This is a genomic window from Sivoneniella epilithica UHCC 1019, assembly GCF_040830845.1.
GTDB lineage: Bacteria > Cyanobacteriota > Cyanobacteriia > Leptolyngbyales > Leptolyngbyaceae > ULC077BIN1.
In genome coordinates this window covers 1-48,459 of record NZ_JBFPDP010000041.1, presented here as the reverse complement: position 1 = coordinate 48,459, position 48,459 = coordinate 1, and the positions used below count along the sequence as shown (strand labels likewise).

The 48,459-nt window shown below is 47.9% G+C and carries 46 protein-coding genes, 1 tRNA gene, 1 other RNA gene and 1 pseudogene; 17 read left to right on the top strand and 32 right to left on the bottom strand.

The window, feature by feature from the left end:
- Positions 1 to 72 precede the first annotated feature (72 nt).
- The 3 genes from AB3R30_RS20465 to AB3R30_RS20455 form a co-directional block, all read right to left on the bottom strand.
- Entirely contained in the window at positions 73 to 528 is a 456-nt protein-coding gene (locus AB3R30_RS20465) for an AMIN domain-containing protein (RefSeq protein ID WP_458651066.1), read from the bottom strand.
- Positions 529 to 683: 155 nt separating this feature from the next.
- Complete coding sequence (locus AB3R30_RS20460; RefSeq protein ID WP_458651065.1) at positions 684 to 1,124, bottom strand: DUF29 domain-containing protein; 441 nt, start codon at positions 1,122 to 1,124, stop codon at positions 684 to 686.
- 88 nt (positions 1,125 to 1,212) lie between these two features.
- Positions 1,213 to 2,208 (bottom strand): helix-turn-helix transcriptional regulator, encoded by a 996-nt coding sequence (locus tag AB3R30_RS20455; protein ID WP_458651064.1) that lies wholly within the window; start codon positions 2,206 to 2,208, stop codon positions 1,213 to 1,215.
- A 176-nt stretch (positions 2,209 to 2,384) separates the two neighbouring features.
- Here AB3R30_RS20455 and AB3R30_RS20450 point away from each other — a divergent pair, with 176 nt between their 5' ends.
- Positions 2,385 to 3,365 carry an ABC transporter ATP-binding protein gene (locus tag AB3R30_RS20450; protein ID WP_458651063.1) on the top strand — a complete coding sequence of 327 codons (981 nt, stop codon included), beginning with the start codon at positions 2,385 to 2,387 and terminating at the stop codon, positions 3,363 to 3,365.
- A gap of 3 nt (positions 3,366 to 3,368) precedes the next feature.
- Here the strand turns inward: AB3R30_RS20450 and AB3R30_RS20445 are convergent, their stop codons facing one another.
- Positions 3,369 to 3,845, bottom strand: a complete 477-nt coding sequence (locus AB3R30_RS20445; protein ID WP_458651062.1) for a Spy/CpxP family protein refolding chaperone — start codon at positions 3,843 to 3,845, stop codon at positions 3,369 to 3,371.
- 201 nt (positions 3,846 to 4,046) lie between these two features.
- A tRNA-Gln gene (locus AB3R30_RS20440) sits at positions 4,047 to 4,118 on the bottom strand.
- Between the two features lie 252 nt (positions 4,119 to 4,370).
- Between AB3R30_RS20440 and AB3R30_RS20435 the strand changes: the two genes are divergently transcribed.
- The 3 genes from AB3R30_RS20435 (at position 4,371) to AB3R30_RS20425 (ending at position 7,790) form a co-directional block, all read left to right on the top strand.
- Complete coding sequence (locus AB3R30_RS20435; RefSeq protein ID WP_458651061.1) at positions 4,371 to 5,804, top strand: circularly permuted type 2 ATP-grasp protein; 1,434 nt, start codon at positions 4,371 to 4,373, stop codon at positions 5,802 to 5,804.
- A gap of 18 nt (positions 5,805 to 5,822) precedes the next feature.
- On the top strand, positions 5,823 to 6,785 hold the full coding sequence (locus AB3R30_RS20430) for an alpha-E domain-containing protein (RefSeq protein ID WP_458651060.1): 963 nt from the start codon (positions 5,823 to 5,825) through the stop codon (positions 6,783 to 6,785).
- Between the two features lie 138 nt (positions 6,786 to 6,923).
- Positions 6,924 to 7,790 carry a transglutaminase family protein gene (locus AB3R30_RS20425; protein ID WP_458651059.1) on the top strand — a complete coding sequence of 289 codons (867 nt, stop codon included), beginning with the start codon at positions 6,924 to 6,926 and terminating at the stop codon, positions 7,788 to 7,790.
- Between the two features lie 36 nt (positions 7,791 to 7,826).
- Here AB3R30_RS20425 and AB3R30_RS20420 read toward each other — a convergent pair whose 3' ends face one another.
- The 3 genes from AB3R30_RS20420 to AB3R30_RS20410 all read right to left on the bottom strand — a co-directional run bounded on the left by AB3R30_RS20420 (position 7,827) and on the right by AB3R30_RS20410 (position 10,856).
- Positions 7,827 to 8,597 carry a peptidase gene (locus AB3R30_RS20420; RefSeq protein ID WP_458651058.1) on the bottom strand — a complete coding sequence of 257 codons (771 nt, stop codon included), beginning with the start codon at positions 8,595 to 8,597 and terminating at the stop codon, positions 7,827 to 7,829.
- 97 nt (positions 8,598 to 8,694) lie between these two features.
- Entirely contained in the window at positions 8,695 to 9,924 is a 1,230-nt protein-coding gene (locus tag AB3R30_RS20415; RefSeq protein ID WP_458651057.1) for a family 10 glycosylhydrolase, read from the bottom strand.
- A gap of 245 nt (positions 9,925 to 10,169) precedes the next feature.
- Positions 10,170 to 10,856 (bottom strand): manganese catalase family protein, encoded by a 687-nt coding sequence (locus AB3R30_RS20410; protein WP_458651056.1) that lies wholly within the window; start codon positions 10,854 to 10,856, stop codon positions 10,170 to 10,172.
- A gap of 586 nt (positions 10,857 to 11,442) precedes the next feature.
- Here AB3R30_RS20410 and AB3R30_RS20405 point away from each other — a divergent pair.
- Together AB3R30_RS20405 and AB3R30_RS20400 are read left to right on the top strand one after the other, a co-directional pair.
- A complete protein-coding gene (locus AB3R30_RS20405; RefSeq protein WP_458651055.1) occupies positions 11,443 to 12,225 on the top strand; it encodes a hypothetical protein in 783 nt (260 codons plus the stop codon).
- A 334-nt stretch (positions 12,226 to 12,559) separates the two neighbouring features.
- Entirely contained in the window at positions 12,560 to 13,738 is a 1,179-nt protein-coding gene (locus tag AB3R30_RS20400; protein ID WP_458651054.1) for a hypothetical protein, read from the top strand.
- A gap of 500 nt (positions 13,739 to 14,238) precedes the next feature.
- On the opposite strand, the gene bioU is transcribed toward AB3R30_RS20400, so the two are convergent.
- Positions 14,239 to 15,282: a (S)-8-amino-7-oxononanoate synthase BioU gene (gene bioU, locus AB3R30_RS20395; protein ID WP_458651053.1), complete on the bottom strand. Its 1,044-nt coding sequence runs from the start codon at positions 15,280 to 15,282 to the stop codon at positions 14,239 to 14,241.
- Between the two features lie 393 nt (positions 15,283 to 15,675).
- Between bioU and AB3R30_RS20390 the strand changes: the two genes are divergently transcribed.
- Genes AB3R30_RS20390 through AB3R30_RS20380 form a run of 3 tightly spaced genes read left to right on the top strand, consistent with a single transcriptional unit; the run spans position 15,676 to position 16,915 of the window.
- Positions 15,676 to 15,885, top strand: coding sequence for a DUF2997 domain-containing protein (locus tag AB3R30_RS20390; RefSeq protein WP_458651052.1), 210 nt, complete (start codon positions 15,676 to 15,678; stop codon positions 15,883 to 15,885).
- A gap of 59 nt (positions 15,886 to 15,944) precedes the next feature.
- A complete protein-coding gene (locus AB3R30_RS20385) occupies positions 15,945 to 16,331 on the top strand; it encodes a DUF1257 domain-containing protein (RefSeq protein ID WP_458651051.1) in 387 nt (128 codons plus the stop codon).
- Positions 16,332 to 16,369: 38 nt separating this feature from the next.
- Positions 16,370 to 16,915 (top strand): ferredoxin, encoded by a 546-nt coding sequence (locus tag AB3R30_RS20380; protein ID WP_458651050.1) that lies wholly within the window; start codon positions 16,370 to 16,372, stop codon positions 16,913 to 16,915.
- A gap of 452 nt (positions 16,916 to 17,367) precedes the next feature.
- Here the strand turns inward: AB3R30_RS20380 and AB3R30_RS20375 are convergent, their stop codons facing one another.
- The 10 genes from AB3R30_RS20375 to AB3R30_RS20330 all read right to left on the bottom strand — a co-directional run bounded on the left by AB3R30_RS20375 (position 17,368) and on the right by AB3R30_RS20330 (position 24,409).
- On the bottom strand, positions 17,368 to 19,857 hold the full coding sequence (locus AB3R30_RS20375) for a phosphoketolase family protein (protein ID WP_458651049.1): 2,490 nt from the start codon (positions 19,855 to 19,857) through the stop codon (positions 17,368 to 17,370).
- A 228-nt stretch (positions 19,858 to 20,085) separates the two neighbouring features.
- The gene (locus tag AB3R30_RS20370; protein ID WP_458651048.1) at positions 20,086 to 20,217 is read right to left on the bottom strand and encodes a hypothetical protein; all 132 of its coding nucleotides are present in this window, start codon (positions 20,215 to 20,217) and stop codon (positions 20,086 to 20,088) included.
- A complete protein-coding gene (locus AB3R30_RS20365; protein ID WP_458651047.1) occupies positions 20,214 to 20,525 on the bottom strand; it encodes a DUF421 domain-containing protein in 312 nt (103 codons plus the stop codon). The genes AB3R30_RS20370 and AB3R30_RS20365 overlap by 4 nt, the downstream gene beginning before the upstream one ends.
- Positions 20,526 to 20,540: 15 nt before the next feature.
- Positions 20,541 to 20,930 carry a hypothetical protein gene (locus AB3R30_RS20360; protein WP_458651046.1) on the bottom strand — a complete coding sequence of 130 codons (390 nt, stop codon included), beginning with the start codon at positions 20,928 to 20,930 and terminating at the stop codon, positions 20,541 to 20,543.
- Between the two features lie 218 nt (positions 20,931 to 21,148).
- A complete protein-coding gene (locus AB3R30_RS20355; protein WP_458651045.1) occupies positions 21,149 to 21,400 on the bottom strand; it encodes a DUF1830 domain-containing protein in 252 nt (83 codons plus the stop codon).
- Between the two features lie 171 nt (positions 21,401 to 21,571).
- Complete coding sequence (locus AB3R30_RS20350) at positions 21,572 to 22,087, bottom strand: BON domain-containing protein (protein ID WP_458651044.1); 516 nt, start codon at positions 22,085 to 22,087, stop codon at positions 21,572 to 21,574.
- Positions 22,088 to 22,166: 79 nt separating this feature from the next.
- Entirely contained in the window at positions 22,167 to 23,279 is a 1,113-nt protein-coding gene (locus AB3R30_RS20345) for a DUF2382 domain-containing protein (RefSeq protein WP_458651043.1), read from the bottom strand.
- Between the two features lie 267 nt (positions 23,280 to 23,546).
- Entirely contained in the window at positions 23,547 to 23,906 is a 360-nt protein-coding gene (locus AB3R30_RS20340) for a CAAD domain-containing protein (RefSeq protein ID WP_458651042.1), read from the bottom strand.
- The gene (locus AB3R30_RS20335; protein WP_458651041.1) at positions 23,903 to 24,166 is read right to left on the bottom strand and encodes a hypothetical protein; all 264 of its coding nucleotides are present in this window, start codon (positions 24,164 to 24,166) and stop codon (positions 23,903 to 23,905) included. Before AB3R30_RS20335 ends, AB3R30_RS20340 begins: the two co-directional genes overlap by 4 nt.
- A 96-nt stretch (positions 24,167 to 24,262) precedes the next feature.
- On the bottom strand, positions 24,263 to 24,409 hold the full coding sequence (locus tag AB3R30_RS20330; protein ID WP_458651040.1) for a hypothetical protein: 147 nt from the start codon (positions 24,407 to 24,409) through the stop codon (positions 24,263 to 24,265).
- Positions 24,410 to 25,148: 739 nt separating this feature from the next.
- Here AB3R30_RS20330 and AB3R30_RS20325 point away from each other — a divergent pair.
- A complete protein-coding gene (locus AB3R30_RS20325; RefSeq protein ID WP_458651039.1) occupies positions 25,149 to 26,861 on the top strand; it encodes an HAD family hydrolase in 1,713 nt (570 codons plus the stop codon).
- On the opposite strand, the gene AB3R30_RS20320 is transcribed toward AB3R30_RS20325, so the two are convergent.
- From AB3R30_RS20320 to AB3R30_RS20300, 5 genes are all read right to left on the bottom strand, one after another.
- Positions 26,821 to 27,012: a hypothetical protein gene (locus AB3R30_RS20320; RefSeq protein WP_458651038.1), complete on the bottom strand. Its 192-nt coding sequence runs from the start codon at positions 27,010 to 27,012 to the stop codon at positions 26,821 to 26,823. The two genes, AB3R30_RS20325 and AB3R30_RS20320, sit on opposite strands and share 41 nt — an antisense overlap.
- A 29-nt stretch (positions 27,013 to 27,041) precedes the next feature.
- Entirely contained in the window at positions 27,042 to 27,608 is a 567-nt protein-coding gene (locus AB3R30_RS20315) for a cupredoxin domain-containing protein (protein ID WP_458651037.1), read from the bottom strand.
- Positions 27,609 to 27,728: 120 nt separating this feature from the next.
- Positions 27,729 to 29,957: a heavy metal translocating P-type ATPase gene (locus tag AB3R30_RS20310; protein ID WP_458651036.1), complete on the bottom strand. Its 2,229-nt coding sequence runs from the start codon at positions 29,955 to 29,957 to the stop codon at positions 27,729 to 27,731.
- Positions 29,958 to 30,024: 67 nt separating this feature from the next.
- The gene (locus AB3R30_RS20305) at positions 30,025 to 30,219 is read right to left on the bottom strand and encodes a heavy-metal-associated domain-containing protein (RefSeq protein WP_458651035.1); all 195 of its coding nucleotides are present in this window, start codon (positions 30,217 to 30,219) and stop codon (positions 30,025 to 30,027) included.
- Between the two features lie 162 nt (positions 30,220 to 30,381).
- Positions 30,382 to 30,735: a four-helix bundle copper-binding protein gene (locus AB3R30_RS20300; protein ID WP_458651034.1), complete on the bottom strand. Its 354-nt coding sequence runs from the start codon at positions 30,733 to 30,735 to the stop codon at positions 30,382 to 30,384.
- A 532-nt stretch (positions 30,736 to 31,267) separates the two neighbouring features.
- Between AB3R30_RS20300 and AB3R30_RS20295 the strand changes: the two are divergent.
- Positions 31,268 to 31,435, top strand: a pseudogene (locus AB3R30_RS20295) (IS256 family transposase); the annotation flags it as partial.
- A 253-nt stretch (positions 31,436 to 31,688) separates the two neighbouring features.
- On the opposite strand, the gene AB3R30_RS20290 reads toward AB3R30_RS20295, so the two are convergent.
- From AB3R30_RS20290 to ssrA, 3 genes are all read right to left on the bottom strand, one after another.
- The gene (locus AB3R30_RS20290; RefSeq protein ID WP_458651033.1) at positions 31,689 to 32,312 is read right to left on the bottom strand and encodes a DUF1176 domain-containing protein; all 624 of its coding nucleotides are present in this window, start codon (positions 32,310 to 32,312) and stop codon (positions 31,689 to 31,691) included.
- A 90-nt stretch (positions 32,313 to 32,402) separates the two neighbouring features.
- Positions 32,403 to 32,759 carry a VOC family protein gene (locus AB3R30_RS20285; protein WP_458651032.1) on the bottom strand — a complete coding sequence of 119 codons (357 nt, stop codon included), beginning with the start codon at positions 32,757 to 32,759 and terminating at the stop codon, positions 32,403 to 32,405.
- Between the two features lie 54 nt (positions 32,760 to 32,813).
- Positions 32,814 to 33,201, bottom strand: a transfer-messenger RNA (tmRNA) gene (ssrA, locus tag AB3R30_RS20280).
- A gap of 26 nt (positions 33,202 to 33,227) precedes the next feature.
- Here ssrA and queC point away from each other — a divergent pair.
- The 4 genes from queC to AB3R30_RS20260 all read left to right on the top strand — a co-directional run bounded on the left by queC (position 33,228) and on the right by AB3R30_RS20260 (position 37,510).
- The gene (queC, locus tag AB3R30_RS20275; protein ID WP_458651031.1) at positions 33,228 to 33,941 is read left to right on the top strand and encodes a 7-cyano-7-deazaguanine synthase QueC; all 714 of its coding nucleotides are present in this window, start codon (positions 33,228 to 33,230) and stop codon (positions 33,939 to 33,941) included.
- A 289-nt stretch (positions 33,942 to 34,230) separates the two neighbouring features.
- A complete protein-coding gene (locus AB3R30_RS20270) occupies positions 34,231 to 36,159 on the top strand; it encodes a TolC family protein (RefSeq protein WP_458651030.1) in 1,929 nt (642 codons plus the stop codon).
- Between the two features lie 66 nt (positions 36,160 to 36,225).
- Positions 36,226 to 37,326: a M23 family metallopeptidase gene (locus tag AB3R30_RS20265; RefSeq protein ID WP_458651029.1), complete on the top strand. Its 1,101-nt coding sequence runs from the start codon at positions 36,226 to 36,228 to the stop codon at positions 37,324 to 37,326.
- Positions 37,327 to 37,336: 10 nt separating this feature from the next.
- The gene (locus AB3R30_RS20260; RefSeq protein ID WP_458651028.1) at positions 37,337 to 37,510 is read left to right on the top strand and encodes a PCP reductase family protein; all 174 of its coding nucleotides are present in this window, start codon (positions 37,337 to 37,339) and stop codon (positions 37,508 to 37,510) included.
- 55 nt (positions 37,511 to 37,565) lie between these two features.
- On the opposite strand, the gene AB3R30_RS20255 is transcribed toward AB3R30_RS20260, so the two are convergent.
- Together AB3R30_RS20255 and AB3R30_RS20250 are read right to left on the bottom strand one after the other, a co-directional pair.
- On the bottom strand, positions 37,566 to 38,258 hold the full coding sequence (locus tag AB3R30_RS20255; RefSeq protein ID WP_458651027.1) for a Uma2 family endonuclease: 693 nt from the start codon (positions 38,256 to 38,258) through the stop codon (positions 37,566 to 37,568).
- Positions 38,259 to 38,320: 62 nt separating this feature from the next.
- Complete coding sequence (locus AB3R30_RS20250) at positions 38,321 to 39,289, bottom strand: tetratricopeptide repeat protein (RefSeq protein WP_458651026.1); 969 nt, start codon at positions 39,287 to 39,289, stop codon at positions 38,321 to 38,323.
- A 391-nt stretch (positions 39,290 to 39,680) separates the two neighbouring features.
- Here AB3R30_RS20250 and AB3R30_RS20245 point away from each other — a divergent pair, with 391 nt between their 5' ends.
- Positions 39,681 to 43,112 (top strand): DUF4347 domain-containing protein, encoded by a 3,432-nt coding sequence (locus AB3R30_RS20245; RefSeq protein WP_458651025.1) that lies wholly within the window; start codon positions 39,681 to 39,683, stop codon positions 43,110 to 43,112.
- 48 nt (positions 43,113 to 43,160) lie between these two features.
- Here the strand turns inward: AB3R30_RS20245 and AB3R30_RS20240 are convergent, their stop codons facing one another.
- The 3 genes from AB3R30_RS20240 to AB3R30_RS20230 all read right to left on the bottom strand — a co-directional run bounded on the left by AB3R30_RS20240 (position 43,161) and on the right by AB3R30_RS20230 (position 47,833).
- A complete protein-coding gene (locus tag AB3R30_RS20240) occupies positions 43,161 to 44,546 on the bottom strand; it encodes a tetratricopeptide repeat protein (protein ID WP_458651024.1) in 1,386 nt (461 codons plus the stop codon).
- A gap of 248 nt (positions 44,547 to 44,794) precedes the next feature.
- Complete coding sequence (locus AB3R30_RS20235) at positions 44,795 to 45,979, bottom strand: homocysteine biosynthesis protein (protein ID WP_458651023.1); 1,185 nt, start codon at positions 45,977 to 45,979, stop codon at positions 44,795 to 44,797.
- Between the two features lie 264 nt (positions 45,980 to 46,243).
- Positions 46,244 to 47,833, bottom strand: a complete 1,590-nt coding sequence (locus AB3R30_RS20230) for a tetratricopeptide repeat protein (RefSeq protein WP_458651022.1) — start codon at positions 47,831 to 47,833, stop codon at positions 46,244 to 46,246.
- A gap of 168 nt (positions 47,834 to 48,001) precedes the next feature.
- Here AB3R30_RS20230 and AB3R30_RS20225 point away from each other — a divergent pair, with 168 nt between their 5' ends.
- Positions 48,002 to 48,382: a hypothetical protein gene (locus AB3R30_RS20225; protein ID WP_458651021.1), complete on the top strand. Its 381-nt coding sequence runs from the start codon at positions 48,002 to 48,004 to the stop codon at positions 48,380 to 48,382.
- The last annotated feature ends 77 nt before the right edge of the window (positions 48,383 to 48,459 follow it).

Here is a 48,459-nt window from a genome sequence, read left to right as displayed (position 1 = left end):
AACGAGCAGGATTAACAACGCGAGCATGGAATTGGCATGATATTGCCACCTATCCCACATTAGTCTAATGCACTACCGAACCATGGTTGCATCCACTTGCGTTACACGGACATTCGCAATCTCCTCCGTCGGATTGTCCGCCCTGAATCCTTGAGACTTAGGCAACGCCAGCACCGCATTGGGAATGTCTGCAATCAGACTCGTACCTTCCTGACGAAACTTTGTCGCATCCACCTGTAACGGTCTGCCCTCTGCGGTTTCCAGATTGATCTCCAGCCCTGTGTCAGTGCGATTGAGTTTGATATTGGTGATCTGTGCTGTTGCGGCTTCCACCTGCGCCAGCCATTCTTTAACACTGGTTACCGGACGCTGAAGGTCGCGCACGCGGGGGATTTGACTCCCTGCCCAACCAGGTTGAGCCATCAACATTAATGCTCCCTGAGTCATGCCTCCAGCTAGCGCGATTAGCGCAAGGCGCAACTCCAAAGGAACCGTCAAACCTAGCCCGTTGAAAACCTTCCGCTTCATGCTTGCTCCTCGCCCACAAAAGTGCTCTCTTGACTGAACTTAATCAGAAGTATTCTCAAGAACAATAAGTGGGAAGCCAGCCACTTCGCTAGCCATTTTGATGCTGAAACGGACTTTTTAGCGCCCGAGACGGACTTTTTTGGGGAGATGAGAAATTACGGTCGCCAGTCTACTGGCTCCTCAAACATTTCGGTCTCAGAGAAAGGACAGGATTGAGGTAGTTGTTTGGGGTCGAGGGGTGTTTCCCGATCCACTAGGTTGAGCCCCTTTTCGTAACCAACCTCAATGGCTTCGAGCAGATAGGGCTTCAAGCTGGGGTTCTCCTTGAGGTGGCGGCGAATCTCCTGCCGCTGCTCCTGAATGGTTGCCCGCCAACTCTTAGATCGCGCCTCTGGTTGATAGTGCCACTTGAGCAGATGCCCCAGCAGCACTCCCAATCGATTTCGCAGTTCTTGTCGCTCCTGCCTCCCCAACGATTCCATCTCCTCCACTAGGTTTTCGATATCAAGTTCTCCTAAGCGACCCGATCGCAGTAGCTCAACCTGGCGCTGCGTCCAAGCGTAAAAGTCTTGGTCATAGAGAGTAGTCGTTTGCATGGGCAACACTGCGCTAGGTTCACTTTATTCTATCCAAAACCTACTAAAAAGTAAGCCTGAATGCCGCTCTCAGATGACGGCAACCGAATCAGATCTCCTTTCGCGATTGCAGTTGATAAGTCTTCGGATTTACCCCAAACTTTTTCCGAAAGGCTGAGGCAAATCGACTGCGATCGCCATAGCCAACCATTTTTGCCACCTGTTCAATAGAAATCTCTGAATCCATTAGCAATTGCTGTGCCCGTTCCAAGCGACAGTCACGCAAGTAACCAAACGCCGTCGTATTAAACACCTGATGGAACCCTTGTTTGAGTTTGCGATCGTTCAATCCCACTTGCCGTGCTAAATCAAGCAGCGACGGTGGATTATCTAAATTCTGAATCAGAATCTCCCTAGCCTGGTGAATACAGTCAACATCGCGCGATCGCAACGCACCATAGGAACAAGCTGCCACTGGCTGTTCTATCACTTGCATCAACTGCAATGCCATCAATTCCAACACTTTGCCTTCTAGATACAGCCGTTTAAACCCTCCTTGATACGGACATTGCAAAATTTGCTGTAATGTAACTTGCATTGATGGTGTGATAGTTCCAGCCAATTTAGTTAAATCATGCACTCCCTTCATGATCGGTTTCAATGCTGGAGGTAATTGTTCTAATTGACCGATGATTAGGTCTTCAAATAGATCAGGAGCAATTGAAATATCAACACTTACTAATCGCTCTCCTGTTGGAAATTCCAGATTTTCTTCAGGTGCGATACAGCTTCCGGTCAATACTGTATGCCCTGGATCAACATAGGCTCCACAATCGCAGTAGTAGTTTCCAGCAAGATGAAAGGATGCACCTACAGACCACTGACAAACAGGACTTTTCAGGATCAAATCTTGCTGAGTCACCCGATCATCCGTTGACAGTTCCATGCCGGGACGAAGTTGAATGCTCTGGCGATATCCTTTTGCAAGCTGTGGCGGGTACTCGCAAATGGTTTCAAACTCGTTCGATCGGTAGGAAATTTCACCATTTTGGATCGCTTCCTCAAACAAAGCCTCGTAGTCTTGGTTAGAGAGGATGATAGTCATGGCTAACTGTGTCAGAGTCGTATAAAAACTTCTAGAGTATAGAACTTATTAAAATAGTTTCTCAATAGTTTAGACCTTGTTAAATTCCACAACAGTCATGAAATTTGACCACAATCGGTAAAAAAGAGAAAACAAGGTACACTCTGAAATTGGGAGTTTGAGGGAAGTAAGGCGTTATGGTGTCTGTCGTTGACTCACTGGCTCAATCAGCCATTATCGAACGTCCAGCCGTGGTAGAAACTTATGAGTTACGCAAAGCTTATCGCACTGGGTTTTGGCTCAATCAAAAAGTTGAGTCGCTCAAAAGCTGCACGCTGAGAGTGTTTCAAGGTGAAACGTTTGGCTTGCTAGGACCCAATGGCGCAGGCAAAACGACGTTGTTGAAAACGCTGCTAGGAATTGTGCGTCCTTCTAGTGGAAAAGCTTTGCTGCTGGGCAACCCGATTGGCGATCGCGCTACTAGGCAGCGAGTCGGCTATCTATCCGAAAATGCTTACTTTTATGACTATCTAACTGGTTGGGAAATACTGCAATTTACCGCAGGCTTGTTTGGTATTCCCGCCTCGATTCAACGCCAGCGCATTCCCGAACTGCTGGACTTGGTAGGATTGGCGCAATCGTCGGCAAAACGTAAACAGTTACGTCAATATTCAAAAGGAATGCTGCAACGAATTGGCATGGCGCAAGCACTGATCAATGAACCAGAGTTGGTGTTTTTGGATGAACCCATGTCTGGACTTGATCCAATGGGACGCTTCCAAATTCGCGAGATTATCCTATCGTTGAAGTCCCAAGGAAAAACCATCTTTTTTAATAGTCATATTCTGTCGGATGTGGAGCTAATTTGCGATCGCGTCGCCATTCTTGCCCAAGGAAACCTGATTTGCATGGGGTCTTTAGACGAACTTTTGGGCACTTCTGAGGCTTATCACGCCAAAGTCAAAGGGGGCAACCCAGATGTGCTAAAAAATCGCCTTGCGAACCTAGAGTTTAAAGATGGCTGTTGGCAAGGGCAAGTGCTTGGCAATCCTCAAGATTTTCTCGCCAGTCTAACGCTGATGGGCGCTCAGTTATTGGATATGCATCTCGCTCGTCCTTCCCTGGAAGAGTTTTTTGTCCACCAACTCCATGAGCAAGGAATTCGATACAGTAGCTAGCTGCTATTCAAACCCTCCGCGCTGTTGCTTCAGATAATTTACGACCTGTTTCTTTTGCTGTGGATTCAGCACACTCATAATGTCACCCGCAGATTTTTTAGCAATTTCCGCGATTTTCTTTTTTTGATCAGGGTTCAACCCCAAAGCAGCCATGGTTTCTGAAGTATTCTTGCCAGACTTACGAGCCGCTTCAAATTTGGCTTTTTGGTCGCTAGTCAACACTCGATTCATCTCAGTTGTACGATTTTTCCGAAAGGTCGAAATTTTCTGTTTTTGAGCAGACGTTAGCTTCAACTGCTCTATCAAAGACGCGGCTCCGGCGGCTTGCTTCGGGCTTGAGGCTGGTGCTTCTTGGGCGTTGGCGTAGCCTCTCCAGTGAAGAATCGCAGAATCTACTCGTGTCGCTTGGATTGCCACAGGAATTCCTAACAGCGCTATTCCAGCAATGAGTGATGCGTGTTGGGCAATGGAAATCGTCATGGAATCAAGCTCCTTGGGTTCGGTTTAGTCATGCCCCTATCTTTGTAACTCAAAACACAATCCATGTGCCAGATGAACACACCGGATAAGCTATAGATAGGTCTTAACATTTAGACAAAGTAGCCACTGTTTTGACCCAGTTACTACCGACCTATGGTTATCTCTAAAAGATTGACGATCAAAAAATTGTCAATAAAAAAACTGGGGCGCTAGGATTCGAACCTAGGAATGGCGAGACCAAAACCCGCTGCCTTACCACTTGGCGACGCCCCAACATGCATACTTAAACAGCGCACATTGGTTACTATAACAGGTTGCGGCGAAGGATTGTCAACATTTGCCAATCAAATTTTAGAGAAAATAGTGTGTACTAATTTTACTGGGTGCCAATAGGCAACGATTTCAATCACTGCCCCTTGCCTGAAGGTGTATTCTTAAGCAAATTGCTAGTTCTGCAATCAAAGCTACTGGGTGACTAACCCGTAGTTTTGTAGAATGCACTGAAAACACGTTGGACTTGAACCTGTGACTTTTTACGACTATGAACCAGGGGATTTTTACGACGAGCTATTTGAAGCCAAGGGAAAACCTCGCCCCGACGCGGTGCCGCTGATTGAGCGGATTCACACGCTGGGCATGGAGGAAGTGATTCGTCGGCAACAAGCGGCTCAAGTGGCTTTATTTAAGCTAGGCGTGACGTTTAATGTTTATAGTGATGGTCGTGGCACTGAGCGCATTATGCCGTTTGACCTGATCCCTCGGATTTTGTCTGCCGATGAGTGGCTGATCCTGGAAAAAGGCTTAAAGCAGCGGATCACTGCGCTCAACCTATTTTTGGCAGATGTCTATGGCGATCAAAAGATTTTGAAGGATGGGATTGTTCCCTCTGAGATTGTTTTCTCAGCGAGTGGTTTTTTGAAGCCGTGTATCGGCTTGCATCCGCCTAAAGGCATTTGGTGCCACATTACCGGAACCGATTTGGTGCGCGATCGCTCTGGTCAGTGGTATGTGCTGGAAGATAATCTGCGCTGTCCTTCGGGGGTCTCTTATGTCCTAGAAAATCGACGGGTGATGAAAAATACCTTTCCTGTCGTGTTCGACACGATGAATATTCAGCCTGTTGAGGAGTATGCTAGCTATCTCCTCGAAACCCTGCTCAATCTTGCGCCTGAGCATTTACCCGATCCGACGGTTGTGGTGCTGACTCCCGGAATTTATAACTCTGCTTACTTTGAACATTCCTTTTTGGCGCAGCAAATGGGGGTAGAACTGGTGGAAGGGCGCGATTTGGTGATTGCCGACGGCTATTTGCAAATGCGAACTACCAAAGGATTGCAGCGTGTTGATGTGATCTATCGGCGAATTGATGATGATTTCATCGATCCCAAGGCGTTTCGGGCAGATTCATTATTGGGCGTACCCGGTTTGATGGAGGTGTATCGCTCTGGCAAGGTGGCGATCGCGAATGCACTTGGAACTGGCGTTGCCGATGATAAAGTAATTTACTCCTACGTTCCCGCCATGATCCAGTATTACTTAGGCGAAGAGCCAATTTTGGCAAATGTTCCGACCTACTTATGTTGGGAACCGAGCCAGCAAAGCCATGTCTTAGAAAATTTGGACAAACTGGTAGTCAAAGCCGCAAATGAATCGGGTGGATATGGCATGTTGATCGGTCCGCACTCGACGCTAGAGCAGCAAGAAGATTTTGCTCAGCGAATCAAGGCATCCCCACGCAACTATATCGCCCAGCCGACCCTATGTTTATCACGAGTGCCGACCCTATTAGATGGCGAGTTTGAGGGATGTCATGTGGATCTACGCCCCTACATCTTATATGGCAAAGACGTTTATGTGAATCCCGGTGGATTAACCCGCGTTGCCCTGCGGCGAGGATCGTTAGTGGTTAACTCATCGCAAGGCGGCGGCAGTAAAGATACTTGGGTTGTCTATAAATAGGGAAAGTAAGGGAATCGTATGCTCAGTCGTGTTGCAAATTCGATTTATTGGCTGACTCGCTCTGTTGAGCGGGCGGAGAATGTAGCTCGTTTTATTGAAGTCAATCTTAACTTGTTGCTGGATGCGCCATCCGGCGGCACTCAATGGGAGCCGATTGTGTTGACTACAGGCGATTTGCCCTTGTTTCAAAAGCGCTATGGCGAAGCAACTGGGGCAAAGGTCACCCAGTTTTTGGCATTTGATGAAGATTATGCCAATTCCATTTTGTCGTGCTTGAAATCAGCGCGTGAGAATGCGCGATCGGTGCGGGAAGTGATTTCTTCGGAAATGTGGCAGCAGGTCAACTCGTTTTATCTGATGGTGATTGAAGCGGCTCAATCGCACACGTTAATGAATGATATTTCAGCCGTTCTCAGCTTTTTTGAGGAAGTCAAGCTGCAAAGTCATCTGTTTGCAGGCGTGATGGATGCCACCATGACCCACAATGAGGGCTGGCATTTTGGTCAAATTGGACGGTTGATTGAGCGTGCTGATAAGACTGCCCGAATTTTGGACGTGAAATATTACATTTTGCTGCCCTCCGTCAAAGATGTGGGTAGCACCTTAGATGAACTGCAATGGATCGCCTTGCTAAAATCTGCTAGCGCCTATGAAATGTATCGAAAACAAGGACAACATCGGATTTCGCCCAAAGGGGTCGCCGAATTTTTGATCTTAGATCGAGAGTTTCCGCGATCGGTGCGATGGTGTGTTTTAGAAGCTGAGCGATCGCTGCATCATATCACCGGCACCCCCATTGGCAGCGGACGCATCTCTGTTGAGCGATCGCTAGGACGACTGCGTGCCGACTTAGACTACATCACCATTGATGAAATCGTCAGCGTTGGGCTACACGAATATTTAGAGAGCCTTCAAAGCCGCATGAACGACGTAGGCGACAAGATTTTTGAAACCTTCTTTGCCCTAGAGCCAGCCGCGTAGCAGAAGCCCTCACCCTAGCCCTCACCCCAAGGAGAGGGGACACGAGTTCTAGCTTCCTTCTCCCTAGAGAGAAGGGTTGGGGATGAGGGCAAGCAACGCCAAAACACGCTTTTCCTTCTGCCCTTTCCCCTTAAACTTGTGCGTTATCAAATCGAACACACCACCGACTATATTTATCAGCAGGCAGTGAGCTTGCAGCCCCATGTCGTGCGGTTGCGTCCCCGCAGTGATGGCTGTCAAACCTTGCATTCTTTTACGATTACCGTCACTCCCCAACCCAAACAGCAGACCCAAATCATCGATTTAGATGGCAATTCACTGATCAAACTGTGGTTTGATTCCACGCCAACCGAATCGCTGGTGATTCAAACTGGTGCCGATGTGGAAACATTTCGCCTCAATCCGTTTGATTACTTTTTGGAGGCTTGGGCAGTTAGCCTGCCGGCAGATTATCCAGCATCGCTATTGGTGCAGTTGCAGCCTTATCTGCTGGGGCAACAGCCCGGATACACCAGTTCAATTGATCCGATCGCTGCCCAGTTTGCCCAAGATCTCTGGGTTCAAACTAATGGAGAGCCGCTCAATTTCCTGTCTCAGTTAAATCAGCAGGTTTATCAAGGGTGTCAATATCAGATTCGGGAAACGGGCGATCCCCTGCCTGCCGGAACTACCTGGAAGCAGCGATCGGGGACATGCCGAGATTTTGCGGTGCTGTTTGTGGAGGTGTGTAGAGCGATCGGGCTAGCGGCACGGTTCGTTAGTGGCTATCAGGAGGGTGACCCAGACAATCCAGAGCGGCATCTCCATGCGTGGGCAGAAGTATATCTACCGGGCGGCGGCTGGCGGGGATATGATCCCACCCAGGGGTTAGCGGTGAGCGATCGCCATATTGCCTTGGTTGCCAGTGCCTCATCTCGATATACTGCGCCCGTGGCTGGCTCATTTACTCCCGGTGGAGTTCAATCCTCCATGAGCTATACGTTGGTGATTAAACCCTCCAATTAAACCGTCATCATTCGGCTGAACGCTCACGCCGCAGCCCTAGATCTCTCCTCGTGTTGGAGAGTTGGGAACCTCAAGATATTGATCCCAATCGACATCAGGCATCCGATTGAAGGCTTCATTTAGGGAGACTTCCCATAAACGGCGCATCTGGGAGAGATAGGGTGCTTCTAACTCTAGTCTCAGTTCATAGCGAATTTTGAAGGAATCTTTTTCATACATCACTAGGTTGATGGGCGGTCCGACTGAAATATTAGATTTCATGGTGGAGTCGATCGAAAGTAGCGCACATTTGGCAGCGGCTTCTAAGGTGGTTTCAAAGCTGAGGATGCGATCGAGAATGGGTTTGCCATATTTTGCTTCACCAATTTGCAGAAATGGCGTATCTTTAGAAGCCTGAATGCAGTTTCCTTGGCTATAGATGAGAAATAGCCCTGGTGCCTTGCCTTGAATTTGTCCGCCTAACAAAAAGCTACATTGGAAGTCGATGCGATCTTTTTCAAGCCATTGACGGTCTTGCTCGCGTATTTGTCGAACTTTGCCGCCGATGTAACGGGCAATTTCATAGAGGCTATCCAAAGTATGAAGATTGACTTCAGCTTGGGTGTCAATATCTCGGTGCAGCAGGTTGAGGACTGCCTGAGTCATGGATAGGTTTCCGGCGGTGCAAAGCACGATCACGCGATCGCCGAGTCGAGAAAAGTTAAATAGCTTTTGGTGGGTTGAAACGTAGTCTACTCCGGCATTGGTGCGAGAGTCTACCGCCATAATCAAACCCGTGTCAGTAATAATTCCAAGGCAATAGGTCATGCAGCCAGCAAAAAACAATTCTTTCTGATTCTAAATCGGTTGGCAGAAACTGAGAAAAAAACTGCTGAGAAAAATTGGGCTATCTAGCAGCCCTCGCTCATTGAAGTGTTTTCTTGACCAGCGAGGCGGCTTCTTCTGGTTTTCCAGCGTAGGGAAACACTAACACCCCTTTAATTTTGGGGTTGCTAACGAGTTCTTTTAAGCGATGTAGCTGCTTCTCTGAAATCGCTACTCCAGCATAATTTTTGGCATACTCTAACTCTTGGCGAAAATTAGCATCGTTATAGACTTGAATAAAAACGCGATCGATCTGCCAGTTTTGCCAATCAGCCGCAAAATAGCGCTTACCCCAATAGGGATTGTGGTGACACAGATCGAAGCTAACCGCTGGATTCGCTTGCTTAATCCCCGATCGCAGTTGCCTAACAAAACTAGTTAAACGAGCCGTGCGATCAATTTTTCCAGGAAGAGCAGCATGATATCCTAAATAGTCGTCCCACTGAACCGCATCAATGGTGGGATATTTCCGCACAAATTCGACTGAAATTTTTTTGAATAAATTAGCAACTTCTGGGATCTCAACGTCCAAAACATAATGATCAATCCCAGCGTAAGTTTTATCTACTCCAGGCACGATCCATCGTTTAGAGATTGCCAAGTCAAAAATTGGGCTGTTCTTATCGATTTTTATCCCTTTCTCAAAATAGGCATGAACCTGCATTCCTTGCTGATGCGCTTCATCAATCAACCAATCTAACCATTGATCTTGAAACTGATTTGGGCAACTTTTATATCCAAACGTTTGCTGCATAACCTGGCTGTTATACATCGTGCAGCCATTACCCCACACCCCATGAATGATGGTATTCATGCCTTGTTTGCGATAATAACGAACGCGATCGCGGATCATTTGTTCGCTAGCGTTATTTGTGACTTGATACCGACTTAGATAAATCCCTCTGATTGCCTTTTTCTCCCAGCGGGATTGAGATAACGATTTTACAGGAGATTTGGGTAAGGGTACTGGCGATTTGGGTTGTGATATTCCCGTTGGCAGGCTTTGCTGTGAAGGAGACTGAATGACAGCTACGCGCTGACTTGGCGTAGGAATCACAATCGGAGCGGTGGCAATTGAAGCGGTGGGTTGTTGAGCCGGCGGAGTTTGACGATTCGGCAGAAGCTTACTGATAGCATCAGGTAAAAACTTTTTAATGCCTAAATCATTGAGATGGGTTAAGCTCCAATACCCAACGCCTAACACAATGATGAGAAATGAAATTGGAATGCTCGAACATCCACATCCAGAGTTTTCTTTTTTAGGCGGCATGGCAGCATGAATGACTGTTCATTGATTATGGCGGTCTTTATCTTTTTACCTGTATTAGCTCCAAGCGAACCACAAGGAATACACTGTAATTCAGCATCCTATCAACTACCCTAATACTTCACTGGGCGATCACTCCGTTCCGGGCTAGTTTAATAGTCGTTAAAAACCCTCCGCGATCGCCGCTATGAGGCAAAAGGGAGGGTTTAACTGATGCATTTAGCTACTAATGTAGTTAGCTGCTAAAACTAATGCTGTGATGCAGGGTCAGCAATATAACGGAAGTTCGGCTCCGAGTTCCACGGACCACGCTCATCTTTGCCACCGTTAGAAGACAAATTATAGTAAATGTCCACTGTTTCATCAGGCTGAACGTTCCCAAAAAACGGATCATCCAACTTGCCCAAGGAATTAAGCGCTTCCATAAACATCTTTGTGTGAGAAATCTCGCGAGTCAACAAATGCACTAATGCTTCTTTGGTTCCTTCATCAGGAGCTAACTTGATTAATGCCTCATAGGTTTGGCGTGCGCCAGCTTCAGCGGCAATATTAGCCCTCAAGTCACGAACAACATCGCCCCCTTCATTGAGGTAGTTAGCAGTCCAAGCATTGCCTTGACTATCGAGAAAATGAGGTCCCATACCCCGAACAGCAAAGAGAGTACTTTTATAAGCATCTGTTTGATCAACGTTTTTGGTGTGACCTTCAATCATTTTGCCCACCATTTCTAAGTGACCAAATTCTTCGATCGCAATATCTTGAAGCATGTCCTTAATACCAGCATTTTCAACATGAAAAGACTGTACCCAATATTGCAGGGCGGCTGAAAGCTCCCCAGTTGCGCCGCCAAATTGCTCCAGCAATAGTTGAGCAAAACGGGGGTGCGCCTCTTTGATATTCACTGTATGAATGACATCTTTCTTGTGAAAAAACATGTGCCTCTCCTAGAATAATTGGCTATGCCAAGTTGAATCAAATTTTGTGCAAGTCAATATGTTGAGTCTTGCGAAACGCATCAATCTTTGGACTGTAGGTTAGGTTACATAGAATACAAAATTAAGCATTTCTAACGCTTCTAAGCCTGGATGATTTACCTTTCTTAGAAGTAAACAAGTAAACAGCTTGATGCTGTTGCCCTTAAAGTGATAGAAATACATTCCTGTACCTACGTCCTATTAGTCTTACTGATGGTCGCTTCTTCCGAAAAATCCGATTGGAAGCAAAGCAGTCCATTGATAGTACATTTGTGGATTCTCCCTTACCTGTCCCTCAAGAGAGAGTTCTTAGATCGATCTTCTACTTAAAAAGATGAGGTGCAACTGGTTACACTGGCTAGAATCCCCTACCAGTGAGATGCCTCTTGGAATGAATGATGTCTAATGGGTATAAAAATGCAGTGTGAAATCCATAGTGCTACCCGCTTGATCAATCCTTGTATATTGAAAAGTATGTTGAGAAGCGTAACAAAATCACTAATAGATTCGCGCATTAACGAGGAAAGCGTAAAATCGAGAAAAATTAATGCTTAAAGAACTAGCTGTGGTAACTTCTCCAACTTCCTATTTGCAGACATTAGACAAAGATGAGGCGATCGCGTTTGTGGCTTCTCTTCAAAAAGTGAAAGAGCATCTAACCCACGAACTTCAATGGATCACTGCACAAGCAGAGCAAAAAACTACTCAACTTCAAGGGATTGAGGCAATTCTGATTGAGGCAGTCACTCTTGGGTTGATTTCCAAATTGCCAATCGATGAGGTATCGGCTGATGGCGCAGCCTCCAATGCTAGCCCGACTAGCCTATCAATTGAGGTGCCATTGTCTAGCTCCAACGGTAGTGCTACGCCTACTGATAGTAACCTAATAGATCCAGAGAATGAGTTGATAGCGGCATCTACTTCAAAGAGCGATCGCCGTAAAGGAGCCAGTCCAAAATCAAAATCGGCGGCTCAAAGTTCTACTGCCCAAAAGCCACGAACATTGAAAGCAAAATCAACCAGCACGGCGAAAAAATCCACTAATAAAGCAAATCAGTCGGCAAAATCTCCCGACTTGAAGCATTTTGTGAGAGTAGAGTTTCAAGAGCAATCGTTTACAGATGCAGTGTCTCAAATCTTAGAGACATCGGGTGAGCCGATCGGATTAAGCGATGTGATTGCTAAGCTATACGGTGATCTTTCTAATCAAGATTATCAACGAGCAAAAATTTCATTGACCAATGTTCTCTCAACGGGCAAAAACAAGGGAAAGTGGAAGAGTATTGGTCGGGGAATGTATGCTAGCAATGCGGTAGCCGCTTCTCTCTGATTTGCCAGAGTAAGGCTAGGTGCGGTTTACATCGCGATCGCTCCCAAGCACCTATGAGCTTAGCAACTAAAAATCTGACATCAAGATCGTACCAGTGTTTGTAGCCGAAACACTGGTGCCGATTTACTACGTTTCTAATTAATTGGGCGATCGACTGAATCGTGGTCGATGCTGGCTTGTACCGTTCTAAATCTAGTCTCGGCGAATAACTTGCTTTAGGTGTTAGATAATTTCAATCTGCATCATTTCAAGTTGCATAATTTCAATAGATACTTTAGATAAGTTAGGAGGTTTTTACATTTCCATTACCCGCTAGAGAATGAAGAGAACGAAGATGAATTATCAGATTTTGAGCAGCCTATGGATAGCAACCGTCAGTGTTGGCATTTTACCCGCGTTAGCCCAGGCAACTCCAACCGCAAATGGTTTTGAGAACCCGTCTGGTATGACAGTTCGCCGTAGTCTGCAACTGATAGCGCAGGGTAGACAGCCGATTTACCTCCAAGTACCGCAGGCGCAAATTCAAGAGTTGCGATCGCTGGGAATGCGGGTTGCAATGCCAATTAATGTCCCCTCTGGAATGAAGCTTACTGCCATCACTGGGCGCTCTGATCCTCGGTTTGGGCGGAGCTATTTGTTGGTTTATCGAGGGAGTTCTAAGTGTTTTGCGGTAGAAGGAACCAGTGGTGGAATCGGCGGTATTCCTGCGGGCACGGCGGGTAGCTTTAAGGTACAAAATCCTGCCATGGGCAAGGGCGCGATCGAAGTCAATAAGCCGGGTGGACCTGCGCCGCTGCTAATTGGGCAGTGGATGAGCCGCGGTCCGTTCTATCGAGTTGTGGGTGCAAACTATACGGCGGATGGACTGGGATCTGATTTAGCAAATTGTCAGGATTTGCCCGTAAAAGAAGTGGTGGCAGTGTCCGAGTCTCTACGTTTTCTAGATCTAGAGCCTGCAACCCTAGCAAAATTGCCCCCTAATACTGTTCAGGCGCTTGATGCAAACTCACCGAGTTCGGGAGGCAAGGGCTATCCTAGCAATCAAGAATTAACCCAATTTAAACGCAATTTGAAGTCGGGTGCCTATGGTAAAGGAACATCATTGGCGGCGATCGATCTCACTCAGCGGCAAGCATTTCAGGCAACGATAGCCAAATCAAACCCAACGATCGCGAAATTTATTGGGGCTTGGTCAACAGGCGAGCGGGTCTATTACGTCTACCCATCCAAAGTAAAAAGCCGAGTTTGTGTAGTGACGGACTCTGGAAACAACGGCAGACTAGAGTTTTCCAACGGTACTGCAATTAGTCGCGAATTAAGCTATCAAAGTAACGCCATGTACTGGGTTGATCAAACTGATGTGCTTGCGTCTAGAGATGCAGGTGGGACACTCTACCCAATTTTTCCAGCATCTAGTGCGCCTAGTCTCAACGATCTGGCTAGCTTTGATTATGGATTTCGCAATGCAGAATGCTCAACGCAACTTCCTGGCATGATGGGGGCTGGGCAATAGTGCTAGAAGGGTTGGGGTAGAGTTTCGAGCTTCGAGCTTCGAGCTTCGAGCTTCGATCTCTGAATCAGTAGTTCGGATGTCCGAGAGAACCTACCGCCGCTAGTACCGCCAAGAGTTTTGCTTCATCAGCTTGAATGCCAAGTGGATTGAGGCAGCAATAGCGAGTGATGCTAGGTGCATTGGGGCGATGGACTGCTCGTTTTTCCCAAAAGCGGCAAAGCGACCTACGGGTTGGATTGGCTTTACAACGGGAGGCAGAGCCGGACTGAGAAGGGCTTAGAAATTTCAGTGATAGCGGTGACTGATTCGGGCAGTTTTTGTGAAAATGCTGAAAACCCTTGCCATGCCATCAATTTTGACCCTCACCCTAAATCCCTCTCCTGTAGGATATGTTGAGTCTTGCGAAACGCATCAATCTAACGAAACGCACCAATCCGAAAAAATAATGCGTTTTGCTACACCAACACATCCTAAGAAGGTGCAAATTTCAGAGCTAAAAATTATCGAACAAACTTAGGCATCACCTCAGCCGCCGTGAATACGCCATGCAGTCCTCGGCGATGCAGTTCAACCCCTGCCTTGAGATAGCCAAAAGCGGGACCACAAACATTTGCTGCCATGCTGGTTTCATCCCCTAGGGTAAACGTATGAGTGGATAGTTTTCCTTCAAAGGTGCGCCCTGTCACGCGAACATTCGTGCTGAGTGGTTTTTTGGGATTGCGAGTATCGACAATGCCGCCCACCGTGACCCGATCGCGATCGCAAATTCCTGCCAACTCCAGCATCACATCATCCGCATGTTCCATATCTTCTAAAGTCAATAGCCCGTTTGTCTGGGCTAGAAGGGCTGCTACTTCAACATCGGTCATCGCTCTAGCGGCTTCCACGTCATATCCTGGCATGTGGGCAATATCTTCTCGAATCGTTGCGCGATAAGCTTCCCAGTTAGCAATACCTACGCCAAAAGTGATTTGAACAGCGTGAACCTCGCTGAAGCTTTGGGCTGCCAGTGCCGCCGCCGCAGTAAGCAAGCCCGGTGTGGCACCACAACCCGTCATATAAGTAATCCCACAGGCTTTTAAGTCATCTGATAATGACAACAATTGTTCCACCGCACTGGTTCGTTTCATCGCATCGACGAGTACTCCTTGCCAGCCTGCTTCCATAAATTGCTGGACAACGGATGTCATAAAGGTATTGGGCAAGTTGGGTAGTGCCAAAAAGTAGCCTTCAACATCACTAGCGCGGTGAATCAGTTCGTGAATGCTGTTGTCGCTCAAGCTGCCATGATCTAAGTAGCCAATAGAGTCGTGTGACAGACAGACAGCAATACTGGTGTCGGCATGTAAGCCATGGGGATTGTGAGCATAGCCCTTTTGATCGGCGATCGCGACCAGTTTCATTTCTGTTTTGAGAGCTAATACTCGACTAGCGGCTTGCCCCAAACCACCAAATCCTAGTATCCCCACCCGAATCGGTGCCCCTAGTGGATTATGTGAATTATTAGGTGATGCGAGTTCTTGTGTCATGTATTGCTGAGCCATTTTTTACTTGCTACCCAAAATAAACAGACTCTCATTATCCAACTGAATCTCGCCGATTATCCATCTCATGGCAGAGCAACCCCCTGACAGCAGCCTGTAGATTATTAACATGTCTTACAAAAAATTACTGAGAATTAAATTGATAGGGTGCTTGAGTTGAGATAATTTTTTGGATTTTGACTTGACTGCACTTTTAAGTTAAGAGAAACTGACAATAACTGAGTCATTACCTACAATATTCATAATTTTTGTTAAGTTTTACAATTCACTGGTTCAGGTTTATTTCCTAGCCTTAATTTAGTTAATAAGCATTTTATGCACTGAACAATTCTTGCTGTGGTGAGGGTTTGGCTAAATCTTAGGAACAGCAGTATATCCTTAGTGGACTAAAGCATGGAAACTCTAGAGTTTATTATTTATCCAGATGGTCGTGTGCAAGAAACAGTAACCGGGATTGTAGGTGCGTCTTGTGCTGAGGTGACTGCTGCGATCGAAGCTCAGCTAGGTCAGGTTTTAAGCCAAGAGATGACTTCTGAATATTTCGCTCAAAAAGTGGAACAGTCGGCTGTTACTCATACTCGTTCCACCGTTAGCGAATGGTAGTTTTTGCCAAGCTACAAATTTTTGAATTTTTTCCAGTTGTATCGTTTATAAAAATCGCCATGTCACACTTTAGTCAAATTAAAACCCAAATTCGGAATCTTCCTGCTTTAGAAAAAGCTTTAACTGACCTTGAAATTGATTGGCAACCTGGACCGCAAGCGGTGTCTGGTTATCGTGGGCAAACTCACACGGCGGATGTGGCGATCGCCCAAGCCAACGGCTACGATATCGGTTTTAGCTGGAATGGCAGTGAATATGAATTAGTCGCTGATTTGCAATTTTGGAACCAACCCATCCCGGTCGAACTGTTTCTCAGCAAAATCACTCAGCGTTATGCTTTCCAAACTGTGTTAAACGAAACCGCTCAACAAGGTTTCCAGGTATCTGACCAACAGCAAAACGGTGATGGCTCCATCCGGTTAGTTTTGCAACGCTGGAGTGCATAGCTTTTTACAATAAAACTTTTGAAAGCGAAGCATTTTGGATGAATCGTTCGTTTGGCGATCGCTCTAAACCAGTGCTTCGCTTTCACTTTGTCTTTAGTCGAATGGATAGAGAGTGTGGTCATATGGATGATTTAACCAGTAGTGTAGGCGCGTTCGACGAGTTAAATCGCTCAGGGCTAGAACCTGAACTCGGTGGCTCTTTAAGAAATGAGTCAGGATTGACTGGACTAGAACCTGAACTGGGTGGAGTCTTACGGCAAAAAGGGGTCTATGTCGATGAAATCACCTGTATTGGCTGTAAGCACTGTGCCCATGTTGCTCGAAACACCTTTTATATAGAGCCAGATTACGGGCGATCGCGGGTGATTAGTCAAGACAGCGACTCGGAAGCAGTGATTCAAGAAGCGATTGATACTTGCCCTGTAGACTGCATTCACTGGTTAGACTATACCGAATTGAAGCAGCGCGAGGAAGAACGAGTTTATCAAGTCATTCCAGTGGTAGGGTTTCCGATTGATCATGGCTCAGTCCGCCGTCAGACCAAGGCTAAGAAGAAAAAGATCGTAAGAGAGAGCAATCTTTAATTTTTGGCATTGCTGAATCTGGGGATGAAATTTGTAGGGGCAATCCCCTGTGGTTGCCCTCCACCTACGCCAGGGTAAACATAAGACCTCCACCTACAGTCAGAAATCATACTTGCATTCAGCAGCGCCTAATTTTTTAGGGTGTATACCTATTTTCGCCAATGGCACAAAGACAAAAGTGGATAGCAGCAATTCTCATTTTAGGAAAACGCTGTTCAAGTTTGCAAAATGTCGGGATGGTAAGAATATCTAAATGACCAGAGAGCCAGAACCGTTGAGAGCGCGGGGATTATTTGACACGATAGTAAGTTCTTTCCACCAAGTGCTGTCATTGCTACCGGACAAACGCATGGGCAAGAATGTCGGCTAACAGGGAGATGTAGAGCCGACGACGATCGCAGAAGACATTACCGAATCAGAATCAATGGCAAGTAATTACAAAGGCGATCGCACTACGAACGAGAACTGGCTGTCCCCTCTGCGCCTGCTTCAGATGGAGCAGTTGAGCCATCATCTGTTTCAATCATGCTAGAACCTTGCTTCTCAACGGGAGGAGCATTATAGTACTGCCATTTCCAATTCTGAATCTCAGGCATGTCTTCGCCGTATGTAGTGATGTATTGTTTGTGTTCCGTTAGCTTGTTACGAATGATCTGCTTGATATAGGCTCCACGGTTTCCCAGTCTACTAACGCGATCAATTACATCATTTGCCAGATGGAAGCGATCGAGATCATTGACAACCACCATGTCGAAAGGAGTCGTTGTTGTTCCTTCTTCTTTGTATCCGCGGACATGTAGATTCTGGTGATTCGTGCGACGGTAGGTGAGCCGATGAATTAGCCAGGGATAGCCATGAAACGCGAAAATGACGGGTTTATCGGTGGTGAAGATAGAATCAAAGTCGCGATCGGATAACCCATGAGGATGCTCAGTATTGGGCTGAAGCGTCATTAGGTCAACAATGTTGACAACCCGAATTTTTAACTCTGGCAAGTGGCAACGCAAAAAGTCAACCGCAGCCAGCGTTTCTAGGGTCGGGACATCCCCTGCACACGCCATGACCACATCTGGTTCACTGCCTTTGTCGTTGCTTGCCCACTCCCAAATTCCAACACCGGTCGTGCAGTGTTTAATTGCGGCATCCATATCTAACCACTGCAATTCGGGTTGTTTCCCAGCAATGATCACGTTGACGTACTGACGACTCCGCAGGCAATGATCGGTGACTGAGAGCAGTGTATTAGCGTCCGGTGGCAAGTAAACTCGGATCACTTTTGCTTTCTTGTTTGTCACCACGTCGATAAAGCCCGGGTCTTGATGACTAAAGCCATTGTGATCCTGTCGCCACACATGTGAGGTGAGTAAATAATTAAGAGAAGCGATCGCTCTGCGCCAGGGAATATCAATGCAACTTTCTAACCACTTGGCGTGCTGATTAAACATGGAATCCACAATATGGATAAATGCCTCATAGCAAGAGAAGAAGCCATGCCGTCCGGTCAGGAGATAGCCTTCCAACCACCCCTGACACATGTGTTCGCTCAACACTTCCATGACCCGACCATCGGGAGCGACATGATCATCGGTCGGTAAAATTTCAGCCGTAGAGGTGCGATCTGTGACTTCAAGAATGGCGTTGAGACGATTCGAGTTATTCTCATCCGGACTCATGACTCGAAAATTGCGGCTATCCAAATTTTGTTTCATCACGTCCCGGAGAAATTGACCTAAAATGCGCGTCGATTCTGCCATTTCAGCACCGGGATCTGCAACTTCAACCGCATAGTGACGAAAGTCCGGCAGTCTGAGATCTTTGAGCAATAAACCACCGTTGGCATGAGGATTTGCGCCCATCCGACGCTCACCCCTTGGAGCTAGCTCTCCTAATTCAGGCATTAACTTGCCATTTTGATCGAATAACTCTTCTGGCTTATAGCTTTTCATCCAGGTTCCCAGCAACTTCACATGCTCTGGATTGCTTGCCATTTCGGAAAAAGGCACCTGATGAGATCGCCAGTAATCTTCAGTTTTCTTGCCGTCTACCTCCTTCGGACCCGTCCAGCCTTTGGGCGATCGCAAAATAATCATGGGAAACCGGGAACGTTTTGTAAAACCATGTATCCGGGCTTCTCGTTGAATACTTTGAATGTCTGCGATCGCGGAATCTAACGTACTTGCCATCAACTGATGCATTGTTTCCGGGTCAGATCCCTCAACAAAATAAGGCTTATACCCATATCCAACAAACAAACTTTCAAGTTCCTCATGAGGCAACCGCGCCAACACGGTTGGATTGGCAATCTTATAGCCGTTCAAGTGTAAAATGGGTAAAACAGCCCCATCGTAAACAGGATTGAGAAACTTGTTCGAGTGCCAACTAGTTGCCAACGGTCCAGTCTCTGCTTCTCCATCCCCAATTACGCAAGCGACAATCAAATCAGGATTATCAAAAGCGGCTCCATAGGCATGAACCAGCGAGTATCCCAGTTCGCCTCCTTCATGAATTGAACCGGGCGTTTCGGGTGCTGCATGACTGGGAATGCCACCGGGAAAGGAAAACTGATTGAACAGTTGCTTCATCCCCAATGCATCTTGCGTCACGGCAGGATAAAGTTCGCTGTAAGTGCCTTCTAAGTAAGTGTTTGCCACCATTCCTGGACCACCATGTCCTGGACCTGCAATGTAGATCATATTCAGGTCTTGGGATGTAATGATGCGGTTGAGGTGAGCGTAGAGGAAATTTAATCCTGGCGTTGTGCCCCAGTGTCCTAATAACCTGGGTTTAATGTGTTCCAACCTGAGTGGTTCTTGCAGGAGTGGATTGTCGAGTAAATAAATCTGCCCAACCGAAAGATAGTTCGCAGCACACCAGTAGGCATGAATTTTGCGAAGCTCGTCTGCATTCAGAGGTTGCTGTTTGGCTGGAGTTGCTACTGTCATAATAGGTTTCAACTGAGGTTAACTTAAATGGACAATCTTGAACAAATCCACTTGATCTGACACTCAAATCAATAGAAATCTGTCTTCACTCTAACTTCCAGTAAGCACTGCTTTACACTCTAGTAAACAAAACAGTGAATCAACTTTCCTCAGCTAAAAGAAGGAGGAATGAATCCGTTAATTTTCAATCACGAGTGCGGATGAACATATTGACCTATGGGCTTGCGATTACTTGGGGATAATTAAGATGCCACCGCTGCGCTCTAACACGGCATATTTTATCTGCTCCATCCGTTCTAATTCCTGTGATTCTCGTGCAGCCATTAAAATATCATCACCACCGACACGAGCCTTCTTCATTTGCTCACGCAGGGGGGGGCATCTGAGACAATCACAAGAGGAACACCATCTAGCATCTTTCCAACATATGGCGATCGCCGTTTCCACAACGAGAATAAAATATCAACTCCAACCAGAGTGATGATGACTGAAAATGAATTAGTTAGTGAATTATCATCACCCAGGAGAGCATTTTGAGTGGCTTCACTGACGATAATTAGCAAAATCAGATCAAATGTTGTGGTTTGCATCAGCGATCGCTGTCCCACAACCCGAAATAAAACCAGCAGAAATACATAAACAACAACAGCACGAACCACTGAACCCATCACTCTTTCTCCAAATTAAGGATAAATCCATTGCCCAAATTCCAGCGATGGTTCTGTATCAAGCCCTATCTCTCCGTTTACCCATCCCATTTGCTCTGGTTCAAGATCAATCGTTACTGAAATGGGTTGACTCGATTGCGAAGTGAGAAAGCGGTAAACATAGGAATCAGGTTGAGCGATCGTCTGTTCCGGTTGAGGCGAAATATGGATAATTTGAAATTGCTCTAAATAGTCGTGACTCATTTGAATTTGTACGATGCGATTACCAGTTTGAGCGGTTCCATCAGAGCTACTGGTTGGAATGGCACGAATTTGAAGACGAGTAGGGGCGTGGGTCGAATCAGGAGATCGTACTCTAGCTGGAGTGATAGAGTTGGTGTTGTGGTTGTAGTTGCACTCAGCCATCCAGGTACAAGCAACCCAAGTAGTCCCGCTAGTATAAACAGTGCAATTACAATCCAACTGATTCGTTGAACTTGCCACGATCGCCGTTGAAATGCAGGATCATGAGTAATTTGCAAATCACCAATATGCTTTAGGGCTTTCATTGTGGTTTATTTGCAGTCAACGCTCTAGCATAGGAGCGCAAATTCTAAAAACCATGACTCGAAAGAGAGACTTCATTAGGTCAATAAGTGATCGCACCCAGTAAACTCAACCAGATCAACAACAGAGGACTTCATCGCATAGATCTCTAATTGAGCTTCTGGCAGTGCTTCAAATAAAAGCCGCTCCCCTGGGAAAACAACGCGCTCAAAATACCAATCGGGAATGTTTGCTATTCGAGCGATCTTGATCTTGTGAGTAGCATTGATGTAGCAACAGAGAATTTGATTGGTACTATTGGTAGATAAGCTATCTAAAATCTGAGTCATTGTATAGGGCTTTTAGAGAGTTAGATCTAAGTCTTGTTTAAATAGAAGTCTTGTTTAAATAGAAGTCTTGTTTAAATAGAAGTCTTGTTTAAATAGAAATATTTTGCATACAAGATACTCTTGATGCCTTCTGCTAAAACCAAAAAACATCAAGAGTGAATTGTGAGAGTGTTAGTTTTTAACGTTGTTGTGATCTGTGATCGGCTCATCAGAACCAGGTTTGGGAGCTTCTGGTTTTGCGGCTGAAACCGTAGCATTAATGGTGACATTTTGCACACCACTGATTTCTTTGGTCAACGGCTCAATCTTTTGCAGTTGCGCTTCATTAACCACTGATCCAGTGACGGTGACGGCTCCATCGTTGGCATCGATCGCTAACGCACTAGCAGGTAGATTAGCTTCTAGTTTGGAGCGCACCTGACTCTCGATATCACCATCAGTTTTGACACTTTTATCACCCATCGCCTGATTGCGCTGCTCCCGCGCCCGAATATCAGAATTCAGTTGCTTCCGGCGCATCTCGCTAGTTGCATCATTTTGATTTGTTTGAGCAACTGGTTTATCCACGTTTTCTGTTGCTGCATCGGTAGAACTAGGGGCTTCACTGCTAGTTTTTGCAACATTGTTACAGGCAGCAACGCTCAAAGCTAAGAGGCTACTGAGCAGAAAAAAGATTGGTTTGTTCATGGCTGTGTTGTTGATTGAAAGGGTGGGTAGTAGGGTTCGATAGCAAAGCCTGATAGAACTTTGCTACCTAAAGAATGGTTTACGCGCGATCGCGGCGAATGTTATCTGGTCTTGTTTCCACAACTGGATGACCTTGCTTGTCAATAGTTAGCTCTTCTCGACGCAGGGTTTCTTCAACGTTGACATTTTCTCGATCAACTTCTTTGCGAATGTTGACTTCTTCCCGCACGAAGGCTTCTTTGTGAATGTCAGGGGCTTCTTCGTAAACCTCTACTCGCATGGTTTCGTCATGAAACGCATCATTACCAGGAGTGACAGCAGTACCATCACCCGCAGCATGACGTTCAATCACTACCCGCTCTCTTTCAATTGGAATAGAGGCACGAGCCGTTTCAGTTTCAATATGCTTCCCGATCGCAACTTCACCTGTTTTTTCACGATCTTTATCGACCACGAGCCGCTCTTCGTACAGATTGATATTCTCTGCGTTCTGGTTGACAACGGGTTGTCTTGCCTTGATCTGACGCTCATCAAATTTTCTGGCTGCCTCTTCAGTTGCGATCGCGGGAGGAACCGCAGCGGCAGGCATCACAGAAGCGGTCGAGTGATTAGCAGCTTCAGCCGCAGGAATATCATACACACCCCATTCTTCAATACCGCGATGATTTAAGATGCGTTCAGCATGGGCAATCTCGGCATCGGTGCCATCAACCATGACTAAATATTGACCCGCAGAGACGCGATCGCTGTAAATTTTGGCACGCTCTTCTGGAATACCCAGCCCAATCAAGCCACCGAGCAAACTTCCGGCAGCGGCTCCAATTGCCGTCCCTGCTGCTGTGGTTGCTAGGGCAGTGGCAGCAGCTCCCGCCAACATAATCGGACCAAGCCCAGGAATTGCCAAAGCGCCGATACCGACTAGTAATCCCGTCAGCCCCCCTAAAGCCCCTCCAGAGAGGGCACCTACTTTTGCCCCATCGTCAGCTTTGTTATCGGCGCGATCGCGGACATCCGATCCGGCAATGGTGTCATTCCGATCTGAGTCTTGAGCCACCACAGATACCCGATCCATTGAAAAACCAGAGTCTCTGAGTTCATGGAGTGCATGTTCAGCCGAGTTGCGATTCGGAAAGGTGCCGATCGCTCGTCGATGCTGATTGGTTGTCACTGAATTTGGACGATTTAAAGACATATGCGTTCCTTACTAAAGAATGGAATTGTGATACTACGGAGATGGATTTCTAGCCTTGTGACTTTATTAACCTCTTTTTTGCTAATGAGTTAGCCATCCCTAAGATGCAAATCGCTTGAGTCTTAGGGATGAAAAGTAAACTAGAAAAGGTTTTAGCTTTAATCAAAGAGAGATAGAAATTGAGTCTATCGATATCCGCTGAGGGAGTTAAATCTCTAGCTAGATATTTGAGGCATGAGTTGAATTCAATGCTTCAACTGGGTGGTTTTAACTGCGATCGCCAAGCAACTCAGATTTGGTGCGATCAATGATTTGACCTAGTTCCTGACGATTACTGGCTCGAAGTAGATAACGCCAGACAAACCAACTGGTCGAGAGCAAACCCACAAGTTTGAGAATGGGTGAAATTAGGGGAAGGTTGTCAACGACATCCAGAATCGTAAACAGCAGTTGCAACCCTAGTAAAACTAACAGTACCCACCCTAAGTTAATCAAGAGTGGTTTGTTGTTCTTAAAGAATGCACTCAGCGATTCCGCTGTATTGGCAAAAAATGTAGATGTTTTGAGTTGGAACGATCGCCAAGCTTCTTCTGCCGTTTCAGTGGTTGATGAGTCTTCAAAGATCATAGAGTCCGATTCAGGAACATCGACCAAAGCGATTTCTGATTCGATTCAAAATCAACTGCCTGTTTTTGCGCCCGACTCGCCAACCGTCGCGGTGCTTTGACCAAGCTCCGAATCGCAGATTGAACCTGATCGATCGCCTGATTTACCTGCTCTTCTGTCAAGTCATCCCGCTGACTCAAGAGCTTGACCAATGTTTCTCGATCAATCTGAGAGAAGCGAGATTGCAGGGCAGAGGCTTCAGCTTTTGGATCATTCAGCAACGTTTGTAGATCACGCTGAATACTTTCGGGATTGAGTTCCTCCAGATTGGTTTGATGCAGGTAGTCTGCGATCGCCTGAGTCGAACGACTAAATAACTAATGGTGCTCATCGTGAGAAGAACGTTGAGCGAAATCATCCAAGCTTTGATAGTCTTCTGAAGTGGATTCATCAGGTAGCATTTCTTTGTCTCCACCTGCTAAATCTTTCATTACCTGGCGCTTATAGTCATCACTGCTGGACATCGTTTTAACGTCCTTATAAAAAAGTAGTGAATGGGTTGTTAAAGTGAGTGCGGTAATCGGGGTCAAAATCTTTAATCTTGTTCAGTGGCATAATTTCTCTCCTGCTACCTAAACGCCTTACTTACATCACGTTAGGTGCGGAATCACGACAATACGTCTACCGCAAGCTACATTAGCTCCTATTCCTCAAGAAATCTCATCCCCAGCTTGTCCCCAGCTTGTTAGTGCCTAGCATACAGTAAAAGTTCATATTTTTAGCAATACCTGCGATTGTTCAACACCTATGTCTACAGATAGGGTGTTAGTTTGCCAATGAGCCGCTACGTTATAAAGTAACGTGGTTGTTTTACTTACAGGTCTTACGCCTGCGAATCTAATTACGTCTGTAAAGCTAATAGAAATCGGCAGATTAGACACTTTATATAGCTTGCGGCTGATGGCTAGTTAAGGCTTCATTTCATCATGTCAAATCATCATGTCAAAGAAGATCTCAAGGATGATGTGAAGCGTGGTCTGGACAATGCTTAATAATAAAACAATGATTTTCCAAGATGCCCGATGCTAGTTCTTGTGGCTTACTCTCTAATATCTAATCTGACTGTTGTTTCTTGAGTTTTGTTGTAAAGGTGAGTTCAGATTAATAATCAAACATCTGGTTAATGATCAAATATCTGGACTCATTTTTATATGTTTCAACATAGTTTTTAAGAAGTGTTTTTAAGTAGAAGAATTCTGTATTATGCGATATATAGCTCTTGCTTGCGATTTTGATGGAACCTTAGCTACTCACGGAAAAGTGGATGAGCCAACTCTACAAGCTTTGAAGCGACTGAAAGAGTCTGGACGTAAATTGTTTTTGGTGACAGGGCGGCACTTGCCTGATCTGTGTGACGTATTTCCCCAAATTGATTGGTTTGACTGTGTTGTGGCTGAAAATGGAGCGCTATTGTACTACCCCGCAACCAAAGAGGAACAGCCGTTGGGCGATCGCCCGCCAGAAGTATTTATCGCCGCCTTGCAAGAGCGCCAGGTTGATCCGTTAGCTGTTGGGCAGGTGATTGTTGCCACTTGGGAACCTAACGAAACGAAGGTGCTGGAAGCGATTCGAGATTTGGGTTTGGAGTTGCAAGTCATTTTTAACAAGGGTGCAGTGATGGTGTTGCCCTCAGGCATTAATAAAGCCAGCGGATTGCAAGCAGCACTCACTCAAGTAGACTTATCTCCCCACAATGTTGTTGGAGTTGGGGATGCGGAAAACGATCACGCCTTTCTCGATTTGTGTGAATTTTCGGTTGCAGTTGCCAATGCTCTACCGATATTGAAAGAACGGGCAGATTGGGTGACTCAGGGCAGTCGAGGTGAGGGCGTGATCGAACTAATTGATGAAATGATTGCCTCTGATTTAAAGGATTTGGCGGCTTCGGTCGATCGCCACAAAATTGTGTTGGGTACGCGAGACGACGAAACCCCCGTACAAATTCAGCCCTACGGCACCAGCATCTTGTTAGCCGGAATGTCGGGTGGTGGCAAATCAACGCTGGCAACTGGAGTGTTGGAACGCATCGCAGAACAGGGCTATCAGTTCTGTATCATCGATCCAGAGGGCGACTACGAAAATTTTGCAGGCGCGATCGTCTTGGGTGACAGTACCCAGGTGCCTAGTACGAGTGAAATTTTAGATGTGTTGGAGAAACCCGACCAAAATTTGGTTGTCAACATGTTGGGAGTCAAACTTGATGATCGTCCTGGATTCCTTGCCGGATTATTACCCTCACTATTAGAAATGCGGTCACGAACGGGACGACCACACTGGTTGGTCATTGATGAAACTCACCACATGCTGCCCTCCGCTTGGGACCCTGCCGCGCTGACTCTGCCTCAAGCACTAAATAGCGTGATCATGATTACGGTTCATCCCGACCAAATCGCGGTTCCAGCCCTGAAATTAGTTGATACGCTAGTCACAGTGGGTAAAGCACCCGATAAAACTATTGCGGATTTCTGTAATACAATTGGGCACTGTCCGCCGGAACCTCAACCCCATGAGTTGGAAACAGGGGAAGCGATCGCTTGGTTCCACAAGGATGGTTCCAGTCCATTTCAATTTCGAGTTATACCGCCCAAAACTGAGAGGCAACGGCATAAGCGCAATTATGCAGAGGGTACATTGGGAGATGATAAATGTTTCTATTTCCGAGGATCAGAAGCCAAATTAAAGCTGCGTGCCCAGAACTTGATTTCTTTTACGGAATTGGCAGACGGAGTGGATGATGAAACTTGGCTTCACCATTTGCGTCAGCAAGATTACTCTTGCTGGTTCCAAGAAGCAATTAAAGATGAAGACTTGGCAAATGAGGCAGTTGAAGTCGAGACAACTGCTGATATTTCAGCAGCAGAAAGTCGTAACCGAATCAAAGCCGCGATCGAACAGAGGTATACTTTGCCTGCATGAAAGATGTTAAGACTAATGCCGTTGCCATGCACCCGGTTTTGTTGAAAGTTGGCTGGATGTTCTCTTCACTGGTGAGCATTGAACGACTCAGGTCAATCGTCATTTCTATCTTGACTTGCGACCCTGCAACACTCAGCAATTGAGCGCCCATACCCCTGGTTTGTATTCCTGATCAATATACTATTGAACGACTAAATCAAATGGAGGTCGCAATCCCGTATCCGCATGTACCTCGACTACTCCGTGAAACATATTCATGCCACAGGTGAACTCGTATTTGCCTGGTTTATCAGGGATGAACTCGATCGCGGTCGTCTGATTAACAGGGAGTTCTTGAGCGATCCGAAAATCAGGAAAGCGAACTTCCTCCAGGCAACTGCTAGGATCTTTACGGTAGAAGTTCAGCCGCACGGGTTGTCCTGCTTGCACCACGATTTGACTTGGGTCATAGCCGCCATCAACCATCACAGTGATTTCTTGAATACCTCTCTCAATAGTGGCTTTACGAGATTTAGGTTTACTGAGTAGAAACCACCAAAGCTCTAGCCCAATCAGTCCAAATCCACCTGCAGTAACGGCAGCTTTTACCCATAACGGTTGCTCAATTCGCTGAAATTGACCGGGTTGTTTAGGAGTAGTCGATTGCATCTCGTCATGTTGCATCTGGGCAACTGCTTCACCCGCAGGCATTCCTAAGAGAATCCCAAAACTTGCAATATTCCCGATCAATACTGACTTGCGAATCATGTTAGTCCTCTCCGCTCCTATGCGATTGCGTCTGACAAAATATCCAGTAGAAAGCCAAATCTCAGCAATGGTTCAAAAAATGTCAATTGTTTGCATAACTAAGTCCTTACAGTGGTTTAACTAGTTCGATGTTTTAGGTTGGAAGTTCCGCAACCGTAGAGCATTCGTGACCACTGAAACGGAGCTAAATGCCATTGCTGCACCCGCCAGGATGGGACTCAGTAACCAGCCAAAGAACGGGTAGAGTATACCCGCCGCGATCGGGATGCCAGCCACATTGTAGATGAACGCAAAGAACAGATTTTGGCGAATGTTGTGAATGGTGGCACGACTGAGTTGAATGGCAGTGACAATACCTTGTAAGTCACCAGAGATGAGGGTAATATCACTCGCCGCGATCGCCACATCGGTTCCCGTTCCGATCGCAATCCCTACATCGGCTTGAGCCAGTGCCGGAGCATCATTAATCCCATCTCCCACCATTGCCACAATTTTCCCTTCCGATTGCAAGTTGTAGATTTCATTCGCTTTTTGATCCGGGCGAATTTCTGCCAAGACTCGTGTAATCCCGACTTCACGGGCAATGACTTCAGCAGTGCGACGGTTGTCTCCGGTCAACATCACCACTTCCAAACCCATTCGTTGAAGGACACGAATTGCACTCACCGACGAGGGTTTGACTGCATCAGCAATCCCCATGATTCCTTCAGCTTTACCCTGGATCGCAATCCAAATGACTGTCTTACCTAGATATTCCAGTTCGTCCCACTGTTGCTGTAATGCGCTGGTATCAATGCCCAACTCATTCATCCAGCGGTATGTTCCAATTTGCACCCATTGATTAGCGACATGACCTTGAACACCACTTCCGGCGATCGCCTCAAACTCCCGCGCATCTGTCAAGTCTACCCCTTGAGATTGGGCATATTGCACAACGGCTTCTGCTAATGGATGTTCGGAATTGCGTTCGATGGATGCTGCGAATCGCAATAATCGTTGTTCGTTCTGGTTCGCGGTGCCATTAACCGTGATGGTGTCGGTGACGGTAGGTTTCCCCTGGGTAATGGTGCCTGTCTTGTCAAGAACGATCGTGTGCAGTTTGTGTGCCATTTCCAGGCTTTCTGCCCCTTTGATCAAGATGCCGTTTTCTGCTCCTTTTCCAGTGCCGACCATGATCGAGGTGGGAGTTGCGAGACCAAGGGCACAGGGGCAAGCGATGATCAACACGCCAACGGTGGTAGTCAACGCCATTGTGACGTTGCCCATGACGTTGAACCAGATGATGAAGGTGAGAATGGCGATCGCAATTACCGCCGGGACAAACCATCCCGTAACGCGATCGGCGAGTCGTTGAATGGGTGCTTTCGATCCTTGTGCCTGCTGCACTAGTTTGACGATCTGTGCCAGGAAGGTATCTTTTCCAACTCGGGTAGCTCGAAATGTAAAGCTACCTGTTTTATTGATCGTGGCTCCAATCACTTCATCGCCAGACTGCTTTTTCACAGGCACACTTTCCCCTGTGACCATCGCTTCGTCGATCGTCGAACTTCCGTCTACAATTTCGCCATCCACTGGAATCTTTTCACCTGGACGCACCAACACTACATCGCCTAGAACCACTTCAGCGATCGGAATATCCACTTCTCGACCCTCACGAACCACTCGCGCTGTCCTCGCCTGCAAGCCCATCAATTGGCGAATTGCTTCCGAGGTCTGCCCTTTTGCCCGATTTTCCAGCAATCGTCCTAATAAGATGAGCGTAATGATCACTGCTGCTGCTTCAAAGTACACATCCGGGTTGAGACCTTGAGCAATGAACCACTGAGGAGAAAAGGTCGGAAATAGAGAGTAAACGTATGCCGTTCCGGTTCCTATCGCGACTAAGGTATCCATCGTTGCAGTATGACGCTTGAAGGCTTTCCAGGCGTTGATAAAGAAACCACTTCCCGCCCAGAATAACACTGGAGCCGTCAGCACCATTTGGAGCCAGGGATTGTGTAACCACATGGGAATGAGGGGAATCTGTAACCCAGTCATTGCAGGCAAGGAGCCTATCACTAGAGTGGCGCTAATGATGCCACTAACCCATAGCTTTTGAGTCAACTTACGATCTTCTGACTGCCGTTCTCGTCGCTCGGCATCATCTTCTGGAGCCAGAATGTCTTCTTGCATAGGTTGAGTCGAGTACCCGGCTGCCTCAACTGCTTTCTGGATGTCAGCCACATCGACTTTATGGGTATCATAGGTGACAGCCGCTTGCTCTGCCCCAAAGTTGACGTTACAGGCTTCAACTCCCGGCACTGCACGAATTGCCGTTTCAATGTTGTTCGCGCAGGAGGCACAACTCATGCCCCTCACCTTCAATATAGTACTTTCCACTGTGCTCCCTTTTAAAGCGATCGCAACCATCTACAAACTATTCAACGGTATAACCCGCCGTTATCACCGCTGCTTTGATGGCGCTTTCGGCTGCTTGAGTTTCAACATTGACGAGTTTCGTCTTCGGATCAGCTTGAACGTTGGCTGTCGAATCAACGGTATGAATGGCTTTTGTGATCGTGTCGCTACAAGCAGAACATGCCATGTTAGAAACTTTAAATTGAAGTGTCATGAGGTCAATCCTTTTACTTCATTATTTACACTTCCATTCTGGAGTCTCTAGTTCACTGGAGAGTCAAGCAAAATCTGTGGGAAAGAGTTTGATAAGCAAATATGGAACTGGCTGCTGCAAGACAGCATTACTTTTGTAACAGCCAGCACCCGAAGAAAATCTTTATACCATTGCTGCTGCCATTTGGCGGCAAGATTCAGCACAACGGCGACAGGATTGGGCGCACCGTTGACAGTGATCATGGTCGTGCTTTTCACACTCAGCCGCACAGCGCTCGCACGCTTCCGCACACACTTTGCAGAGATGATCATGAAGGTCAGAATTCCGTGCCATAAACCGAGCGCAAATATCGCAGGTATCTGCACAATCACGGCACAACTTGATACACCGAGCCATCATTTGCACCATGTCGCTGTCTAGACAGGCTGTAGCACAATTTTCGCAGTCTCGTAGACAGTCAAAACAAGCCTCAATGCAGCTTTCAAGAAGAGATTGATGAGATTGAGTAGTGGTCATAGCTTCGCTCCTGGTGAATTAGTATAAGTGAAACCGCGCTGGCTCCTAAGCTTCACCCTAAGAGGGCATTGAACTAATTACCTCCCTCTTGCGAGAGGAAGATAATTTCGTTCTTCAGAATGAGAGTAATTTCATCAATAGTCCGGACACTTTAGTCCGGACACTTTTGCGCCGAACCGCCCTCATCCCCCAACCCCTTGTATCTTATTGTCAGAATGTCAATCAGCTTGTGTCGCTTGCTGCACTCAATCCGAGGGTCTTCAATCTTGCTAAAATGCTCAACCAGTTTGTTCTTAGGCTTTAGCTTCATCGGTGGGTTCACAAAGTGTCTAGCCTAGCCTCTCCCACTTCGGAGCCAAAATCTATCTTGAGATAACAGCAAAAATTAAGATGCGTTTGCCCTGTTCACCGACATGATTCGCTTGACTTTTAAGATAATCGCTTCTCCCAAAACGAGAGAAGGGGAGCAGAATTTCTCAAAGTCCCTCGCCCACTCTGGGCTACCGTGTATACACACCAATCTGACACCCAGTTGCACGCTCATACTCGTACCACGAACCATCTAGAGCACCTATTTCGGGAGTTTTGCACTAAATCCGATGAAATTGGAGTATTTCCTCATGAATCCAGTTGCTTATCTATGTTCTTCCTGGTGGTTGAGCGTGACCATGCGAAACATGACCGTAAATCACTGGCGAAAATTCCGTGGCACTGTGGACTTGCCGCAGATCCCAGGACGCGATCTCCGTCTCTAACAGTGAACCTCCACGACTGCTCGGATTTTGCCAGGGCTGATGGCAAGCTTTTTCGTAAGGAAGTCGCTCAACAGATTGACCTCTGACTTGCGTCAGTTTTCTCAAACCCTAACAGGCTTTTTTGTGCTTTTACGCAAATCATCACGATGTTTTAAGTCTGAGTAGTTATCAATTTTTAGCCCGTAGTCTCTTCTATCTTTACTTTGCCAGATAAAATGTTCTAAAAGGCTCTAACTTGCCATCACAGGCAAGCTTGGCTTTAAATTCCAGCAGTTTCAGCCCCGTACTTTGTACCTGATATTTTGCCTGAGAACCACAGTCACCCAATCCTCGATATTTAGAATTAATTGTTAACACGCCCTGTTTAGGACTATAGGTTGGCACCCCCCCAATCGATGAACTCTCCACTTTTTGCATCTTGCCCGCTTGATTCTCCCTAAATTCAGTCGCCGTCAGCTTCATCACTGTTTTTTTGGCAGCAGGCTGCTGATTGACGACCAAAAACTCATAATTGCCCTGATATGCCGCTAAAAAGCACTGAAACACGACAAAATATTTCCGATTCTCCAGTTCGTAGACTCTAGAGTTGCGCTTTGCAGCTTCTAAATCCAACGAATCTTTGCACAACCCTATTTTTTTAGAGTTTTTTAATAGATTATTCAGCACCATCTCCGCAGTAGACCTGGCTGAATTGGGTGCTGTTAAGTTGACCGCTGGTTTAAGGCTGGGCGAAAGAGGCGTTTCTTTGGCAAAAGTATTGCTGTCAATCAGGGCGATCGCCCCCATGAGAAATGAAAATTGAATCAGTTGCTTTATGTTCATCAGTTTAAGAAAGGGGTAGGGGGGCTAAGAAGAGGAATGCTATCCAGCAAATTTTTTAGTAGGAAAAATGCTACGTGCGGATGTATGCCCTTATAGCTGACTCAACTCAATCACGTTTCCATCCGGATCTTGTGAAAAAATTGCGGCGCGTCCAGAAGCACTCAGTTGGATGGGGCAACCATGCGTGTGCAATTGTGCTTTTGCTGCTTCCAAGTCTGCTACTGCAAAGGCAATATGTCGATTTCGTCCCCACTTTTCTCGATTGTTGAGCGCTGCCGGAGCGCCTACCATCAGATGAATTTGGTATCCATTCACTTCATACCAAGCACCAGGAAATTTAAGGGCGCGATCGCACCGCTCCAAACCCAGCACTGTTCCGTAAAAGTATTCTGCCTGTTCCAGATCAGTCACTAGAATCGCAGTGTGCAAACAGCGAGTAATATTCATAAAATTAGGGACATACCGTGATACGCCCCCAATTTACCTTATTCCTTTATCAATTAATGGAGCTGACGGGAGTCGAACCCGTGTCCGCCCTGGGTATTAGTACATCACTCATTCACAGGTTTAGCGTTTCTAATCCTCAACGCGGGAATCGTCCTTTATCCCGGACGATAGGATTCTCTGGTAAAGTCTTAGCCAGTTACCAACCAAAGACGGTGAACTGGAGCATCCGTTGGGGGTTGGTCTATCATCCTTAACGGAGTCAAATGACAGACGCTCGAACCGCTAGGGGTTTTTAGGCAGCAACTAGTGCTTGCTTACGAGCAAAGGGTACGATGTTGTTCGCATGTACTGTTTTTTGAGCCATTGATTTCCGAGAGGTAGCTCGCTCTCGACCTGCATCACAATGTAGAGTTCGCCAGCACGTCGAAACCGTTACAGCCCCGTGTCGTGTTTTCCTATTATAGCCCTATGAAACCAAAAGCTGTTGTATTACTATCGGGTGGGTTGGATTCGGCAACGGCGGCAGCCCAGGCGATCGCCGATGGCTACGAGATTATCGCCCTTTCTTTGCGGTATGGGCAGCGACACGATCGCGAGATTTTGGCGGCGCAGCACGTAGCATCACACTTGGGCATTCAAAATCACTTTATCCTGAGTGTCGATTTGGCACAGTGGGGCGGGTCGGCGCTCACAGACTCCGCGATCGCGGTGCCCCAATCTGGAGTTCAGCCTGGAGAAATTCCGATTACCTATGTGCCAGGGCGAAATACGGTGTTCATTGCGATCGCCCTTTCCTTGGCAGAAGCTAAAGGTGCCACTGCAATTTATCTAGGGATTAATGCTGTGGATTATTCCGGCTATCCCGATTGTCGCCCAGACTATCTCAGCGCCTTTCAGCAACTCGCTACCCTGTCGTCCAAAGCTGGCTTAGAAGGCAATGCGCCCACGTTAATTGCCCCTTTGGTCATGGACTCCAAGGTCGATATTGTGCATAAAGCGTTGGCGTTTGGCATTCCGATTGCACTCACTTGGTCTTGCTATCAGGGAAATACAGACCCTTGTGGACGCTGTGATTCCTGCCGGATTCGAGATAAAGCCTTGATCGAAGCCGGATGCGCTGCTCTAGCAACGCCTGTGGGAGTCGAGTTTGGTGTATCCACTTCAGAAAAAGCAAAATCATAAAAAACTATTTTCAGTGTTTGGCTTGATCGCGAAGGAAGAGACATTTGGGTGAAGTCGATCTCATGCACTTATGCTTTTATTAAGGAGGTCATTCTGAGAACGCTTTTTAATGATGTGTTCTAGGAAATATGATGTACATTTACTGTGACTTAGATTTCAGCGCTTGAGATGGCAAGGAAAATTCAAAAAATTTTGCTAGTTATCCAACAACCCGGTATCCTGCTATAGGTTGTTCTCTAGCAGGCGATGTTTGTTTCGAGAAGTCTCTTTGATTAGGTAGTAGGTACGCATGGGATCATCTCATCCATTAGTTGCTGTAGGTGTGGGAGTTTTAGTCGCTGTATCTCACACGGCTGCGGGATATTCCCAAGAACTTGATTTAGCCCAAATCACGGCTATCGATGCACAGTTTTTATCAAAAACAGACTCCGAAAAAGTTGACCAGCTACTTTTAAATAAAAGCGCCACACAATCGATCGCCCCGATCGCACCTACATCTCAACCCAATCAATTAGCGCGATCGCAGCCGACGGTTAAAAAGTCTAAATTGGCTAAGCCGAGCGTTCGGAAAAATGCTAGAGAATCAATAGCCTCTACGTCATCCACCGAAACGCGATCGCAGCAAACAGCGCAAGCCGATCCAGCCGCCCCCATTCAGACTACCGACCCCACTCCAGCTTTAGGCACCACCCCGGCTTCAGTAATTCCAACTGTGCCAATCACTCCAACCATTCCAGCGCTACCGTTTCAAAACCAGCCCATCGGTCCCGCAAAGTCGGGAGTGCCGCCGGAATATCTCAACCCTAATCCCAATCCGCTCAGCTTTCCCACTCGACCCGAAGAAGTAAGATTAAGAGGAATTCAGCCGATTACATTGCAGCAGGCGTTGGAGTTAGCGAAACGGAATAACCGTGATTTACAGCTAGCCACTGAAGTATTGCAACGGGAGCGGGCAGTATTACGGCAAGCCCAAGCAGCCCGCTATCCAACCATTGGCGCGAATGGGCAAATTTCTCAAGCTCGATCCGCGTCTGGGCAATTGTCGCAAGCTGCGCGAACACAGGCACAACAATCCTTACCCCCCGCGCTTCAGCAGGACGCTAGTGGCGATCAGCAATCCACGTCGCTGAATGGCACGGTGCAGGTTGGCTATGACATTTATACGTCGGGTCGTCGTCCGGCTCAAATTCGCGCCGCAGAACAGCAGGTGCGATCGCAAGAACTTCAGGTTGAAGTGACCTTACAACAGTTACAGCTAGACGTTTCCAATGCCTATTACGAACTGCAACGCGGGGATGAATCGGTTCGTATTCAACAATCTGCCGTCCGAAATGCGGAGGCAATCTTGCGGGATGTCGTCGCCCAGGAAAGAGCCGGCATTGGCACTCGGCTAGACGTACTCCAACAGCAAGTTCAGCTTGCCCGCAGCCAGCAATTGCTGGTCACCTCTCTAGGAACCCAACAAATTCGTCGCCGTGAGCTTGCCCAACTTTTGGCAGTGCCTCCTTATCTCAATCTTGCTGCTGCCGACCCGGTAGAAGTTGCCGGAGTTTGGGATATGTCTTTGGAGCAATCTATTGTCACAGCATTTAAGAATCGGGCTGAATTAGAACGATTTTTGGCTCAAAGAGCATCCGCAGAACAACAGAAAAAGGCAGCATTGGCAGCATTGGGTCCAACGGTTGCGTTCAACTTTCAATACAACATTTTGAATAATTTGAGAGATCAACTGGGGTTTGCCGATGGCTTTAGTACATCGCTTGGGTTTCAGTGGAATTTCTTTGATGGTGGAGCAGCACGGGCACAGGCAAGCCAACAAGATGCCAATATTGCTCAAGCAGAAACAAATTTTGCAAATACTCGCGAGCAAATTCAGCTTCAGGTTGAAACGGCTTATACCAATTTGGGTACTAACTTTTTGAATATTGGCACCAATAGACAGGCGATCGAGCAGGCAAGAGAAGCATTGCGACTGGCGCGGCTGCGTTTTCAAGCAGGCGTAGGTACGCAGACTGAGGTGATTAACACTCAGAATGCATTGACCCAGGCAGAAGGTGATTTTATTACTGCAATTATTGACTACAACCGGGCATTGGCATCCCTGACTCGCTTTGTGACAAACCTGCCGATTCCTGCGGGATCAACGACTCCAACATTGCCCAAAACAGTCACGAACTCCATAGTTCCTGGCGGTAATCTTTTGCCATCGCCCCGATAGTGGACAAGATCGTTAGTATGAGATGGCTAGACGCGCTGTATTTGTCTTAAAACGTGAGAATGGGATATGAATCGACGGACTCAACCTCTGAGAATAGTATTGCCAAGCTGGTCGCGATCGCTGGTCGTATCAGGACTTAGTCTCGCAGGAGTCTTGGGTCTCTTAAGTGGCACCTTGCAGGCTCAAACCTCGGCTGAATCGGGTGATGCGATCTCTCCTGATTCTACCGATACGCCCATTTTGGCAGAACCCCAAATGGCTCCAGTGGAACCCGCACCGTTTGTTCCGGCTCCTGCCGCGATCGAACCAGCGGCTCCAGTCAACGAATCTTACATCGATTCAACGGGCTATGGCATTGGCGCAACAGAGCGTACCAGCCCCGCGATCGCCTCTCCTGGACTACCCCAGATCCGGCTACCCAGCGCCCTCGGCTCAGTGCAATCAGCACCGCTCAGCATTGGCAGTGAGAGTCTTGGCGCTGGAGTGGGCACGACCGCTTCACTCAAAGATTTCTATCAACGCACGTTCCGTCCCCCGGCTCGTTTAGGCAATGGTAATATTCGACTCGTATTTCCCCTATCCCTGCCAGCTCCAATTACTTCAGTCTTCGGCTGGCGGATTCATCCTATATTTGGTTCGTCGCGATTTCATTCTGGCACTGATCTAGGCGCACCCATGGGAACTCCTGTTTTGGCTGCTTATGCCGGACAGGTTGCCCTAGCAGACTTCTTGGGTGGCTATGGGTTGGCTGTGGCATTGAACCACAACAAAGGCACTCAGCAGTCGCTCTATGCACACCTTTCAGAAATTTTTGTTAAACAGGGAGAAGTAGTTAAGCAAGGTGAAGTGATTGGGCGCGTGGGCAGTACGGGCAATTCCACAGGACCGCACCTGCATTTTGAGTTTCGCCAGTTGACTCCAGAAGGATGGGTTGCGTTGGATGCAGGCGATCAGTTGGAATATGCCCTAGCCTCATTGGTCAAAGCGTTAGACATCTCCCAGAAGGGAATTGCGGCGGCAAGTGATCTAAAGCTTTCCTATCGCGGCTTGGCAGGCGTTTCAGGTGAAATTGATTGGCAAGCGAAGACTAAAACGGCATCAAGTCAGGTGACATCAGCCATTGTTTTACCGCCATCTCTTAAACAACCTGGAGATCGCGACCAATAACAGAACCATCATGAGCAATGCCATCCAGTGGACACCAGAGGCAGAAGCACGATTAAAGGAAATTCCCTTTTTCGTGCGTCCGGCTGCTCGTAAGAAAATTGAAACGTTTGCCCGTGAACGGGAAATCACCGAAATTACGGTTGAGGTTTACGAGCAAGCAAAGCAGAAGTTTGGCGAGAAATAAAAAGCGATCGCATCTCTAACGCCTTAATCCGGCGGTTCGCTTAATCTGGAATACCCTAATTCGGCAGTTGATCGGGATCGATCCCCTGCGATCGCAAAAATGCCTCTAGCCGTTCTCGCTGTAGCCGCTCCTGCTCTTCAGGTCTAAGGTGGCGATCGCCGCGTTCATTATACCAAGTCAACATTTCCTGCGGTAACCCACCCACCACGCCTTGATAACGCCCAATTCCTAAACCCACCTCCGGCATCCAATAAGGCTCACCGATTTGCAGTTGATAAACGCCGTTTTCTAACTTATACAATTCAAACGGCTGATGACCATCCCGTTGCCAAAACTCTGGGTTATAAGCCAGGTAGTACAACACGCCGAGCTTTGCATATAACTCAACCTTTTCATCGTACTCACTCCCTGGACGGTGAGACACCATTTCTAGGACGAAACTGGGCACAATATCGCTTTCTTCCCAAGTGGCATAGCTGCGCCGAGATTTTCCACCTTTCTTGCGTTCTACCCCCAGACTCAGAAACCCATCGGGTACTACAGGAACTCTAGGATTCTCGCCTGTTGTGTGATACACCGCCATGTCCACGCCGAAGTACCAATCCATCCGCGCTGACCATAGATGCGTCAATAATAACAACAGCAAATTAGGAAGTAAATTTTGATCCTCATTGTCCACGGGCGTATCATCCGAGCAGGGCAGGTCGGCAGTGCTGGGCAAGTTGTGATGGAGGGATTGGGAAATCACGGTTAGTCCCAAAAGAGGATAGATGATTCATTATAGAACGGTGCCAGAATCAGGCGATCGCCTTACCTGAATGACCCGGCGCGGTCCCGTCCATCCCCGTCTAGCAATGGCTGAGGTCCGGGGGGAGGGATTTCGGGCAGGGCAGGCGGGCTGCGACGGGTGATTGTGGCATTAAATTCACCTGATTCCAACACGCGATCGCCCTGCTTAATCTCGTAAGTAAACCTATTTTTGCCGTCTGCCAGCACAAAAACATCGCCATTATGTTGAGTGCCAAAATCTAAAGTTAGTTCTTCTGAGATCCAGCCTTTGTTATAGGTGCGATCGGTATAAGGCAATGATTTTGGGTTCATGCCAGCGGTAACATTCCGAATGATGACTCGCAGATTGGGAGCAGGCGGCAGAGTAGGAGACACAAACCAGGCGCGAAAGCCTTCTGCAACCGTGCCCACGTTGCGAGTTTGAGACCCGGCAAATTCTAGTCCTGCTTGCATGGGCACTGTAACCAAAAGTTGTTCGTTTAATGCTCGTGCTAGTGCGACACTTTGAAGTTCATAGGCAACGGCTTTGGCAGGATAGCCCGATGCCCGGTATGCCATGCCCAGATTGGTGAGGGCTTCTCGCTCACTCTGACGGTTTTTGAGTTCGCGTGCGATCGCCAAATCCTGTTCCATCACTTCAATTGCCCTGGCATAGTTGCCCTGACGGTAATAAATTGCCCCCAGGTTGTTTAAGGTATTGCCTTCACTACGGCGATCGCGAATTTCTTTGGCAATTTGCAAACTTTGCTGATAAGCTGCGATCGCTCTGACTGAATCTTTCTGCTGAATCAAAACATTGCCCAAAAAATTCAGCACTTGCGCCATACCAGGGCGATCGTTCAACTCGCGATAGATTGCCAGGGCTGCCTGAACCGAATCCAGGGCAGCGGCAAACTGCTTCACTTGATACTGCTGTCGCCCTTGCTCATAAAACTGGTCAGCGGCAATTTTACGAGGCGGTGCTGGCTGAGCCTGGGCAATTTCAGCCATCGAAAAGATTTCAGTTGGGAAAACTATTGCGATCACCCCCGTTGTCAACGTGCTAGCGAACCCAGTAATTATTAGTAGCCAGGAAAAATTTAGAAATGGATGCATCATTCACTACATATAGTTTTTTTAAAGAAATAGTAAAGTTTCTGTGAGATCGCCTCAAATTTATTACGCTTACCTGGATAATGATTCTCAGATTTTATCTAAGTAATAGTACGGTTGCAAATGCAATAGATTTGTCAGGCTTTCAGACCTGTTTCTGAAGAATAGCAGTGTGACGATCTTTACAGAGATTTGTGAATTTTTGACTATTTTGATAGGTCAGGTCTGGCTCCTCTCCAGTAGGTGAGAGCCAAATTGTTCTGCAATATTTATAGTCTGGAGTTATTAAATGCTTGAGTCTACCCTTCGTTCTGATCTGGTTTCCACAGGTTCTAATCTAGCGTTCTCGGACACCGCATGGATCGATCAATTGATCGATCCATTGGCTGCACCGCTGTCTTTGACCGGGAGTAGCAGCGCGATCGCCTTTGTCGATACGGGCTTATCCGACTATCAAACCCTGGTGGATGGACTCGCCCCCAACACTGCGGTCTATCTGCTCAATCCCGCTGGCGATGAACTGAGCCAGATTAGCCAAGTGTTGGCAGGCTACAGCAATTTGGCTTCGGTGTCAGTGTTTTCCCACGGCAGCAATGGCGCGTTGCAACTGGGCAATACCAGTCTAAATAGCGCTAACCTGATCGACTACGCCGGAATCTTGCAATCCTGGTCAAGGTTCCTGACTGAAGACGCAGACTTGCTGTTCTACGGCTGTGATCTAGCGGCAGATGCCACGGGACAGAATTTTGTTAGTCAGATTGCGGCACTCACGGGAGCAGATGTGGCGGCATCGAGTGACCTGACGGGCAGTAGTGCCTTGGGTGGGGATTGGGAACTGGAATTTGCGACGGGCAGTATTGAAACCTCCGAGTTTCTCTCCGACTGGGCACAGGCAGCCTATCAAAACGTCCTGGCAACGTTCACCGTCACGAACCTGAATAACGATGGCGCAGGCTCCTTACGGCAGGCGATCGCCGCTGCCAATACGAGTACAGAGGCAGACACAATTAACTTTTCTGTCGCTGGCACCATTACCCTCGGCAGTCAACTCGATCTCACTGACAGCGCCAAAACCACCATCAATGGGGGTAACGCTATTACCGTCAGCGGCAACGATTCTGTCCGCGTCTTCCAGATCAACAGTGGAGCCACCGCAGAACTGAACGGGTTGACCATCACGAGGGGGAAACCTATCAGCGGAATCATAGCCGGTGGCGGTATCCTAAACTCTGGCGGTGCCTTAACCGTCAACAACAGTACCTTTAGCGAGAACGCAGCCCGCTTTGGTGGTGCAATCTTTAGCGTTGATGGCACCGTAACCGTTAACAACAGCACCTTTAGCGGTAACTCCGCGACTGCGGGTGGCGGTGCGATTGATAGCTCGTCTATAGACGGCACCGCAGTCCTCACCGTTAACAACAGCACTTTTAGCGGTAATTCGACAACAGGTAACGGCGGTGCCATTAACATCGATTCTTTGAACGGAGACGGCAGCGCAGTTCTAACCGTTAACAACAGCACCTTTAGCGGTAACTCGGCAACAGGTGACGGCGGCGGCATCAGCAACTTCTTGGGAGCCTTCACCATCAATAACAGCCTTGTAGCAGGCAACAGCGCTTCCACTGGCAGGGAAATTTACGACTTCAACGCCGACTTCAGCACCGGCAGCAATAACCTGTTTGGGTATAGTGGCAGTAGCGGCTATGAGGCGTTGACTTCTTTCCCTGGCTTCTTCCTCACCTATGTCACTCCGACAGTCGGCTTAGACCAGATTCTCAACACCACGCTTGCCAACAACGGTGGTTCCACCCAAACTCTGGCGCTGCTTCCCACCCTGAGCTTAACCGTTCAAGCCAACAAAACGGTGACCCTCCTGGAAGATACATCGTCCACCGCCCTCGGGATCACGGCTCCCACAGCCCCAAACCCGGCTGTCAATGCCGGGAGAAATACGCTCCTTCCTGCCAATACCAATTTTGATCAGCGGGGCACTGGCTTTACCCGTATCGTGGGCGGCACAGTCGATATCGGTGCGTTTGAATTACAAACGCCCTTGCCCACCCCAACTATTACAGTAACTGGGCTGCCGGATGCAACTAAAGGGGCTGTTTATCTCGCAGATGGCACCACAGCAGTAACCCTCAATCAAAGCTTAACAACCGCCCAGTTAGCAGGATTGGTCTTTAAGCCTGTCGCCAATGCCAACGGCAGTGCAGGCACCTTCAACTACAGCGTCACCGCTGGCACCAACACGCAATCCCAAACCATCACCCTTAACATCACCCCCGTCAACGATGCGCCCGTTGCTACCAATGACAGCTTCACCACCAACGAAGACACCGCGCTTACGGGTAACGTGATCACCAACACCACTCCCAACGGGGCAGACAGCGACCCCGATGGCAACCCGCTCACCGTCGCCACGGTGAATGGCAGCGCCGCCAATGTGGGCACGGCAATTAGCCTGACCAACGGCAGCCTCACCCTCAACGGCAGCGGCAGTTTCACCTACACCCCCACGGCTAACGCCAACGGCGGTTTCACCTCCACCCTCAACGGCGGCGGCGGTTTCACCTCCACCCTCAACGGCGGCGGCAGTTTCACATCCACCTCTACCCTCAACGCCAGCGATAGCTTCACCTACACCCTCAGCGATGGCACCTTTGCCTCCAACACCGCCACCGTTAGCCTCACCATTGCAGCCGTGAATGATGCTCCCGTGGTTGCCAATCCCCTTGGTAATCAGAGTAGTCCTGAAGATACGGCGGTGAATTTCACGATTCCTGTTAACACCTTCAGCGATGTGGATAATTCCACCCTTGCCCTAAGTGCCTCCCTCGCGGATAACACCGCGTTGCCCAGTTGGCTCAGTTTTGACTCCGCAACAGGCACTTTCTCCGGAACTCCGCCGCTCAACTTCAACGGCACCCTGGCGCTGAAAGTCACCGCTACCGATGCCGGAAATCTCTCTGCCGCCAGCAACTTCAATCTGGTGATTACGTCGGTAAATGATGCGCCAGTGGTTAGCACGATCGCCGACCAAACCACTGGGCAGAACACCGCCACCTCTCCCATTTCCTTCACCATTAGCGATGTGGAAACCGCCGCGAGTTCCTTAACCATGACGGCAACCTCCAGCAACACTGCCCTATTTCCCAACGGCAGCATTGTCTTCGGTGGCTCTGGTGCCAATCGCACGATTACCCTCACTCCTGCCAACAACCAATTTGGCACGGCGATGATCACCGTCAATGTCAGTGATGGCAATCTCGTCACACCCACCACCTTTACCGTCACTGTTGGACGCAACCTGAACGGGGGCAATGGCAAAGATACCCTAAATGGCACTGCAGGGAACGATCGCATTAATGGCGGCAACGGCGATGACACCCTGTTTGGCGGCGCAGGTAATGACTTCCTGTTGGGTGGTAATGGGGATGATGTGTTGCGCGGCGGTCTGGGCAACGACATCCTCAACGGGGGCAACGGCAGCGATCGCTTTGTCCTGACGGCAGGCGAAGGGACTGACACGATTCAGGACTTCCAGAATGGTACGGATAAATTCGTTTTAGCAGGGGGATTGACCTACAACCAACTGACGGTTCAGCAGGAGGGTACTCGTACCCGGCTGTTGGTGACGGCAACGGGTGAAGTATTGGCATATCTGGATAATGTGAACTTCAACCTGATTGATGTCACCGATTTTGTGGTGGTGTCCTAACCCCAACTGAAAGCGCGATCGCTCTTCCGACATGGAGGGGCGATCGCGTTACGAATTCAAAGATCCTTCAATCATATCGTTCGCGAATACAGGATCATTAAAATCCTCATCGTGGTCTAAATCAGGTGCAAACATCACAAGACTTTTCGGATCAAGTGCCAAAGTGCGTCGCCGCAAAGCCGATGGAAAATCAGGGCGAATTTCTAAGGCGCGATCGTAGCTGGTGATGGCGGCTTGATAATCTCCACTATGGCTAAGAGCAACCCCCCGACTGTACCAAGCGGGGTAAAAAGAAGGGTTGATTTCTAGGGCGCGATCGTAGCTAGAAACAGCAGCTTCATTTCGTCCTAAATGCCCCAAAGTCACGCCCCGTCCATACCAAGATTCATACAAGTTGGGGTTATGTTGCACTGCTTTGTCGTAGCTCGTCATGGCTTCGGCATACATGCCCAACTTACGAAAAGCTACCCCGCGACTGTGCCAAGCTCTGGCAAACTTGGCATCCAGAACGATCGCTTGGTTATAGCTAGCGATCGCCGCTTCATATCGTCCGGCTTTGTGTAAAGTGCTGCCCCAGTTATACCAACCCTCTCGCAATGTGGGTTTGAGCGCTAAGGCTTGGCGGTAACTGGCGATCGCATCATCGTAGCGTCCTAAAGCATCAAGCGCATTGCCCCGGTTATACCAAGCTTCGTAGAAGTTGGGCTTGATTTTGAGGGCATTGTCATAGCTAGTAACCGCTGCCTCGTGCCGTTTCAGCTTATGAAGGACGTTGCCATGGTTATAGTAGGCGGCATACCAGTCTGATTTGATCGTTAGCACACGATCGTAGTTCTCTAATGCTTCGGTATAACGCTTGAGCCGATTTAAGATGTTGGCGCGATTGTACCAGGCATTGGAATAGTGGGGGCGAAACTCGATCGCTTTATCATAGCTAGCGATCGCCGCCTCATATTTTTCTTGCTTATAAAGCGTAATGGCTCGGTTATACCATGATCGAGAATACTCCGGCTCCAATTTCAAAGCTTGATCAAAGCTATGGATTGCCGCTTCATAGCAGTTTGATTTATCTAGTGCATTGCCCCGGTTGTACCACGCTTGATGAAAATCGGGGCGTAATTTAATGGCTTTGTCATAACTAGCGATCGCGGCTTCATAACTCCCCAAACTAAACAGCGCCATGCCATGCGCGTTTAAAGCTTCTGGATAATTGGGCTTTAAATCAAGTGCCTGCTCAAAGCAAGTCGCTGCCTCGGTATAGCGCTGCAATTCGTATAGAGCGATCCCTTTGAAATACCAGGTTTCATGCCAACTAGAATAAAGCTGTGAGGCTCGCTCAAAGCTCACATTTGCCTCCTCATAAGCACCCGCTTGGCTGAGTTGCAACCCTTGCTGAAGAAAGAATTCGGCTTCCGACTTTGAACTACGAGACATGGCGTTGATTGAAGATTCCCACTCGCTTTACACCAGCGTACTACTCAAAGATAGGGGAGGGTGACTAGGAACATTGCACATTGCATTAAGACCTGATATGCAACTAAAGTCAGCCCTCATCCCCCCTCCCCTTCTCCCAAGGCAGGAGAAGGGGAGCAAGAATGGTTCAAAGTCCCTCTCCCAGAACGGGAGAGAGGGATTTAGGGTGAGGGAGGTTAGGAATATTGCACATTGCATTAAGAGAAGTTTTAATCGATCGCAAGTTGAGAGCCGCCCCAAACATCTTGAGGGAGCAGGGTGCGATCGCTCGGTAGCGGTGCCACTGGCTCGGTTAACTGAAAGTCTCCTGATTCTATCCATTGCTTTAGCTCTAACGCAACCTGTCGCGAGAGATAAACACTCGCAAGCGGCGCAACCCGCACGGGTTTTCCCTCAATGGTGATTCGTCCTGATTTAAGCTGAGCATAGCTCACCAATCCAAACGTTGGGCGGACTCGTCTAGGAATAGAAAAATCTACGATGGGCGCAACCAATTCGCGATCTTGCACCGCGCAATGGGCGACCACGGTTTCATTCAACATGGGCAGGGCAATGCCAACGCCCAACATGAGCGAGGGACCATAGCTCTTAAAGTAGCAACCCCTGACCCAGCGAGGATTCATTTGCTTCGCATCTCCAATCAGCGCGAGGGTAGCGGCGGGACCGATCGGCGTGCGGTTGGGCAAACGCTTTTGCAAAGGGAAATGCTGAGTGCCTTCCCAAGCAACATAGCCAATGCCGCCGCCCAGAAAAATTCGGCTGCCAATGCCAACCACTTGTAAGTCGGGATCGTTTAACAGGGGCGAAATGGCTCCAGGACTGGAATACACCGCATTCCCTAAACGAGGTTGCAATGGACCTAGATAGGTGAACAACGGGCGATCGCCGCCATTCACGCCCACAATAAAATTCTGGTAAAGGTTGCGCGGATTGAACAAATAGAATTGATTAATGGTGTCGCGGGTGATTGTGGTTTCAAAAGAAGCACGGGGATAGCAATCGGTCACCTGCCCGATCGCCCTCAAGCTCACCCGTTTCCCGGCAATCAAATCTGCAATCACAGAACCGCCGCCCCGCTCTCGCATTTCCTCTCCGTCAACCGATTCACTGACTTGAGTGGCACCTAAGTATAAATCCACTGCTCCAAACCCCGAATAGGCGGGCACTCCATCGATCCAGCACTGCCGAATTTTAATCGGTGGATCAGTATGCCCCAAGTTGATGATTGCGCCAGAAGACTCCATCGGCTCAAACGTGCCCGTCGTAACGACATCAACTTCTTTTGCTGTCTGCGTCACGCCTACCTCTGCAACCCGTGCTTTTAATTCTTCCGCTGTCCAAACCACTACAGATTTACGGTTAATTTTGTCATTGATTTCGGCGATCGTCCGCATGATGAATCAGATTTTAGGGGTCAGGGAACAGGGAATAGGGAACAGGGAATGGGCAACAAGAGGCAGAGTTAGGCGTTTCCGAGTCGAGATATGAAATTCATAGGGACAATCTCTTGGGGTTGCCCTTTATCCTAAAGAGGGTAGGGACAAGGCGCTACCCCTACCTATGAAAATCATGTCTGCATTCAGCAATGCCCAGATTTAAGGTGCATGTCTTAGTGAATCGATCCTAATTCCTAACCCCTAATTCCTAACCCCTGCTTCCTAGAACCTTTCCAACTCCCCTGCTACTTTCTGCATTAAGGTATGCCAGTCGCCGGGTTGATGTTGGCGGAACAGGCGCATGGTTGGATACCAGGGCGTGTCGTTGCGATCGCTGAGCCAGCGCCAGTCGGCAACGTGGGAAAGTAACAGCCAGACGGGTTTACCCAGTGCGCCAGCTAGATGAGCGACGGAGGTATCGACGGTGATGACGAGATCGAGTTGGGCGATCGCGGTGGCGGTATCTGCCATATCGGTTAGGTGACTGTTGAGATCGTGCAGACGTGATTCCCAGCCAAGCTCAGCAATTTCTATTTGAGGAATTCCCTTTTGCAAACTGTAAAATGCAATATTTGGAACATTCACAATGGGTTCAAACTGCTTGAGAGACAGAGATCGCCGATAGTTTTGTTTATAGAGATTTCCGCCTGCCCAAACGATGCCCACTTTAAAGGCTGGGGAAGACTTATTTGAGGAAGTCGCGGCGATCGGCAGTTGCCAATTAGCAGCAGGCAGATCAATATAGGGCACCGATTGCGGCACTGTCTCCAATGTAGTGCCCAAAATGGTCGGCAAGCTCAGGAGTGGCGCATACACATCAAATGCAGGCAGCGGCAGACCCATCGGAATCAACTCTTCGATTCCTGGGAGAGTAGACAGTAAGCGAATTAGAGGGCGATGGCAGGTGAAAATGACTCGTCCACCGCTTTGAGTGGCGATCGCGGCATAGCGAATAAATTGCAGCGTGTCTCCCAAGCCTTGTTCTGCATGAAGTAAAAGGGTTCGTCCTGCCAGGGGTTTTCCATCCCACACGGGCTGCTTAAACGGACAGGGTGGAAACTCCCCTGTCTTAAACCGCCATTCATATTCTGCAAATCCTTCTTGAAAATTGCCTTGTTGAATCAGCATCAATGCTCGGTTATATCGGGCGATCGCATGATTAGGGCTAAGGGCGAGTACGCGGTTTATCACGCTCAGTGCTTCAGCCAAATTACCCTGATCGAGCAGCACTTTAGAGAGTCCAATGAGGCTGTCTAGATGATCGGGCTGGAGATCAAGCGCCTGTTGATAAAAATGAACTGAAAAATTCGATTTTCCTTGCAATTGCAGCGCAGATCCAATGCCATGAAGCGCGGCGATGTTGCTAGGATCTATGGCTAAAGATTGTTGATATAAGGCAATTGCTGGCTCATATTGTCCTTGCTCTAAATGAATGCTTGCCAAAACATTGTGAGCTTGCACATTCGTTGGCGCAAAGTTAATTATTAGATTGAAATTGGCGATCGCCTCATCCATCAAGCGTTTCCCCTGTTTCCAGAGCGCCAAATTCAGGTTTTCCCGCGCTTCCCGATGCTCTGGGCGGATTGCCAACGCCTGCCGATACAGCACAATTCCTTGCTCTAAATTGCCCTGCTGACAGCAGATCACCCCCATCATGGAGAGCGCATTGACGTTTTGAGGTTGCTGCTGCAAAATTTGCCGATAAAGCTGCTCGGCGGCGGCAAGGTTTCCGGCTTGGTGATAGGCGATCGCGCGATTGAATACTTCAGCCGCATTCACAGAGGAGGGATTTAGCGGAAAGGAGTTAGTCAACGATCATCTCCTTGAACCAGGACGCAACCACAGGTTTAGTCTATCGCTTCTGCTGGCGATCGCAGAAAATAGGAGCCAAGAACTTGACCTGCCCAACTATTTGCGAATCAAACACTTTTCAGTAATTATAGATTACCGTCTCATCGGCTTTTCCATGCCGCCTATGCCATGATGATCGAAATTGTTCCCTTCACATTCGAGGTTAGCCCCATCGCGATCGCGGGAACTAGCTTGTGGTCATTGGCGCTTTACCTCGGTTTATCGCCTCTCAGTGAATGGGTCATTGATCAACTGAGCCGCTGGTTTAATTTTGCCGAGCGATCGCTTTACCTCTCGCAAGCAGAATTTGAACGCGATCGTCAAAGACGAGAAATGCAAAATGCCTTCTACGCCTCCATTTTCAGTATTGTCCCCTTCTTCATATTCGGCGGACTGTGTAACTTTGGCATAGAAGCAACCTTAGGACAAAGTTGGGCAATCAGCATCGGAACTCTAGCGTGTCTAAGTTGCGCCATTTACGAACTGGGACGAAGAGATGGATTGGATTAAGAAAGTTTTGAGTTTTGAGTTTTGAGTTTTGAGTTTTGAGTTTTGAGTTTTGAGTTTTGAGTTTTGAGTTTTGAGTT

Excerpts from the sequence above, each read along its gene's own strand:
- AB3R30_RS20465 (WP_458651066.1), bottom strand. The coding sequence starts at position 528 with ATGAAGCGGAAGGTTTTCAACGGGCTAGGTTTGACGGTTCCTTTGGAG.
- AB3R30_RS20460 (WP_458651065.1), bottom strand. The coding sequence starts at position 1,124 with ATGCAAACGACTACTCTCTATGACCAAGACTTTTACGCTTGGACGCAG.
- AB3R30_RS20455 (WP_458651064.1), bottom strand. The coding sequence starts at position 2,208 with ATGACTATCATCCTCTCTAACCAAGACTACGAGGCTTTGTTTGAGGAA.
- AB3R30_RS20450 (WP_458651063.1), top strand. The coding sequence starts at position 2,385 with ATGGTGTCTGTCGTTGACTCACTGGCTCAATCAGCCATTATCGAACGT.
- AB3R30_RS20445 (WP_458651062.1), bottom strand. The coding sequence starts at position 3,845 with ATGACGATTTCCATTGCCCAACACGCATCACTCATTGCTGGAATAGCG.
- AB3R30_RS20430 (WP_458651060.1), top strand. The coding sequence starts at position 5,823 with ATGCTCAGTCGTGTTGCAAATTCGATTTATTGGCTGACTCGCTCTGTT.
- AB3R30_RS20420 (WP_458651058.1), bottom strand. The coding sequence starts at position 8,597 with ATGACCTATTGCCTTGGAATTATTACTGACACGGGTTTGATTATGGCG.
- AB3R30_RS20415 (WP_458651057.1), bottom strand. The coding sequence starts at position 9,924 with ATGCCGCCTAAAAAAGAAAACTCTGGATGTGGATGTTCGAGCATTCCA.
- AB3R30_RS20410 (WP_458651056.1), bottom strand. The coding sequence starts at position 10,856 with ATGTTTTTTCACAAGAAAGATGTCATTCATACAGTGAATATCAAAGAG.
- AB3R30_RS20405 (WP_458651055.1), top strand. The coding sequence starts at position 11,443 with ATGCTTAAAGAACTAGCTGTGGTAACTTCTCCAACTTCCTATTTGCAG.
- AB3R30_RS20400 (WP_458651054.1), top strand. The coding sequence starts at position 12,560 with ATGAATTATCAGATTTTGAGCAGCCTATGGATAGCAACCGTCAGTGTT.
- bioU (WP_458651053.1), bottom strand. The coding sequence starts at position 15,282 with ATGGCTCAGCAATACATGACACAAGAACTCGCATCACCTAATAATTCA.
- AB3R30_RS20390 (WP_458651052.1), top strand. The coding sequence starts at position 15,676 with ATGGAAACTCTAGAGTTTATTATTTATCCAGATGGTCGTGTGCAAGAA.
- AB3R30_RS20385 (WP_458651051.1), top strand. The coding sequence starts at position 15,945 with ATGTCACACTTTAGTCAAATTAAAACCCAAATTCGGAATCTTCCTGCT.
- AB3R30_RS20380 (WP_458651050.1), top strand. The coding sequence starts at position 16,370 with ATGAATCGTTCGTTTGGCGATCGCTCTAAACCAGTGCTTCGCTTTCAC.
- AB3R30_RS20375 (WP_458651049.1), bottom strand. The coding sequence starts at position 19,857 with ATGACAGTAGCAACTCCAGCCAAACAGCAACCTCTGAATGCAGACGAG.
- AB3R30_RS20370 (WP_458651048.1), bottom strand. The coding sequence starts at position 20,217 with ATGAAGAAGGCTCGTGTCGGTGGTGATGATATTTTAATGGCTGCACGA.
- AB3R30_RS20365 (WP_458651047.1), bottom strand. The coding sequence starts at position 20,525 with ATGGGTTCAGTGGTTCGTGCTGTTGTTGTTTATGTATTTCTGCTGGTT.
- AB3R30_RS20360 (WP_458651046.1), bottom strand. The coding sequence starts at position 20,930 with ATGGCTGAGTGCAACTACAACCACAACACCAACTCTATCACTCCAGCT.
- AB3R30_RS20355 (WP_458651045.1), bottom strand. The coding sequence starts at position 21,400 with ATGACTCAGATTTTAGATAGCTTATCTACCAATAGTACCAATCAAATT.
- AB3R30_RS20350 (WP_458651044.1), bottom strand. The coding sequence starts at position 22,087 with ATGAACAAACCAATCTTTTTTCTGCTCAGTAGCCTCTTAGCTTTGAGC.
- AB3R30_RS20345 (WP_458651043.1), bottom strand. The coding sequence starts at position 23,279 with ATGTCTTTAAATCGTCCAAATTCAGTGACAACCAATCAGCATCGACGA.
- AB3R30_RS20340 (WP_458651042.1), bottom strand. The coding sequence starts at position 23,906 with ATGATCTTTGAAGACTCATCAACCACTGAAACGGCAGAAGAAGCTTGG.
- AB3R30_RS20330 (WP_458651040.1), bottom strand. The coding sequence starts at position 24,409 with ATGTCCAGCAGTGATGACTATAAGCGCCAGGTAATGAAAGATTTAGCA.
- AB3R30_RS20325 (WP_458651039.1), top strand. The coding sequence starts at position 25,149 with ATGCGATATATAGCTCTTGCTTGCGATTTTGATGGAACCTTAGCTACT.
- AB3R30_RS20320 (WP_458651038.1), bottom strand. The coding sequence starts at position 27,012 with ATGGGCGCTCAATTGCTGAGTGTTGCAGGGTCGCAAGTCAAGATAGAA.
- AB3R30_RS20315 (WP_458651037.1), bottom strand. The coding sequence starts at position 27,608 with ATGATTCGCAAGTCAGTATTGATCGGGAATATTGCAAGTTTTGGGATT.
- AB3R30_RS20310 (WP_458651036.1), bottom strand. The coding sequence starts at position 29,957 with ATGAGTTGTGCCTCCTGCGCGAACAACATTGAAACGGCAATTCGTGCA.
- AB3R30_RS20305 (WP_458651035.1), bottom strand. The coding sequence starts at position 30,219 with ATGACACTTCAATTTAAAGTTTCTAACATGGCATGTTCTGCTTGTAGC.
- AB3R30_RS20300 (WP_458651034.1), bottom strand. The coding sequence starts at position 30,735 with ATGACCACTACTCAATCTCATCAATCTCTTCTTGAAAGCTGCATTGAG.
- AB3R30_RS20290 (WP_458651033.1), bottom strand. The coding sequence starts at position 32,312 with ATGAACATAAAGCAACTGATTCAATTTTCATTTCTCATGGGGGCGATC.
- AB3R30_RS20285 (WP_458651032.1), bottom strand. The coding sequence starts at position 32,759 with ATGAATATTACTCGCTGTTTGCACACTGCGATTCTAGTGACTGATCTG.
- queC (WP_458651031.1), top strand. The coding sequence starts at position 33,228 with ATGAAACCAAAAGCTGTTGTATTACTATCGGGTGGGTTGGATTCGGCA.
- AB3R30_RS20270 (WP_458651030.1), top strand. The coding sequence starts at position 34,231 with ATGGGATCATCTCATCCATTAGTTGCTGTAGGTGTGGGAGTTTTAGTC.
- AB3R30_RS20265 (WP_458651029.1), top strand. The coding sequence starts at position 36,226 with ATGAATCGACGGACTCAACCTCTGAGAATAGTATTGCCAAGCTGGTCG.
- AB3R30_RS20260 (WP_458651028.1), top strand. The coding sequence starts at position 37,337 with ATGAGCAATGCCATCCAGTGGACACCAGAGGCAGAAGCACGATTAAAG.
- AB3R30_RS20250 (WP_458651026.1), bottom strand. The coding sequence starts at position 39,289 with ATGGCTGAAATTGCCCAGGCTCAGCCAGCACCGCCTCGTAAAATTGCC.
- AB3R30_RS20245 (WP_458651025.1), top strand. The coding sequence starts at position 39,681 with ATGCTTGAGTCTACCCTTCGTTCTGATCTGGTTTCCACAGGTTCTAAT.
- AB3R30_RS20240 (WP_458651024.1), bottom strand. The coding sequence starts at position 44,546 with ATGTCTCGTAGTTCAAAGTCGGAAGCCGAATTCTTTCTTCAGCAAGGG.
- AB3R30_RS20235 (WP_458651023.1), bottom strand. The coding sequence starts at position 45,979 with ATGCGGACGATCGCCGAAATCAATGACAAAATTAACCGTAAATCTGTA.
- AB3R30_RS20225 (WP_458651021.1), top strand. The coding sequence starts at position 48,002 with ATGATGATCGAAATTGTTCCCTTCACATTCGAGGTTAGCCCCATCGCG.